The sequence below is a fragment of the Rhodanobacter sp. Root561 genome, from assembly GCF_001427365.1.
Classification (GTDB): Bacteria; Pseudomonadota; Gammaproteobacteria; order Xanthomonadales; family Rhodanobacteraceae; genus Rhodanobacter.
This window is the reverse complement of the sequence record NZ_LMGH01000013.1, coordinates 358,397-403,509: the sequence shown is the minus strand read 5'-3', so window position 1 is coordinate 403,509 and position 45,113 is coordinate 358,397. Positions and strand designations below refer to the sequence as shown.

Annotated in this window: 41 protein-coding genes and 1 tRNA gene (1 of these 42 cut by a window edge); 14 read left to right on the top strand and 28 right to left on the bottom strand. The window is 67.0% G+C overall.

Features of this window, described 5'->3' with window-relative positions; all coding sequences use genetic code 11:
- Positions 1 to 225: 225 nt before the first annotated feature.
- The 3 genes from ASD55_RS18525 to ASD55_RS14020 all read right to left on the bottom strand — a co-directional run bounded on the left by ASD55_RS18525 (position 226) and on the right by ASD55_RS14020 (position 2,528).
- Entirely contained in the window at positions 226 to 960 is a 735-nt protein-coding gene (locus tag ASD55_RS18525; RefSeq protein WP_157599014.1) for a hypothetical protein, read from the bottom strand.
- A 34-nt stretch (positions 961 to 994) separates the two neighbouring features.
- A complete protein-coding gene (locus tag ASD55_RS14025) occupies positions 995 to 1,339 on the bottom strand; it encodes a hypothetical protein (RefSeq protein WP_056717243.1) in 345 nt (114 codons plus the stop codon).
- Positions 1,340 to 1,769: 430 nt separating this feature from the next.
- Positions 1,770 to 2,528: a hypothetical protein gene (locus ASD55_RS14020; protein WP_056717244.1), complete on the bottom strand. Its 759-nt coding sequence runs from the start codon at positions 2,526 to 2,528 to the stop codon at positions 1,770 to 1,772.
- A 121-nt stretch (positions 2,529 to 2,649) separates the two neighbouring features.
- Here ASD55_RS14020 and ASD55_RS14015 point away from each other — a divergent pair, with 121 nt between their 5' ends.
- From ASD55_RS14015 to ASD55_RS14005, 3 genes are all read left to right on the top strand, one after another.
- A complete protein-coding gene (locus tag ASD55_RS14015; RefSeq protein ID WP_235577826.1) occupies positions 2,650 to 3,234 on the top strand; it encodes an RNA polymerase sigma factor in 585 nt (194 codons plus the stop codon).
- The gene (locus tag ASD55_RS14010) at positions 3,234 to 4,244 is read left to right on the top strand and encodes a FecR domain-containing protein (protein WP_056766965.1); all 1,011 of its coding nucleotides are present in this window, start codon (positions 3,234 to 3,236) and stop codon (positions 4,242 to 4,244) included. Before ASD55_RS14015 ends, ASD55_RS14010 begins: the two co-directional genes overlap by 1 nt.
- Positions 4,245 to 4,390: 146 nt before the next feature.
- Positions 4,391 to 6,802 carry a TonB-dependent receptor gene (locus ASD55_RS14005; protein WP_235577825.1) on the top strand — a complete coding sequence of 804 codons (2,412 nt, stop codon included), beginning with the start codon at positions 4,391 to 4,393 and terminating at the stop codon, positions 6,800 to 6,802.
- Positions 6,803 to 6,819: 17 nt separating this feature from the next.
- On the opposite strand, the gene ASD55_RS14000 is transcribed toward ASD55_RS14005, so the two are convergent.
- Positions 6,820 to 7,869: a DUF535 family protein gene (locus ASD55_RS14000; protein WP_056766963.1), complete on the bottom strand. Its 1,050-nt coding sequence runs from the start codon at positions 7,867 to 7,869 to the stop codon at positions 6,820 to 6,822.
- A 103-nt stretch (positions 7,870 to 7,972) separates the two neighbouring features.
- Positions 7,973 to 9,013 (bottom strand): hypothetical protein, encoded by a 1,041-nt coding sequence (locus ASD55_RS13995; protein ID WP_056766961.1) that lies wholly within the window; start codon positions 9,011 to 9,013, stop codon positions 7,973 to 7,975.
- A gap of 218 nt (positions 9,014 to 9,231) precedes the next feature.
- Between ASD55_RS13995 and ASD55_RS13990 the strand changes: the two genes are divergently transcribed.
- On the top strand, positions 9,232 to 9,714 hold the full coding sequence (locus tag ASD55_RS13990; RefSeq protein ID WP_056717248.1) for a hypothetical protein: 483 nt from the start codon (positions 9,232 to 9,234) through the stop codon (positions 9,712 to 9,714).
- Positions 9,715 to 9,765: 51 nt separating this feature from the next.
- Here ASD55_RS13990 and ASD55_RS13985 read toward each other — a convergent pair whose 3' ends face one another.
- A complete protein-coding gene (locus ASD55_RS13985) occupies positions 9,766 to 12,447 on the bottom strand; it encodes a M1 family metallopeptidase (protein WP_056766959.1) in 2,682 nt (893 codons plus the stop codon).
- A 297-nt stretch (positions 12,448 to 12,744) separates the two neighbouring features.
- Here ASD55_RS13985 and oxyR point away from each other — a divergent pair, with 297 nt between their 5' ends.
- Entirely contained in the window at positions 12,745 to 13,692 is a 948-nt protein-coding gene (gene oxyR / locus ASD55_RS13980; RefSeq protein WP_056766957.1) for a DNA-binding transcriptional regulator OxyR, read from the top strand.
- Positions 13,693 to 13,764: 72 nt separating this feature from the next.
- Positions 13,765 to 14,361, top strand: coding sequence for a hypothetical protein (locus tag ASD55_RS13975; protein ID WP_056766956.1), 597 nt, complete (start codon positions 13,765 to 13,767; stop codon positions 14,359 to 14,361).
- Here ASD55_RS13975 and ASD55_RS13970 read toward each other — a convergent pair.
- The gene (locus tag ASD55_RS13970) at positions 14,355 to 14,873 is read right to left on the bottom strand and encodes an adenine phosphoribosyltransferase (protein ID WP_056766954.1); all 519 of its coding nucleotides are present in this window, start codon (positions 14,871 to 14,873) and stop codon (positions 14,355 to 14,357) included. The two genes, ASD55_RS13975 and ASD55_RS13970, sit on opposite strands and share 7 nt — an antisense overlap.
- A gap of 36 nt (positions 14,874 to 14,909) precedes the next feature.
- Positions 14,910 to 15,185 (bottom strand): DUF2007 domain-containing protein, encoded by a 276-nt coding sequence (locus ASD55_RS13965; RefSeq protein ID WP_056717253.1) that lies wholly within the window; start codon positions 15,183 to 15,185, stop codon positions 14,910 to 14,912.
- A gap of 111 nt (positions 15,186 to 15,296) precedes the next feature.
- Here ASD55_RS13965 and ASD55_RS13960 point away from each other — a divergent pair, with 111 nt between their 5' ends.
- The 4 genes from ASD55_RS13960 (at position 15,297) to ASD55_RS13945 (ending at position 20,371) form a co-directional block, all read left to right on the top strand.
- Positions 15,297 to 17,057, top strand: a complete 1,761-nt coding sequence (locus ASD55_RS13960; protein WP_056766952.1) for a glutamine--tRNA ligase/YqeY domain fusion protein — start codon at positions 15,297 to 15,299, stop codon at positions 17,055 to 17,057.
- A 12-nt stretch (positions 17,058 to 17,069) separates the two neighbouring features.
- Positions 17,070 to 17,630: a nucleoside deaminase gene (locus ASD55_RS13955; protein WP_056717255.1), complete on the top strand. Its 561-nt coding sequence runs from the start codon at positions 17,070 to 17,072 to the stop codon at positions 17,628 to 17,630.
- Positions 17,627 to 18,343: a VTT domain-containing protein gene (locus tag ASD55_RS13950; protein ID WP_056766950.1), complete on the top strand. Its 717-nt coding sequence runs from the start codon at positions 17,627 to 17,629 to the stop codon at positions 18,341 to 18,343. The genes ASD55_RS13955 and ASD55_RS13950 overlap by 4 nt, the downstream gene beginning before the upstream one ends.
- Before the next feature lie 129 nt (positions 18,344 to 18,472).
- Positions 18,473 to 20,371 (top strand): hybrid sensor histidine kinase/response regulator, encoded by a 1,899-nt coding sequence (locus tag ASD55_RS13945; protein WP_235577824.1) that lies wholly within the window; start codon positions 18,473 to 18,475, stop codon positions 20,369 to 20,371.
- A gap of 51 nt (positions 20,372 to 20,422) precedes the next feature.
- Here the strand turns inward: ASD55_RS13945 and ASD55_RS13940 are convergent.
- The 19 genes from ASD55_RS13940 to ASD55_RS13850 all read right to left on the bottom strand — a co-directional run bounded on the left by ASD55_RS13940 (position 20,423) and on the right by ASD55_RS13850 (position 36,320).
- Positions 20,423 to 20,498 (bottom strand) — tRNA-Lys (locus tag ASD55_RS13940).
- 72 nt (positions 20,499 to 20,570) lie between these two features.
- Positions 20,571 to 21,257, bottom strand: a complete 687-nt coding sequence (gene queC, locus ASD55_RS13935; RefSeq protein WP_056767014.1) for a 7-cyano-7-deazaguanine synthase QueC — start codon at positions 21,255 to 21,257, stop codon at positions 20,571 to 20,573.
- Positions 21,258 to 21,394: 137 nt separating this feature from the next.
- Positions 21,395 to 22,087, bottom strand: a complete 693-nt coding sequence (queE, locus tag ASD55_RS13930; RefSeq protein ID WP_056766946.1) for a 7-carboxy-7-deazaguanine synthase QueE — start codon at positions 22,085 to 22,087, stop codon at positions 21,395 to 21,397.
- A gap of 11 nt (positions 22,088 to 22,098) precedes the next feature.
- On the bottom strand, positions 22,099 to 22,968 hold the full coding sequence (gene ybgF, locus ASD55_RS13925; RefSeq protein WP_056766943.1) for a tol-pal system protein YbgF: 870 nt from the start codon (positions 22,966 to 22,968) through the stop codon (positions 22,099 to 22,101).
- Positions 22,968 to 23,474, bottom strand: coding sequence for a peptidoglycan-associated lipoprotein Pal (gene pal, locus ASD55_RS13920; RefSeq protein ID WP_056717260.1), 507 nt, complete (start codon positions 23,472 to 23,474; stop codon positions 22,968 to 22,970). The genes ybgF and pal overlap by 1 nt, the downstream gene beginning before the upstream one ends.
- Positions 23,475 to 23,724: 250 nt before the next feature.
- The gene (gene tolB / locus ASD55_RS13915; RefSeq protein WP_200946195.1) at positions 23,725 to 25,056 is read right to left on the bottom strand and encodes a Tol-Pal system beta propeller repeat protein TolB; all 1,332 of its coding nucleotides are present in this window, start codon (positions 25,054 to 25,056) and stop codon (positions 23,725 to 23,727) included.
- Positions 25,053 to 25,997 (bottom strand): cell envelope integrity protein TolA, encoded by a 945-nt coding sequence (gene tolA / locus ASD55_RS13910; protein WP_056717261.1) that lies wholly within the window; start codon positions 25,995 to 25,997, stop codon positions 25,053 to 25,055. Before tolA ends, tolB begins: the two co-directional genes overlap by 4 nt.
- On the bottom strand, positions 25,984 to 26,436 hold the full coding sequence (tolR, locus tag ASD55_RS13905) for a protein TolR (RefSeq protein ID WP_007808412.1): 453 nt from the start codon (positions 26,434 to 26,436) through the stop codon (positions 25,984 to 25,986). Before tolR ends, tolA begins: the two co-directional genes overlap by 14 nt.
- A gap of 14 nt (positions 26,437 to 26,450) precedes the next feature.
- Positions 26,451 to 27,137 carry a protein TolQ gene (tolQ, locus tag ASD55_RS13900; protein ID WP_007808409.1) on the bottom strand — a complete coding sequence of 229 codons (687 nt, stop codon included), beginning with the start codon at positions 27,135 to 27,137 and terminating at the stop codon, positions 26,451 to 26,453.
- A gap of 38 nt (positions 27,138 to 27,175) precedes the next feature.
- On the bottom strand, positions 27,176 to 27,583 hold the full coding sequence (gene ybgC, locus ASD55_RS13895; protein ID WP_056717262.1) for a tol-pal system-associated acyl-CoA thioesterase: 408 nt from the start codon (positions 27,581 to 27,583) through the stop codon (positions 27,176 to 27,178).
- Positions 27,576 to 28,625, bottom strand: coding sequence for a Holliday junction branch migration DNA helicase RuvB (gene ruvB, locus ASD55_RS13890; RefSeq protein ID WP_056766941.1), 1,050 nt, complete (start codon positions 28,623 to 28,625; stop codon positions 27,576 to 27,578). Before ruvB ends, ybgC begins: the two co-directional genes overlap by 8 nt.
- 93 nt (positions 28,626 to 28,718) lie before the next feature.
- Complete coding sequence (locus ASD55_RS13885; RefSeq protein WP_056717264.1) at positions 28,719 to 30,650, bottom strand: potassium transporter Kup; 1,932 nt, start codon at positions 30,648 to 30,650, stop codon at positions 28,719 to 28,721.
- A 15-nt stretch (positions 30,651 to 30,665) separates the two neighbouring features.
- Positions 30,666 to 31,262: a Holliday junction branch migration protein RuvA gene (ruvA, locus tag ASD55_RS13880; RefSeq protein WP_056717265.1), complete on the bottom strand. Its 597-nt coding sequence runs from the start codon at positions 31,260 to 31,262 to the stop codon at positions 30,666 to 30,668.
- Positions 31,259 to 31,801 carry a crossover junction endodeoxyribonuclease RuvC gene (gene ruvC, locus ASD55_RS13875; RefSeq protein ID WP_235577823.1) on the bottom strand — a complete coding sequence of 181 codons (543 nt, stop codon included), beginning with the start codon at positions 31,799 to 31,801 and terminating at the stop codon, positions 31,259 to 31,261. Before ruvC ends, ruvA begins: the two co-directional genes overlap by 4 nt.
- Before the next feature lie 112 nt (positions 31,802 to 31,913).
- Entirely contained in the window at positions 31,914 to 32,636 is a 723-nt protein-coding gene (locus ASD55_RS13870; protein ID WP_007808398.1) for a YebC/PmpR family DNA-binding transcriptional regulator, read from the bottom strand.
- An 84-nt stretch (positions 32,637 to 32,720) separates the two neighbouring features.
- Positions 32,721 to 33,368: an alpha/beta hydrolase gene (locus ASD55_RS13865; protein WP_056766939.1), complete on the bottom strand. Its 648-nt coding sequence runs from the start codon at positions 33,366 to 33,368 to the stop codon at positions 32,721 to 32,723.
- Positions 33,369 to 33,449: 81 nt separating this feature from the next.
- Entirely contained in the window at positions 33,450 to 35,204 is a 1,755-nt protein-coding gene (gene aspS / locus ASD55_RS13860; RefSeq protein WP_056766937.1) for an aspartate--tRNA ligase, read from the bottom strand.
- A 120-nt stretch (positions 35,205 to 35,324) separates the two neighbouring features.
- Positions 35,325 to 35,888 carry a DUF3011 domain-containing protein gene (locus ASD55_RS13855; protein ID WP_056766935.1) on the bottom strand — a complete coding sequence of 188 codons (564 nt, stop codon included), beginning with the start codon at positions 35,886 to 35,888 and terminating at the stop codon, positions 35,325 to 35,327.
- 105 nt (positions 35,889 to 35,993) lie between these two features.
- Positions 35,994 to 36,320 carry a zinc ribbon domain-containing protein gene (locus ASD55_RS13850; RefSeq protein ID WP_056766933.1) on the bottom strand — a complete coding sequence of 109 codons (327 nt, stop codon included), beginning with the start codon at positions 36,318 to 36,320 and terminating at the stop codon, positions 35,994 to 35,996.
- 278 nt (positions 36,321 to 36,598) lie between these two features.
- On the opposite strand from ASD55_RS13850, the gene ASD55_RS13845 reads away from it, so the two are divergent.
- Positions 36,599 to 39,082, top strand: coding sequence for a TonB-dependent receptor (locus tag ASD55_RS13845; RefSeq protein WP_056767013.1), 2,484 nt, complete (start codon positions 36,599 to 36,601; stop codon positions 39,080 to 39,082).
- A gap of 479 nt (positions 39,083 to 39,561) precedes the next feature.
- Positions 39,562 to 40,293: a CsgG/HfaB family protein gene (locus tag ASD55_RS13840; protein WP_056717271.1), complete on the top strand. Its 732-nt coding sequence runs from the start codon at positions 39,562 to 39,564 to the stop codon at positions 40,291 to 40,293.
- A 108-nt stretch (positions 40,294 to 40,401) separates the two neighbouring features.
- Here ASD55_RS13840 and clpB read toward each other — a convergent pair whose 3' ends face one another.
- Complete coding sequence (gene clpB, locus ASD55_RS13835) at positions 40,402 to 42,993, bottom strand: ATP-dependent chaperone ClpB (RefSeq protein ID WP_056766931.1); 2,592 nt, start codon at positions 42,991 to 42,993, stop codon at positions 40,402 to 40,404.
- A 148-nt stretch (positions 42,994 to 43,141) separates the two neighbouring features.
- On the opposite strand from clpB, the gene otsB reads away from it, so the two are divergent.
- Complete coding sequence (gene otsB / locus ASD55_RS13830) at positions 43,142 to 43,981, top strand: trehalose-phosphatase (protein ID WP_056766929.1); 840 nt, start codon at positions 43,142 to 43,144, stop codon at positions 43,979 to 43,981.
- Positions 43,941 to 45,113, top strand: the 5' portion of a protein-coding gene (locus ASD55_RS13825; protein ID WP_056766927.1) for a glycoside hydrolase family 15 protein. It continues 633 nt past the right edge of the window; only the first 1,173 of its 1,806 coding nucleotides appear in the window; it begins with the start codon at positions 43,941 to 43,943; its stop codon lies off the right edge, out of view. Before otsB ends, ASD55_RS13825 begins: the two co-directional genes overlap by 41 nt.

Below are 45,113 nucleotides of genomic sequence, written 5' to 3'. Positions count from 1 at the left end.
GAAAGCGTTGGGCGGCTTGACACCTGCCGCCTACGCGAAACAGTTAAAGTGACCCCGGACTCTAAACCTTCCTGCTACTCAATGCGGGGGGACGTCGTGATGACACAATTTTTCGAAGTCTTTCTTATATCGATCTATGTTGGACGACATAGGAAGCCCCCTGTGCTGCCTAACGCTTGAGTTAAGCAGCGGCGAAGCCGTCCGCCTTGAACGAACTGTTAGCCATCACTTGCGCTTGGTACCCGCAGCCCACATTGCGAAGCGATCATTTCCAGGCACCAATGAGTTTGAGATGTTGAACGCGATCTTTGTGGACTTTCCTTGAAGTAGATGAAGACTAAGGAACGTCTGCAAATACTGTGAAGCCACAGCGCCATGAATTGACTTCTCCGGCGCTATGAGAGCCCTGCAAAATGGCAGCTTTGAGAAGTCTCTAGCAAACGGCGCTTTACCGGTCTCGCAGCAGAGCGAAACAAACAGCTTTGGGCTTGTGTTGTGCTTGGAAAGGCGCCGATCGAATGAAATTGGAAGACGTGCGCCGCCTACGCCGAAGTAGATGGCCGTCTTATCTCCGTGACCAATCAAGATGATGTGGGTATAGGCGGCATGATGTATTGCCCACCACTCGCCGAACTCACCAATCGCTCGAATTTTGACGCTTGAGATGTGATCGTCTGGCAGCAAAAGTCGGCAGAACTGCAAGAGGCTCTTACTGAGGGGGTTTATGAGCCCATCTTCACTCTGAAAGTCGCCTATCGACACGAGGGCGATGCCAAGTGAGTGATGGGCTTTCGATGAGCCAATGGTTTGTGAGGAGGTTCCGTCAGGTAGCCGTACTTGGATTGATCTATCGCTTGCTGCAACAACCTCGCAGCGCCGCATGGCAAAGATGTCTCTGTCGCCTTCGGGCAGAACGCTCGCTGGCACGTAGACGCGATCGCCGACTTGAAATTTTGGCATTAGGTAGGTCTTGCTGTGGTGGCTAACGCTGAAGTTAAGCGGCGAGCGCTTTTTGCGCGTCCGCCTTGAACGAACTGTTAGACCGCCGCACGATGCCCAAAAAGAGCAGCACTAGACAGAGGCCGCCGAATATTGCACTTGCTGCAAGCATGGTGAGGTAGCTGAAGACTTGCCAGTGTGACGTGAGAGTTGTGGCGCCGATGATGAACCAAGAGATCAACCCAAAGAACGCGCTGCCCACGGCCCCGCCAACAACGAACGCGGAAGCCATTACAAGAGCGATGAGCGGCAGATGAAAAACACGCGCGACGCCGAAAGCAACGCCAAAGACCAACAGGCCGACGAGAACCACAATAGCAAGTGAGAAGAGTGGGCCCATAGGTCTAACGCTTAGTAGACCCCATATCGGGGCATATGCAACGGATGTTCAGCTTTCGAAGGGAACCCGTCAAGCGAGCAGATTGTCCGGTTTGGCAAGGGCTTGAGGGATGACGTGAGCGGCTCGGACGACTGGGGGTGACTTTGCATATCTCACAAATCGAGGTGCTATGTCTTATCTCCCACAATTGATGGTGATAACAGCTGCACGTTCGCAGTGTGCGCAAGCCGCCTTATGAGCGAGGTTCGGCGATCTTTCACGCTCGAACGACACCACTCAGGTGACTAGGCCGTGCGCCACGTGGAAACGTCGGTTCATTTTGGTCCCAGGGAAAGGTGGCTCGGCTGCCGCAGGCAGACGAATGCTCTTGCTTCAAAACTCGAAAATACGAGTCCGATGAAGTCCGCCTTCACAACGCGAGCCCTCATCCTCAATGACTCGCGCCAGCCGCTCTCTTGCCTGAAAACATGACGCAGACCCCCACGAAGACCAGCAGCACCACCGACGCGGAATAACGACTCAAGGCGAGCCCGCCGGACGCCAGCGGCTTGTCCAGGAAGTCGCCAAGCACAGCCCCCAACGGCCGCGTCAGCACGAAGGCTGTCCAGAACAGCAGCGTGGAGGAGACCCGGGTCCAGAAGTGCGCGCCGGCGACTACCACCAGCAAGCCGCCGAAGATGAGCGCTGCGCCCAGGTAACCCAGGCCGGCGGTGTCCGCCGTCCAGTCGCCGAGCGCGGTGCCCAGCGTCTGCGAGAACATGATCGTGGTCCAGTAGAACATCTCGGATCGGGGCGTGCTCACCGACTCGACCGACACCGTGCCCGTCGTGCGGTGCCACACTGCCAGCGAGGCGAGCAGCAGCACCAGCAGCAGCGTGCTGCCGCCCGCGTAGCCGATGCCCAGGGAGCGGGTCACGAAATCCGCCAGGGTGGTGCCCACCGTGGTGGTGGCGATGATCGCCGCCCAGTACACCCAGGGACGAAAGCGCGTGGCGGCGATCTGCACGCCCACCGCCACGAGGAACACCGCGGCGAAGATGGCGGTCGCCACGAGGTAGCCCAGGTTCATCGACATCGACACCGCGTCGCCACCGGTTTCGCCCAGCGTGGTGACGGCGATCTTGATGACCCAGAACAGCAGGGTGACTTCCGGTACCTTGCCGGGTGTCTGGCCGTGGACAGCGTTCATCGGGGCGCCTGCCATGGAAAGTGGTGAAGCCTATACCCATTTGTTTCTGGCGCCATTTCAATTTTGCCCGGCTGGCGCGTCTAGGCCTGCAATCGACAGCCGCGGCAAGCGCAAGCGCGCCATGAGTACCCTGATGGACGGTCCGCACAGTTTTATGGAACACCTCTCGCGCCACGACGACCTGCAGTTCGACCCCGCGCCCACTCATGGCGAGGTGGTGGCGGCGCTGTATCGCGAGCATCACGCTGCGCTGGTGGCCCTGCTGCAGTGCCGGCTGAATTCGCGCAGCGACGCGCAGGAGATCGCGCAGGAGGTCTACGTGAAGTTGCTGACCATGAAGGACCTGGGCCACCTGGAAACGCCGCGGGCGTTCCTGTTCCGCATGGCGATCAACCAGTCGGTGGACTACCTGCGCAAGCGCGTGGTGCGCGCCAACCTGTCGCCCCCGCCCGCCAGCGAGGATCTGCACGCCGCGCCGCTGCCCGAGCAGCACCTGTGGGCCGGCCAGCAATGGAAGAAGGTGCAGGCCGCCCTGCGCGAGTTGCCGGCCAAGTGCAGCCAGGCGTTCGTGCTGCACGTGCTGGAAGGCCGCGAGTTTTCCGCGATCGCCACCGAGATGAAGCTCAGCGAACGGATGGTCCGCTACCACGTCAGCCGGGCCATGGCGCACTGCCGTGAACGCTGTTTTGCAATGGAGACGCCGTAATGGCCACCAATACCGGATTCGACGAGGAAACCACGCGCACGGCGGCGCTGTGGTGGACCCAGTTGCGCGATCCCGAACCGTCCCCGGACCTGCTTGAGCGCTGGGGTGCATGGATGGCGGCTGATCCCAGCAACGCCCAGACCTTCGCCCAGCTCAACGCGCTGGGCGAGCTGGCTGCCGACGCCTCGCCCAGCCAGCGCCAGCAGCTGATCGACGAGTTCGCGCCACGCGCCACGAAGCGGTCGTATCGTCCGCTGGCGGCCGCCGCGGCCGCGGCCGTGGTCGGCGTGGCGCTGCTGGGCGGCTGGTGGATGCTGCGCGGCGGGCCGGATCACTCCCCGCTGCCGCAGCAATACGCCAGCGCGGTGGCCGAGGATCGGGCCATCCAGTTGCCCGATGGCACCGCCATCGAACTCGGTGCGGCCTCCAGCCTGACCACCCGCTATGCGCAGCACCGGCGTGACATCGACCTGCGCGCCGGCGAGGCGTTCTTCACCGTCACGCATGACCGCGAGCGTCCGTTCGTGGTGACGGCCGGCCCCCTGCACATCGAGGATCTCGGCACCGCATTCAACGTGCGGCGTACCGGCCAGCGGGTCAGCGTGACGGTGACCGAAGGACGGGTGCGGCTGTCCCCGGCGAACGGCGCCGCGGACGGTGCGGACCTGCCCTCCGGCCGGCTGGACCTGGTGGCAGGCCAGCGCGCCGAGTACGACCCGGTCAGTGGCGCGCTCAGCGTCAGCACGATCGCGCCGGAACACGCGGCGACGTGGCGCCAGCATCGGCTGGAGTTCGTCGACGAACCGCTGTCGACCGTGCTGGTCGACGTCAATCGCTACAGCCGCCAGCCGGTGCAGCTGGCCGATCCGCGCCTGGGCGAGCTGAGGTTCACCGGCACCGTCAACACGACTAACATTGGCCGTTGGGTCGATGCCTTGCCGCACGTTTTTCCCGTGCAGGTGAGCGCGTTTGCCGATCACGTGGTGCTTTCGGGCACCGGAAAGCCCTGAGAGCCGGGAGCGTGGGTGGTGGAAATGTTCGAGGCGAAGGCCCGGCCCGATTTCCACCGGCCACGCTCCTGACCATGGTTCGCACGCACGGTGGGCAGGATGGCGGAACGTAAATGGCGTCGCGGCGACGGACGCAGGTGTTGCAGATGACGTCCGCGAAGCGGATGCAGCGTGCATTCGGCGTTGGCCTGGCATGGATCACGGCGACCGGTTTCGCCGGCGTTGCCGTTGCCTCGGGCGCACCGACTCTGAAAGCCGAGCGCACCAGCTTCTCGATACCCTCGCAGCCGCTGGCCGATGCGCTGATGGCGCTGGGACGCCAGGCCGACGTGCAGATACTCGCCTCCAGCAAAGCGATCGCTGGGCGGCGCAGCACCGGCACCTCCGGCAGGTTGAAGGTGGAAGCGGCGCTGGACCACCTGCTGCAGGGCACCGGCCTGGACTACGAGGTGATCGGCAGCCGCACGGTGGTGGTGCACCAGCGCGAGTTCAGCCCGGCGACTTCCTACGAAAGTCCGCTGCGCGGCACCAAGCCGAATGTGCCGATCGTCTCGGTGCTGGATACCGTGCGGGTCTCCGGCCTGGTGCTGGGCGATTGGGGATTCCTGGCCGACAGCACGCGGGGCGCCACCCGCACCGACGCGGAGCTGGCCGACCTGCCGCAGTCGGTGAGCATCGTGACGCGCGACCTGATGGATTCCCGCCAGGCGTTCGAGGTGGCCGACGTGGTGCGCCACGTGGCGGGCGTGGACTATGTGGATGGCTTCGGCGGCCCGCCGCTGTTCCGCATCCGCGGGTTCACCACCGGCAACGGCCTCACCGACGGCATGCCCAACGGCGTGGCGCGCATCGAGGATCTGCCGCCGCTGATCGGCATCGAGCGGGTCGAGGTGTTGAAGGGCCCGGAGACGATCCTCGGCGAGTCGTCGGTGGACAACAATTTCGGCGGCTCGGTGAACATCGTGATGAAGCGGCCGCAGGCCGAACCGGTGCGCCAGCTGACGTTCTCCACCGGCCAGGGCGACGGCAGCCGCCTGGGCGTGGACCTGGCCGGTCCGCTCGACGAACAGGGCCGGCTCACCTATCGCTGGGTCGCCGCCGGCAATCGCGCCGAGCGCACGGCGCAGGGCTATCGCGGCCAGCGCAGCGGCTACTTCGCGCCCTCCATCGGCTGGCAGGACGACACCACGCGGTGGCTGTTCGGCCTGGAATACGTCGACAACCGCGTGCCGGTTGCGGACCACACGGTGCTGCTCGGGCAGTCGCTGGCCAGCGCGTCGCCATTCGACCGCTTGCTGGGCAACCCCGACGACCATGCGCGATTCCGCACGCGGCGTGCGTTCTACATGGTCGAGCAGGCACTGGGCGACGACTGGAGCCTGCGCAGCCGCGGACAGTACGTGAGCCAGCGCAGCAGCGGCCAGGCCTGGGCGTTCTCCGACACCCAGCATTTCGGCCTGAGCGAGGCGCAGGCCAGCAGCTATCGCTATTCCGACGCGTTCTACACCTTGCAGAACGAACTGGCGGCAAGTTTCGAGCAGGGCCTGCTGGTGCACGACGTGCTGCTGGGCGTGGACTATGCCCGCACCCGCACCGGCAACGGCAACCAGCCCAGCGCGCTGGTCACCGGCGCAGCGGTCAACGCCGACCTGCAGGCTGACGACTTCCAGCCGTTCGCGTCGGCGAAGAACACCGTCGTCGTCCAGACCCGTCCGCTGGGCGGATCGTGGTCGAGCCAGCTCGGGCTGTTCGCGCAGGACCAGGTATCGATCGGCGAGTCATGGCATGTGCTGGCCACGGTGCGCCACGCCACCTACGAGCTGACGGGTGCGGCGATGCCCGCGCTGCGCCAGTCGAGATGGATACCGAGATTGGGCGTGGTCTATCAGCCGAGCCCCGGCGTGTCGCTTTACGCGTCCAGCAACACCGGTTTCCAGGCCGATGCCCTGCTGGGCGAGGACGGTCGCCCGCTGCCGCCGTCGGTGTCGCACCAGCTCGAACTGGGCAGCAAGGTCGGCCTGTTCGACCAGCGCGCCAGGCTGACGCTGGCCTGGTACCGCATCCGGCTGGACCACAGCATCAGCCAGGTAGCGCCGGAGGCGCCGCATTTTGCCGTGCCGGGTCCGGGCCAGACCAACACCGGCGTGGAGATCGAATTCGACGGCCAGGTCCTGCCGGGGCTGGATGTCTCGGCCAGCTATACCGGCGCGCGCATCCGCAACCACGACGGCAGTGCTCCGTACGGCGCGCCGCGGCACCAGTGGAACACCTGGGCCAGCTACCGCTTCCAGCGCCCTGCCCTGCAATCCTGGGGCGTGGCCGGCGGCGTGTTCGGGCGCAGCAGCACCAGTGGACGCACCGAGGACGACGGCTATTTCCGCATGCCGAGCCAGCTCAGCGCGGAGGCGAACCTGAGCTGGTATGCCGATCCCTGGACGCTGACGCTGGGCGTGAAGAATCTTTTCGGAGGCACCTTGTACGCGATCAACGCCGAGTCGTCGTTCGTGCCGGTGCGCCAGGGCCGGCTGGTCCTGTTCAACGGAACCTTCCACTTCTAGCTTCCGCCGCGCGCGCGTCATGGACCGGCAACCAGCAGGCCGGCGGAAGCGGCCGGGTGTTTCTCGCCGCCGCGAAATCGCTGGGCCGGCGTCGCCGCGCCTTCGCGCGACTCCGCGGTTTCCGCGGCGGCAGGCAGCGCTCCGGTCGATCGCCGAAACGCGGCCGCGAAGGCGTCACCGGCTTCCCGCCGGAAGGCTTCGCTGCGCTGCTGCTTTTCGCGGCGGCTGCGCGGACCTTCGGCGCACGGCGCGGGAATCAGCGACAACGGCAACGCATGACAGCCTGCGCCGGCGCTCACGCCGCCCTGTGCTTCCCAGAACGCATCGCCGCTGGCGGCAGCTTCCACGTCCGCACCGTCGGCATCCGCACCCGACTGGCCGACGCAGGCTGCCGCCGTGACGGCGCGAATCCGCTTCAGCCCATGCAGCGCCGCCAGCTCGCGCACCAGCGACATCAGCAGGTCCTTCGGATGCAGGCCGTGGCTGCCCCGGATGAATTCCCGCGTCGCCTCGAACGGCGCATGCGGGCCCGCGCCCCGCAACGCCCCGATGGTGACGCTGTCGCGCCGATCGAAGGTCAGGATGCACGAGGCCAGCACGTCCTTGTCGTCGCTGAGCAGCAACAGGCTCAGCTCGCCCGCGTCGGCGCGCGAAGGCTTGCGCAGGTGCAGGTGCACGTCGGCCGCATCCTCCAGCCGCAGCGTAGTCAGGCGCGCGCCACCACCCAGCACGAGGCGTTCGGCCAGCCATGCGGGAAAGCGTCGCATCACGAAATCGTAGTGCGCATTGACGATGCGACGGCGCGCGGCGGGGTTGAAGTGCGTCGAGATGTAGGGCCGGTGCCAGCGCTCGTACAGCCGCGGATCGGCCTGCGCCGCCCGCCACATCGCCTCGCGCGCATGCAGCGAGCGCAACCACTGCGTCTGGCGGATGCACAGCCGCAGCCAGCTGGTCATGTGCAGGGCCAGCTGCCAGCGTCCGTCACCGGAGGCCTGGCGCAGCGACCAGCGACTGCGCACGGCCTCCGTCCACAAGCGGGTCGTCCTGCTGATTTGTTCGATGCGCATCGGTCCGCCTCGTCATGCCGAGTTGACCTGTGAGACGCGCGAGCCACCGGTTTTTGAAATGCCGGCGATCAGCAGTCCGCTGCGCGGCGACCGGCGGACCCGATCAGTCCGAAATCGCCAGCACGCATTCGTCCGCGCCGTAGCTGCGGCAACACACCGGAAAGATCGACAGGCTCCCCGGCGCAATGACCGGTCCCAGCAAGCCTTCGAGGAATCCGCTGAAGAAGCTGCAGCCGGAGTGGCCCTGCTCCGTGCACAGCGGGCTGTCGAGGATGTGCAGCTGCGACCCCTGCTGATCCACTTCCACCAGCGCCCGCAAGGCCGGCGTGCCGATGCGCTCGAGTGCATCGGTCAGGCCCAGGCCACCATCCATCGCGTATTCCCGCGCGAACACCCACGCACCGGCGCGCTGGCCGGCCAGCGCCAGCGAGGATTCGCGCGCGCCGTCCGGCACCGAGGCGCTCAATGCCAGCAGCCTGGGCATCAGTTTCGGATAGTCGTATTCGAGTGACTGCAGCGCCTTGTCGACCGCGCTCTCGTCCGCGTCCAGGGCCACCACGTCGACGAAGGGATTCGCCTCCACCGATGCGACAGGCGGTGGCGCCGGCGCACGCGTGGTGGGCAGGATGAACTCGAAGTCCGGCTCCGCTGGCGCAGGCGGCGCCGCCGGAACGGTCTGCACGGCTTCGGCCTGCACGGCTTCGGTCTTCGCGGGCCGGGCCAGGATCGGCGCCACCGCGAAGGGCTCGTCCGTCAGCACTTCTCTCGATGGCGATGCGGCAGGCGAAGCGACGGGCGCCGGTGCAGGCGCCGCCACCTTCGCGACAGGCGTGACCGGCTCGGGCGCCGGCGGCGGCAGATAGGTCGCCCGCTTCACCGTGGCGCCGAAATGCGGCTGCTCCTCGCCCTCCACGAACGGCGTGATCCGGAAGCTGACGAAGCGGTCATAACCTTCCAGCGCCGCTTCCAGTTCGCGCTTCTTGCGCGGCGAGCCGCGCACCACCATCGTCAACAGTGTCCCATGGGGGTCCTGCACCAGACGCTGGCGCTGCAAGGTGAAACCGCTGGCAAGAATGAAACGGCCAACTTCGATGAGCAGGCCTTCGCGACTTTGCGAAAGCCCCTGGATTTCCAGCTCGATCATCAAGCCCCCTGTAGGCGATGCCGATGGAGATGTGGGTTGAAGGACGGCGCCGGTCCCGAACAGGGCCCGGGCGCACATCGGTGCAACGGAGCAATTTTATCGCGGTCCCGCCGCCCGGGGTGTGAACGGATACGGCGGATGGAACATGTCTTGCGGGCACGCGTGGCGGATGGCGGTGCAAGCACGTATCGTCGCCGCTTCCCCAGCGAAGGTTTGCCATGGCCACGCCGAAACCGTTCCACCATGCTGCCTTTCTGCGCGACCTGGAGCAATTCGTCGCCGGTGGAAGCTGCCCTGCCTCCTGTTCGCCCGAACTGGCCGCGATCCTGCGGACCCCGGGCGTCGATGCCCGGCCCTCACCGGCGGCCAGCCAGCTGGTTCGCCTGCTGCATGCACGCAAGGCCGTGCTGAAGGCAGCGTTCGACACCGGGCAGGTCGCCGACGAATTGCGTCGCCACCAGAAGTTCGCCAGGCCCGGGCAGCCGTCGCCGCATATCGTGCAATTGCGCCAGCAACAAGCCGCCGCACGACAGGCTTCCAGCCAGTCGCGACAACTGCTGATCCAGTCCGCCGCCGCCTTCGTGCGCGAGGCCGGCATCGTGCCGCCCGCGCGACTGGCCCTCGAGGTGTTCATCGACGGCTGGATGGAAGCCGGCTTGCCGAAAGAGCCGAGCACGCCAGAGGCGGGCACGCCCGGATAAAAAAGCGCCGCCGGCACGATGCCGTGCCGGCGGCGGATACCTCGTTGCCGCTTAGCGCAGGATGCTGGCCGGGTCCTGCTTCGCCGTCAGCGCACTGCACAGCTGGATCGATTCGCCGGTCTGGGCCAGGCCACGACCGATGCCGGCAGCGTCCTTTTCGCGGGTCTTGAAGAACGCCTGCAGGCGATCGTACTCGGCGGTGGAGCAGCCACCACCGGCGGCCAGCGACGGCAGGCGACCACCGGAGAAGCTGCCGGTGCGATCGAGGATCTGCTGGTAGTGAGCGGTGAACCAGTTCCACATCGCGTCACGCTGGGCCTGCGTATCGCGACCACCGCGCAGCAGCATGCCCATCTCGCCGACCTTGACCGGCTTGGTCAGCGCGAAGTTGCGCACCTGTTCGGCCAGTGCCGGATCTTCCACGCTGGCCAGGCCGCCGAGGATGCCGTTGCGCAAGGCCGGATCGCTGGTCTTGGGCAACTCGGCGATCAGCGCATCGACCGCGCTCTTGCCGTGTTCCTGCACCGCCACGCCCAGCGCATCGCCAAGCAGGTCGGGATCGGCCGCGGCCAGGTTCAGGTGGCCATCCGCCGTCGGCTTCAACGCCGCATCACCCTGCTTGAGCAGGGCCGCACGCACTTCGGGCAACTTGAAGTCGAACGCCAGCGAACTGGCCAGGCTGCTGCGCATCAGCGAATCGTCTTCCGGCTCGCCCGCCTTGCGCTGATAGCCGAGCTGCTCCAGTCGCGGCAGGTAGGCGGCCTTTGCCCATGCGGCCAGACGGGCGCGCTGGGCATCGGTGGTGGCAATGCGATGGTAGAGACCGCTGGCCGTGCCCAGTGGCACGGTGGCCACTTCGCGGATCTTCGAGCCGGTCAGCGGCTGCATGGCCGCCAGCACCTGGCCGGCATCCAGATCGCCACGGCGGAAGCTGGCGTTGATCGCATCGGCGTAGGCCAGCTGCTCGGCGTCGCTGAGCGTGCCGACCTGCTTGATCAGGCGGTCGAGCCCGTCCTTGTCGAGGCTGAAGCGGTAGTAGCCGCTGGCGTTCGCGTTCGGCATCACCCAGGTCGACTTGCTGGCGCCGGGCAGCTCCATCGAACCGGTGGCCTGGTCGAGCATGTCGCAGGCGACCTTGCTGCCATCGACGGTGCCGTAGCGCACGCACACCGGCACGCCCCAGATGCGCTTGGCGTCGCCGCTGCTGCCCAGCGGAAGGTAGCGGCTCTGGTTCAGCTGCAGCACGGTCTTGCCATCCTTCTGCTCCAGCTTCGTGGCCACGTAGGGCACGCCGGACTGGTCGAGGAAGCTCTTGAACGCATGCTTGAACGCGTCGCCCTTGTCGGCCGCGGTGGCGATCGCCGAGACCAGGTCGTCGGCGGTGGCGTTGCCGAATTTCTGGCTCTGGATGTACGCCCGCATGCCCTTCTGGTAGGTCTTCTCGCCCACGTAGTTCTCGAACATGGCGATGACGCTGGCACCCTTCTGGTAGGTGATGCCGTCGAACGCGGTCATGATGTCGCCGTTGCCGGAGATCGGCTGACGGATGCTGCGCGCGCTGACCAGGCTGTCGTTGCTCATCGCGCCCTGCGCGCCGCGCACGCGGTCGAGGTCGGCGCGGTATTCCGGATGCACCTGCATGGTGACTTTCTGCTGCATCCAGGTCGCGAACGCCTCGTTGAGCCAGATGTCGTTCCACCACGCGGTGGTCACCGTGTCGCCGGTCCACTGGTGCGCCAGCTCATGCGCGTTGACGTTGAACGAGCCCTGCACGTTGCGTGCCGGGGAATCCTTGTCCAGCAGTAGCAGCCAGTCGCGGAACGTCACCAGGCCCGGGTTCTCCATCGCGCCGGCCTCGAAATCCGGCGCCGCCAGCAGGTCGAGCTTGCCGAACGGATAGCCGAAGCCGTAGTAGTTCTCCAGCGCATGGATGATGCTCGGCGTTTCGCCCAGCACGTGTTCCATGCGATGGCCTTCGCCCTTGGCGGCGATGCCACGCAGCTTCAGCGGTTCGCTGCGGTAGGCGTCGGGCGAGATGTCCGGGCCGTCCACGATGTCCCACGGGCCGACCGCGAACGCGACCAGGTAGGTCGGCAGCGGCTGGGTCTGGGCGAAGGTCACGGTCTTCCAGCCCTTGCCGGCCGGCTGCTCCTTCACCTGCTTGGTATTGGCCACCACGTTCTCGTGGTCGGGCACGGTGATGCTGATGTCGAACGGGGTCTTGAAGCCGGGTTCGTCGAAACCGGGGAAGGCGAAGCGCGCGCTGATCGGCTCCATCTGCGTCATCGCATACGGCTGGCCCTTGGCGGTGACCTTGTACAGGCCCTGCAGCTGCTGGTTGAGCGGCGCGCTGTACTCGAACTTCACGGTGAGGTCCTGCGGCTTCAGCGTGCTGCCGAAATCCACCCGCACCACGCCCGCCTTCGGGTCGACGTTGACGTACTTGCCCGCGTGCGTCTTGCCGGCGGCATCGGTGATCGTCACCTTCGACACCTTCAGTTCGGCGCCATCCAGCCACAGGTGGTCGGAGGCCTGGTTCAGCTTGACCTTGATCGTGGTGGTGCCGGAAAAGTCCTGCTGCGCCGGATCGACCTTGAACGCCAGCTGGTACGACTGCGGCACCGCCCAGCCCGGCAGGCGACCCTGCGGCGCCTGGTCGGCGGTGGCGGCAAACGCGGCGCCACAACAAGTGGCGAGCGCGGTAAGCAGGAGCGGGCGGACGAGACGGCGCATGGTGGTTTCCCTGGGTTGTGGAGAATCCCCAAGCTAGAGCCGCCATGACCTTCGACCCAGTGCCAGAAGGCATGGCCGGGCATCAGCCTGGCACGGGCCCAAAAAAAACCGGCGATGAAGCGGACTTCATGGCCGGCCGGGGAAGCCCGCGCGCCTGCGGGGGAGAGGGAGGGGACTCCGACGCGCGGGGTGTCACGAGATCAATGGCGCACAGCGTACCGAGCCTTCTTGCATTGCTCCAATTGATTGTTACCATCTCGCCCATAGATTCTGGCTATTGTCGTACCGGGATGAGCGATGAATCTGCGCGACCTTCAATACCTGGTGGCCCTGGCCGAGCACCGTCATTTCGGGCGCGCCGCGAATGCCTGTTTCGTCAGCCAGCCCACCCTGTCCACCCAGATCAGGAAACTGGAGGACGAGCTGGGCGTGCCGCTGGTCGAGCGCACGCCGCGCAAGGTGTTGCTGACCGAGGTCGGCCGCGACATCGCGATGCGCGCGCGCAACGTGCTCAACGAGATCGAGCAGATCCGCGGCGTGGCCCGGCGCACGCTGGACCCGGAATCCGGCACGGTGCGGCTGGGCATCTTCCCCACGCTGGGGCCGTACCTGCTGCCGCATGTGCTGCCGCTGGTGCGCAAGGCCTTCCCACGACTGGAACTGCTGCTGGTCGAGGAGAAGACCGAGACCGTGCTGCGCCTGCTGCACGAGGGCAAGCTCGACGCCGGCATCCTCGCCCTGCCGCTGCACGAGGACAGCCTGCACCAGGAATTCCTGTTCGAGGAACCGTTCCTGCTGGCGGTGTCCGAAGCGCATCCGCTGGCGCACAAGCAGGGCCAGCTGAAGCTGGCCGACCTCACCCACCAGAACCTGCTGCTGCTGGAGGACGGCCACTGCCTGCGTGACCAGGCGCTGGAGGTCTGCCACATGGCCGGCGCGGGCGAACACTCCGGCTTCCGCGCCACCAGCCTGGAAACCCTGCGCCAGATGGTGGCGGCCAACGTGGGCATCACCCTGCTGCCGGTGACCGCGGTGAAGCCGCCGGTGGCGCCGCTGGATAACCTGCACCTGATCGAGTTCCGGGGAACGCCACCGAGCCGGCGCATCGCGATGGTCTGGCGCAAGAGTTCGGCGATGGACGCCTTCCTGAAACGCCTCGCCGACGTGCTGCGCGAGCTGCCCGCCGACCTGCTGGACGCGCACACCGCGGCGACGCCGCCGGCGGCCAGGGTCTCCGCCGGCTGACGCCGAACGGCCGGACGCAAGCCGGCATCCATCATCCACGCAAGCAGCCAGCCGACCACGGACCCCCTGACGATGCGCAAACTGCTGATCGCCGCCGCGGTGCTGCTGGCCCTGCTGTTCGTGCTGGCGCACCGGCAGCATGCCGCGGTGGAAACCGGGCCGGGCGTGCTGGCCTCCGAGGCGCCGCAGCAGGTCGATCTGGACCAAGGCGCACTACTACAACGCGACGGCGTCAGCCTGCAGACACGCGCCCACTTCGACATCACCGCGCGGGTGCTGTCGCGCAAGGGCTATTCGGGCTCCCGCGATGGCGACCTGGTGCCGCTGGACCTGGCGCTGGGCTGGGGCCGCATGTCCGACAGCACCGTGCTGGCCGGCATCGACATCAGCCAGTCCGGGCGCTTCTACTACTGGCACGTGAAGGACTTCCCGATACCGCGCCGCGAGATCGAAACCTCCAGCGCCAACATGCACATGATCCCGGCCGACGAGGACGTGAAGCACCAGCTGGAGCTGATCCGGCCGGGCCAGGTGGTGCACATCGAGGGCTTCCTGGTCGATGCCAGCCGGGCGGACGGCTGGCATTGGAACACCTCGATGACCCGCGACGACACCGGTGGCGGCGCCTGCGAATTGATCTACGTCGAAAGCGTCACCGTCACTCAGTAGTGCAGCAGGCCGTGCAGCGGCTCGCCGCCGGGCCAGCGCTCGCGCCCGCGCAGCGCGTCCAGTTCGATCACCACGCTGGCGCCGACCAGCTCGGCGCCCAGTTGCCCGACCAGCTCCCGCGCTGCGGCCAGCGTGCCGCCGGTGGCCAGCACGTCGTCGACCAGCAGCACGCGCTCGCCCGGGCGGATCGCGTTGCGCTGCACTTCCAGCCGATCCGTGCCGTACTCCAGCTGGTAGTCCACCGCGATCACCGGCGGCGGCAGCTTGCCGGGCTTGCGCAAGGGCACGAAGCCCGCGCCCAGTTTTTGCGCCAGCGCCGCGCCGAAGATGAAGCCGCGCGCCTCGATCCCGCACACCGCCTGCACGCCGCGGCCCAGCCACGGTTCGGCCAGCGCATCGATGCAGCGGACGAAGCCTGCGGCATCGGCCAGCAGCGGCGTCACGTCGCGGAACACCACGCCGGCGCGCGGAAAGTCGGGCACGGCGCGGATCAGCGCGGCGAGTTCATGCATGTCGTTTCCTCGGGAATTCACGCCGTGAAGCAGAGCTCAGCACGGCAGGGGCAGCGGCTCGCCGGGTAGTTCGTCGTCGCGCATCGCTTCGCGCGCTTCGCTCAGCTGCATCTCGACCCCGGCCACGATGGCCTGGCCGTCGGCCAGCGCGGCCTCGGGCACCATCACCGCGATGTAATCCATCGCCGGCAACTGGCCCACCGCGCCGGTCAGGTACTCGCCGGCGATGAACGCGGGGATGCCGCCGGCTTCCAGCGCATCCTTGACCAGATGGGCATCGAACAGGTTCTCGGCGCGATAGACGATGTGCATGGGCTGCACGCTAACCCGCACGGCAGCGCGGGGCAAGCCGGCCGCCCTGCCCCGATCACGGTGACAGGGTAAACTTGCACGTTTCCACCACCGTCCGTGAGCCACAGCCCGATGTCGACCGATCAGCCCGCCGCCGCACCCGCCCCGCCGCCGGCCGCGGCACCCCAGGATTTCATCCGGCAGATCGTGCGCGACGACCTCGCTTCGGGCAAGCACACGGCGATCCACACCCGCTTCCCGCCGGAGCCGAACGGCTACCTGCACATCGGCCACGCCAAGGCGATCTGCCTGAGCTTCGGCATCGCGAAGGAATTCGGCGGCTGGTGCAACCTGCGCCTGGACGACACCAACCCGGGCAAGGAAGACCCCGAATTCGTCGAGGGCATCAAGGACGACGTGCGCTGGCTCGGCTTCGAATGGCACGAGCTGCGCCACGCCTCGGACTACTTCGAGGTGTTCTACCGGGCGGCGTGCAAGCTGATCACCGACGGCGTGGCCTATGTCGACGACCTCGACGCCGAGCAGATGCGCGCGTACCGCGGCACGCTGACCGAGCCGGGCCGCCATTCGCCGTATCGCGAGCGCTCGGTGGCAGAGAACCTCGACCTGTTCGCGCGCATGCGCGCGGGTGAATTCGCCGACGGCAGCAAGACCCTGCGCGCGAAGATCGACATGGCCTCGGGCAACATCAACATGCGCGACCCGGCGATCTACCGGGTGCGCAAGATCGCCCACCAGAACACCGGCGACGCGTGGCCGATCTACCCGATGTACGACTACGCGCACTGCCTGTCCGACGCGCTGGAAGGCATCACCCATTCGCTGTGCACGCTGGAGTTCGAGGACCACCGCCCGCTGTACGACTGGTTCGTCGACAAGGTCGACCTGCCGAACCATCCGCAGCTGTGGCAGCCGCTGCTCGCCGCGGGCCTGCCCACGCAGCCGGCCAAGCCGCGCCAGATCGAATTCTCCCGGCTCAACCTCAGCTACTGCATCACCAGCAAGCGCAAGCTGGCCCAGCTGGTCAGCGACGGCTTCGTCGACGGCTGGGACGACCCGCGGATGAACACCTTGCGCGGCCTGCGCCGCCGCGGCTTCACCCCGGCCGGACTGCGCCTGCTGATCGAGCGGCTGGGCGTGAGCAAGCAGAACAGCGTGATCGACTACGCCGTGCTCGAAGGCTGCATCCGCGAGGACCTGGACGCCACCGCGGCGCGGCGCATGGCGGTGCTCGACCCGCTGAAGCTGGTGCTGACCAACCTGCCCGAAGGCCACGAGGAAACACTGAGCTTCGCCAACCATCCCAAGGACGAGAGCTTCGGCACGCGCGAGGTGCCGTTCGCCCGCGAGGTGTGGATCGAGCGTGACGATTTCGCCGAAGTGCCGCCGAAAGGCTTCCATCGCCTGAAGCCCGACGGCGAAGTGCGCCTGCGCGGCGTGGGCATCGTCAAGTGCACCGACATCATCAAGGACGCCGACGGCAACGTCATCGCGCTGCACGGCACGCTGGACCCGGAAACCCGCCATGGCCTGCCCGGCGCCGACCGCAAGGTGAAGGGCACCATCCATTGGGTCAGCGCGAAGCACGCGGTGGCCACCGAGGTGCGCCTGTACGACCGCCAGTTCAGCGTGCCCGCGCCCGACAACGAGGAAGACGGCAAGACCTGGCTGGACCACATCAACCCCGACGCCAAGCGCGTGGTGCAGGCGTGGCTGGAGCCGGCCGCGGCCCGTGTCGAGCCCGAACAGCGCTTCCAGTTCGAACGCCTGGGCTACTTCGTGGCCGACCGCGTCGACCATCGCGCCGAGGCTCCGGTGTTCAACCGCACGGTGACCTTGCGCGACGTCTGGGCCCGGGCCGCTGGCCAGTAAACGGAGAACCGCATGTTGCCCCTGCAAATCCATCTGACCCTGCCGCCGTGGATCGGCGACGTGGTGGATACCAACAGGCGTTACCAGAGTGACGAGGAACGCGTCGGCCTGGCGATCGAGTTGTCGAGACAGAACGTCGAGCGCGGCGGCGGCGGTCCGTTCGGCGCGGCCGTGTTCAACAACCACAGCGGCCGGCTGGTCGCCGTGGGCGTGAACCGCGTGGTGCCGCAGAGCTGCTCGGTGGCGCACGCGGAAATGATGGTGATCATGATCGCCCAGCAGCGACTGAGCCGGCATCGGCTGAACGAGGACGGCGGCCACTACGTGCTGGCCACCAGCTCGCAGCCGTGCTGCCAGTGCTATGGCGCCAGCGTGTGGGCCGGCATCGACGAACTGCTGATCGGCGCGCGCGCCGAAGACGTGGAGGAGCTGACCGATTTCGACGAAGGCCCGCTGCCGGCCGACTGGATCGGCGAACTCGAGCGCCGCAACATCTCGGTCCGCCGCGACATCCTGCGCGACCAGGCCCGTGCGGTACTGGCCACATACGGCGCCAGCGGCACACCGTATTGAGCCGCTGGCGCGCCACGCTGCCGCTGGTGCTGCTGGTGCTGGCCGGCGTCGTGCTGTTCGCCTCCGGCTCGCTGGACCAGTTGACGCCGCACCGGCTGCTGGCCAACCATGCCAGCCTGCATGCACAGATCGATGACCACCCCTGGTTGAGCCGGCTGGCCTTCACCGGTTTGCTGACGCTGACCGTGGCCACCGGCATCCCCGGCACCATCGTGGTGATCCTGGCCGGCGGCTTCGCCTTCGGGGTGGTCGACGCCACGCTGTATTCATCGCTGGGACTGACCCTGGGATCGCTGATCCTGTTCCTGGCCAGCCGCTACGCCTTCGGTCCGGGCAGCCGCCAGCCGCCGGCCATCGTGGCGCGGCTGCACCATGGCTTCGAGCGGCACCCGGTCAGCTACACCCTGTTCCTGCGCTTCATTCCGGTCGTGCCATTCGGCGCGGTCACGGTGGCGCTGGCCTGGCTGCGCTGCCCGCTGTGGCTGTTCCTGGGCGCCAGCTGGCTGGGCGGCACGGTCTCGCTGATCTTCGAAACCTCGATCGGCGCCGGGCTTGGCGACGCGATGAGCCAGAGCGACAGCCTCGGCCTTGGCCTGTTCCTGCACCGCGAGGTGCTGTTGCCACTGGGTGCGATCGCCCTGCTCGCCCTGCTGCCCCTGCTGATCGAGCGCATGACCCGGCGCCGGCGCCAGCGTCGATTCCCGCTGGACTGAAACGGATCGCGGCAGCTGCCAAGCCGCCCCATTTCGCGCTAGTGTGACACCGGACAACCGGCAGCACCTCGGGCCCGGCATCAATGCCCATCGGTCCGCGACGCGCGATGGGAGACGGGACGGATGGACATGGCGGCTGACTCCTGGCCCAAACGACTGTGGCAACGCCGGTCGTTGATGCAGCGCATGGCCTTCGTGGCCCTGATGCCCGCCCTGATCACCGCCGCCCTGCTGGCGGCCTTCCTGGCCCAACGCCAACTGGTCAACCTGCGCGAGATGGCCCGGAGCAATGCCGACGCCATCGCCACCCAGGCCGCCTCGATCAGCCTGCAGCCGCTGCGCAACATGCAGCTGCGCGAGCTGAGCCGCATCGCCGACTCGGTGGGCGACCTGCCGCATGTCATCCGGGTGCAGATACGAAGCGGCGCCGGCCAGATCCTCGCCGACCACAACGAGCTCGACGGCAACCGCAAGCCGGCGGAAGTCCTCACCGTGGTGCGCGAGATGATCGACCGCGACCAGCCCGGCGGCGTGGCCGAAGGTTCGGTGCGGGTGGACGTCAGCCTGCACCAGGCCATTGCCATGCAGCGTGCCAGCCTGCGTCACGCGCTGATCGCCCTGTTGGTCAGCCTGCTGCTCGCCGGCGTGCTCGCGTGGCAGGCGGCGCGCTGGATCAGTGCGCCATTGCGCCACCTTGCCGGCGCCGTGCATCAGTTGGGGCTCGGCGACCGGCCGGTCGAGGTGCCGGTGACCGACCGCACGGAAATCGGCGAACTGCAACAGGGCTTCAATCATGCCGCCGCCGCGCTGCATGACATCCAGAGCGGCATGCGCCAGCAGATCGAACAGGCGACGCGGGAACTGGCGCACAAGAACGCCGCACTCGAAGCCGCCAGCCTGGCACGGTCGCGTTTCCTGGCCGCGGCCTCGCATGACCTGCGCCAGCCACTCTATGCGCTGACACTGTTCTCCTCCGCGCTCAGCGTCGACGAGGAGCGGCCGGAACAACTGGACCGCATCGCCCATATCCAGGAATGCGTGCAGTCGCTCGACCACCTGTTCAACGAATTGCTCGACCTGTCGCGACTGGAGACCGGCGCGGTGCAGGTCGAGATCAGCGAGTTCCCGCTGGCCCAGGTGTTTGCCGAAGTCGCCCGGAATTTCGACATGGTCGCCGAGCAGCGCGGGCTGCAGTTGCTCATCCATCCGACCCGGCTGTGGGTCCGCAGCGACCGCACCATGCTGAGCCGCATCCTCAACAACCTGGTCAGCAATGCGCTGCGCTTCACCCATCATGGCGGCGCGCTGATCGGTGCCCGCCGATGCGGTGACGGGCTGGTCCGCATCGAGGTCTGGGACACCGGCAGCGGTATCGCGCCGGAACACCTGCCCAACGTGTTCGACGAGTTCTACCGCATCGACGATCGCGCCGACGCCGGACTGGACGACGGCTCGCAATCGGGCCTCGGACTGGGACTGGCCACGGTGCAGCGGCTGGCGGTGCGGCTCGACACCGAAGTGCGGGTGCAGTCCCGGCTCGGTCGCGGCAGCGTGTTCCATTTCCGCCTGCCGACCGCCCACGCCAGCCCCGGGGAATCGATGGCGCCCCACGAGATGCCGGTCGATCTCAGCGGCAAGCGGGTGCTGGTGGTGGACGACGACCCGGCCATTCTCTCCGGCGTGCGTTTCCTGCTGCGCAGCTGGGGCTGCGAGGTGGAGGTGGCCGAGGATCGCCTGCAGGCGATGGAGGCCGTCGAGAACTGGCCCGGCCCGCCGGACATCGTGATCAGCGACCTGCAGCTGCGCGGCGGCACCCGCGGCATGGACCTGTTCGCCGCGCTCGACCAGCACTACCAGCGCGACGGCGACACGCCGTTCGCACGACTGCTGGTCACCGGCGAGACCCGCGTCGACCACCTGCGCGACATCATCGCGGCCAACATTCCGCTGCTGTACAAGCCGGTCTCGCCACCCCAGTTGCGCAGCGCGATGATGTCGGCGTGGACCAGCACCCGCGCCGGCCGGTGATCACGATGTCGACGCGCAAAAAAAGAGCGCCCCGCAGGGCGCTCTGAAAACTGGTGGGTCGTCCGGGATTCGAACCCGGGACCAATGGATTAAAAGTCCAGTGCTCTACCAACTGAGCTAACGACCCATCGTTGAAAACTCAAGCGATCAATTTTACGGGCTGCGTGGCAAGCGCACAAGCAAGCGCCCCGCGGCCGGATCACGCATAGCGCGTGGGATCAGCCAGCCCGGCCTCGCGAAAGCCCTGGGCGCGCAGGCGGCAGGCGTCGCAATGTCCGCAGGCGCGGCCCTCGTCGTCGGCCTGGTAGCAGCTGACCGTGGCGGAAAAATCCACGCCCAGGCGCTGCCCTTCGCGGGCGATGTCAGCCTTGCTCATGCGCATCAGTGGCGCGTGGACATGGATACCGGCGCCCTCGACGCCAGCCTTGGTCGCCAGATTGGCCAGCTGCTCGAACGCCTCGATGAAGGCCGGGCGGCAATCGGGGTAACCCGAATAGTCGACCGCGTTGACGCCGCACCAGATGTCGCTGGAACCCAGCACCTCGGCCCAGCCCAGCGCGATCGACAGCATGATGGTGTTGCGCGCCGGCACGTAGGTGACCGGGATGGCGCTGGCGTCCGCGGCATCCAGCGGCACGTCGATGTCGGCGGTCAACGCCGAGCCACCGATGCTGCGCAGGTCGATGCCCACCGTCTTGTGCTCGACCGCACCCAGCATGCTGGACACTCGGTCGGACGCCGCCAGTTCCGAATGATGGCGCTGGCCATAGGAGACGCTCAGCGCGTGCACCTGATAGCCCTGTTCACGAGCCATGGCGATGACGACGGCCGAATCCATGCCGCCGGAAACGAGTACGACGGCCTTGCGGGGGAAATTTTCAGACATGGTTTGCATCCACGGGGTACGACCGGTCACCGGCCGGAAAGCGCCACCGGCAACACAGGCCGGCGCGCGATGTTCGTTGCAGGGTCCGGCCACCGATGGCCGTTCCCGCTTCCCGCGCCCCGGGCGGGCGCAGAAAACTATCTCCCGGCGGCGTCATTCCACAGCAGCTTGTGCAGCTGCAGCTGGAAGCGCACCGGCAGCCTGTCGGCGATGATCCACTCGGCCAGTTCGCGCGGCTCGACCTTGCCCCAGACCGGCGAGAACAGCACCATGCAGCGATCGGCCAGGCTGTGCTCGGCCAGCACGGCGCATGACCACTCGTAGTCTTCGCGACTGGCGATGACGATCTTGATCTGGTCGTGCGGCAGCAGGTGATCGAGGTTCGACCACAGGTTGCGCGCGCTTTCGCCCGAGCCGGGCGCCTTCAGGTCCATCACCTTGCGCACGCGGGGGTCGACGGCGGAGACGTCCAGCGCGCCCGAGGTCTCCAGCGACACCTCGTAGCCGGCATCGCACAGGCGCTGCAGCAGGATCAGGCAGCGTTTCTGCGCCAGCGGCTCGCCGCCGGTGACACAGACGTGCCGCGCGCCATGCGAGGCGACTTCGGCCAGGATCTCGTCGATCCCGTGCCAGTCGCCGCCATGGAACGAATATTCGGTATCGCACCAGACGCAACGCAGCGGGCAGCCGGTGAGGCGCACGAACACGGTTCGCCAGCCGATCGCGTCGGCTTCGCCCTGGATCGAATGGAAGATTTCGGTGATGCGCAGCCGCTCCGGGACGGCCACGGCAGGCGTCGCCGACGCCTGCTGCGCGTCATGACCGCTCATCGCCGCGGGACTCAGTTGCCCGACTGCAGTTGCAGACGCTGCAGACGTTCCTTCGCCAGGCTGGCCGCCTTGGAACCCGGGTACTCCGTGGTGACCTGGGTCAGCGTGGCCCTGGCCTCGTCGCTCTTCTTCAGCTCGAGCTGGCTGTAACCCACCTTGAGCAGGGCGTCGGGCGCCTTGTCACTCTGCGGGAACTGGCTCAGCAGCTGCTGAAACGACTCCAGCGCCACCGGGTAGTTGGTGGTGGCGTAGTACGACTCGCCCAGCCAGTACCAGGCGTTGGGAACCAGCGGATGATTCGGGAATTGTTGGATGAAGCTGCGGAACTCGCGCGATGCTTCCACGTAATTGCCGCCGCGGATCGCCTTGAACGCCACGTCGTAAGCCGCCTGCGCCGCCGCCGGATCGCCTGCGGCTACAGCCGCGCTGGCTGCGACCGCCGGAGCGTTGCCGGCGGCCGCTGCTGCCGGCACATTCGCGCTGGCGCCTGCGGCAGGGCTGCCCGCGGCCGCGGCCGCTGCCGCCGGGTTGCCGGCGCCGGGCGCCGCGCCCGCGCCACCCGACTCCAGACGCCCGAGCCGGGCATCGAGATCGGTGTACTGGGCCTTGTTCTTGTCGTCGAGCGTCTGCAGCTGGTGCTGCAGTTCCTCGACCTGACCCTGCAGTTGCTGCACCTGGGCCTGCAACTGCTGCATCTGGTTGACCATGCCCGTGCCGGACTGGTCCTTGTTCTGTGCCTGCTGTTCCAGCCGCGCGACACGATCGGCGAGGCTCAACCGGGAGTCCTGCGCGAAAGCCGGGAACGCGAACAGCACGGCGGACGCGATGGCGCCCGCCGTGCTGATCCTGGCTGCAAAGCTGTTAGCCAGTCGCTTCATCATTACTGCGCCGTGTAGACGATCTCGACGCGACGATTCTTGCTCCAGCAATCCTCGTTGTGCTCACGGCAAACCGGCTTTTCCTTGCCATAGCTGATCACTTCCAGCTGGCTGGCCTGGCCGCCATTGGCCTGCAGCGCGTCGGAAACGGCATTGCCACGACGCTCGCCGAGGCCGAGGTTGTACTCGCGGGTGCCGCGCTCGTCGGTGTTGCCTTCCAGACGGATGTGCGACATCGGGCGATCCTGCAGGTACTTGGCGTGGCACGCCATGATCTGCTGGAACTCCGGCTTGATCTCGGTCTTGTCGAAGTCGAAGTACACGACGCGCTGACGCAGGCAGGCATCGGTATCGAGATCGGCGGGGGTGTACTTGCCGTCAGAGACGGGTGCCTGCACGGGAGCAGCCTGCTCCGGAGCCGGCTGCGGTTTGACTTCCTGCTTCTTGGAGCAAGCGGCCGCGCCTACGCAGAGCAGGGCAACCAGGGCGACGCGAACGGTCTTATTCATGGTGACGTTCCTTACGGGTTGAGTTCCGACAAACAATGACGATGGGAATTACGGGACAGCTGACGCCGGTTGACCGGCTGTTATTTTGACACTTGAAAGATCGATGGTGCGTGAGCCTGCACCATCCACCTGACTGGCTCTCGACGCGACAAGCGCCGTCACCGGAAACCGAAACGCGCCTTGCCGGCGCTGTTCGGGCCCAATCCCTGGGCATCATGCTGCCGCACTTTCGCGCAGCAGCATGAAAATATCATCGTTGCCGGTATGGCCCCCAGGCCGGTTCGCGCACGTCGCCATCGGAAAGTACGAGGCGCTGGCGAACCTGACCGTCAGCCGATACGGCGTACAGCACGCCGCGACGTCCTTCGGTAGCGGCATAGAGCAGCATGCTGGCATTCGGAGCAAAACTCGGGGACTCGTCAATCGGGCCCGGCGAGAGGAATCGCACCTGGTCACCCAGGCTGCGATCCATGATGGCAATACGATACACGTTCCCATTGCCCTGCACCATCGCGATCTGCTTGCCGTCGTAGCTCACCGAGGCGTTCGCGTTGTTCTGGCCCTGGAAACTGATCCGCTGCGGCGATCCGCCGCTGGCCGGGACCTGGTAGATCTGCGGCCGGCCGGAACGGTCGGAGGTGAAATAGATGCTCTGGCCGTCCGCCGACCAGACTGGCTCGGTGTCGATCGACAGGCTGTTGGTCAGGCGGGTTTCATGGCGGCTGCCCAGGTCCAGCACGAACAGTTCGAGGTTGCCCACGTAGGACAGCGCCACCGCCAGCTTGCTGCCGTCCGGCGACCACGCCGGCGCACCATTGATGCCGCGGGGGTGCGACTCCACCAGCTGGCGCGAGCCGGTGGTGATGTCCTGCACGTAGATGTTCGAGTTGCCGCTCTCGAACGACACATAGGCCAGCTTCTTGCCGTCCGGCGACCAGGCCGGCGACAGCAGCGACTCGCGCGAACGGGCCACCACCTGCGGGTTGTAGCCGTCCGAGTCGGCCACCAGCAGCGAATACGTCGTGTTGTTGCCCAGGCCGACGGCGGTGATATAGGCGATGCGGGTCCAGAAGGCGCCACGCACGCCGGTGATCTTCTCGTAGATCACGTCGGCGATCTGGTGCGCCACGCTGCGCAGGTCACCGGCGGGCGCCGGCGGCATCTGCTGGTGCAGCAGGCTCTGCTGCTTGTTGACGTCCCACAGTTCGTATTCGACCTGGACCATGCCGTTGCCGGCGTCCCTGATGCTGCCGACCACGATGTAGTCCTGCTTGAGCAGGCGCCAGGTCGGGAACTTGATGTCGGCCCCCTTCGACGGGAATTCCACGATGTCGCTCTTGGCCAGCGAACGGAACTTGCCCGAGCGGTTGAAATCGTTGCGCATCACGTCGGCGACGTCGGTCGACAGCGGGGCGCCGCCGGCCTGGGCAAACGGCACCACCACGATCGGGGTGGCGGTCTTGACGCCACCGACGATGTCCACATTCAGCGACTGGGCCGCGGCAGGACCGGCGAACAAGGCCACGGCGGCCAGCAGGATGATGGCGAAGCTTGAGCTGAATTTGCGCATGGGCTTGATCATTGCGGCCTGAATGTGAAGGTAAGGTTGCGTTGGAACACGCTTTCAAAACCCTTGTACGGCAGGGTCTTGGTGCGCAACACCGCGTTTTCGACCGAACGGCGACCTGCGTCGTCGTACGGACAGCTGGAATCGACGGTGGCACTCATCACGTCGCCACCGGGCGATTGCACGATATGAACCTGACAGGGGAGCGCCGCTATGTTATCCGGCCTTAACCAATTGGGCGTGACCGCATTCTGAATGGCCGCGGCGTATTCGTCGGCCAGATTGCTGTTCTGGCTGTTGTTGCCGGTCTGGCGCTGGTCGGCGGCCGGCAGGTCGGGCTGACCGTCATCCTGGGCGTTCTTGAGGTCCTCCAGCTGCTGTTTCGCCTGCTTTGCCTTGTTGTCCAGCTGCCTGGTCTGGGCCGAGGCCGCGTCCATCTTGGCAAACAGCGCGTCGAGCTTCTTCTTCTCCTCGGCCTTCTTCTTCGCCGCCTCGGCATCCAGCTCGGACTGGCGCTGGCGTTCCTTTTCTTCCTGCAACTGCCTGGCGTCTTCGGCCTGCTTGGCGGCGTCCTCGACCACGCGTTCCTGGTCCTTGACGTCGACATGCTTGGGCGGCGGCGGCAGCTGGCTTACCGGCGGGGTCACCGGCGGTGGCGGGGTCGGCGGTGGGATGGTCGGCGGCGGCGGGGTGGAATCGGGCACGGGCTTGGCCTTGACCGCCTTCGGTGGCGGGCTGCCGGTGCGCCCGATCAGGGTTGCCTCGATGATCGGCCCCTGCAGCTCCAGCGGCTTGGCGCAGGCAATCGGGTTCATCCACGCCGGCAGATGCAGCGCGTTGAAGAAATTCTCGTAACTCGAACACGGCAGAACCGCGAGGAACAGAAACCCCACGATGCCGATATGCAGGATGGCGGAGACTACGACCGCCTTCGGCGTCGCCTTACTTTCGTCCATCGGACGTGCTCTTGCCCTGCACCGGCTGGGCCATCAGGCCGACCTTGGAGACGCCGGCCTGCTGCAGGTCGGCCAGCACCTGGACCACGCCGCCGTAGTGCCCCTGGTCGTCGCCGGCCACCAGCACGTTGACGTCCGGATTGGTGCGCACGAACGCGCCGACCTTGGTCTGCAGTGCCGCCGCGTCCAGCAGCTCCTTCTCGGCGCCGGGCAGGGTCAGGAACAACTGGCCGTCCTGCTTCACCGTGACGATGACCGGGTCCTTCTTCTGCTGCAGCGACTTGGCGTCGGCCTGCGGCAGGTTCACGTCCACGTTGGACTTCATCATCGGCGTGGTGACCATGAAGATGATCAGCAGCACCAGCATCACGTCGATGTAGGGCACCACGTTGATTTCGGATTTGAGCTTGTAGCGCCGCTGACGGCCGGAGGTTCGCATGAGTTGCTCTCCGCTCAGGCGACGTCGTCGGTCTGGATCTGCCGCTGCAGCACGGAGGAGAACTCCTCCTGGAACACGTCGTAGCGCGAGGCGATGCGCTCGACCTTGGTGGCGTAGCGGTTGTACGCCCACTGCGCCGGGATCGCGGCGAACAGGCCCATGGCGGTGGCGATCAGCGCCTCGGAGATATGCGGGGCGACCACCGCGATGGTGACGTCCTTCATCTCGCCCAGGCCCTGGAACGCACCCATGATGCCCCATACCGTGCCGAACAGGCCCACGTACGGGCTGATCGAGCCGACGTTGGCGAGGAATTCCAGGTTGCGCTCGAGCAGGCCGATCTCGCGCGTGCCGGCGACCTGCATGGCGCGCTCGGAACCCTCGATCACGCTGCGGGTGTCATGCGTCTTGCGCTGGCGCTGGCGGGCGAACTCGCGGAAGCCGGACTCGAAGATGTTCTCGATCCCGCCGGTGCCGCCCTGGCGGCTGCTGACCTCGCGGAACAGCTGGGCCAGGTCGCCGCCGGACCAGAAGCGCTCCTCGAATTCCTCGGCGTTCTCCATCGCCGCCTTGGTCTGCGAATACTTGCGCACGATGATGACCCAGGACAGGAACGAGAACACCAGCAATACCAGCAGCACCAGTTTCACCGGCAGGCTCGAATCCGCGATCAGCGTGAAAATGTTCAGTCCACCGTTCATTGCTTGCAGGTACTCCGCCGGTTCGGCTTGGTTGTTCTTTAAGGAATCAGGTCGGCCGGAATCGGTGCCGGCCGCATGCGCTGGAGATCGACGCAGGCCACCCGCACGCTGGCGCGGATCAGGCAACTGCCGTCCGCCTTCATGATCGTCTGGGTGAACAGGATACTGGCAGCGCGCCGTTCTTTGACGTCGACCGTTACCGTCAGTTCATCATCCAGCAGGGCTGGCTTGAGAAAGTCGATGTGCATGTCGCGCACCATGAAGGCCAGCCCGGTGGCCTGCTTGTACGCCAGCTGGTCCACGCCCAGCGCGCGCATCCACTCGCTGCGGGCGCGCTCCATGAAACGCAGGTAGCCGGCGTGATAGACCACGCCGCCGGCGTCGGTGTCTTCCCAGTAGACCCTGACCTTCCAGCTGAAAGGCAGTTGCGTGGCCGGCTCAGACATCGCCAGCCCCCGCATCGAACAGGTCGGCCGCCTGCGCCTGGCGCGGCGGCGGAGTCAGCCCCAGGTGGCGCCAGCCCTTCGCGCTGACCATGCGGCCGCGGGCGGTGCGCACCAGGTAACCCTGCTGGATCAGGTACGGCTCGACCACGTCTTCCAGCGTGCCGCGGTCCTCGCTCAGCGCGGCGGCCAGCGACTCCACGCCAACCGGCCCGCCGTCGAAATTCTCGATGATCAGGCCGAGCAGGCGCCGGTCCAGTTCGTCGAACCCCTGCGGGTCGATCTTCAGCATGTCCAGCGCGGCCTGCGCCGCGGCCAGGGTGATCTCGCCACCGGCGCGCACCTCGGCGTAATCGCGCACCCGGCGCAGCAGGCGGTTGGCGATGCGCGGCGTGCCGCGCGAGCGGCGGGCGATTTCCTGCGCCCCTTCCGGCGCGCAGCTGATGCCGAGGATTTTCGCCGCCCGGCGCACGATCGCGGTGAGCTCGTCGGTGGTGTAGAACTCCAGCCGCTGCACGATGCCGAAACGGTCGCGCAAGGGCGCGGTGAGCATGCCGGCGCGGGTGGTGGCCCCGATCAGGGTGAATGGCGGCAGGTCCAGCTTGATCGAGCGGGCGGCCGGGCCTTCACCGATCATGATGTCGATCTGGAAGTCTTCCATCGCCGGATAGAGCACTTCCTCGACCACCGGCGACAGGCGGTGGATCTCGTCGACGAACAGCACGTCGTTCGCCTCCAGGTTGGTCAGCAGCGCGGCGAGGTCGCCGGCGCGTTCCAGCACCGGGCCGGAGGTGGAGCGCACGTTGACGCCGAGCTCGTTGGCGATCACGTGGCTCAGTGTGGTCTTGCCCAGGCCAGGCGGGCCGAAGATCAGCACATGGTCCAGCGCCCCGCCCCGCTTCCTGGCCGCCTCGATGTAGATCGACAGCTGTTCGCGCACCGCCTGCTGGCCGAGGTATTCGGTCAGCCGCTTCGGCCGGATGGTGGCTTCCAGCGCCTCGTCGTCGAGCTGGGCGGATGCAGCGATGATGCGGGCTTCGGTCATGAGAGCATTATGGCCGCAGAAGTGAGTGAAGAGGAGTGAGGAGCGAGTGGGCAAGCCCGCTTTCTCTCACTTCTCGCTCCTCTTCATTCACTCCTAAATTTCGACCTGCGCCCCCAGCTCGATCAGCCGGTTGCCGGGGATCTGGAAGAACGCAGTGGCGGGCAGCGCGTTGCGCGACATGAAGGCGAACAGCTTGTCGCGCCACAGCGCCATGCCGGGACGACGCTCGTCCGCCACGATGCTCTCGCGGGACAGGAAGAAGGTGGTGTCCATCATGTCGAAGGCGAGGCCTTCGCGCGAACACTGCGACAGCGCCTGCGGAATGTTCGGGTCCTCGGCGAAGCCGAAGCGCAGTTCCAGCGCGTAGAAGTCGTCGCTTCCGGACGACAGCGCGGTGAGCTGGATGCGCTCGTCGGCCTCGGCCACCGGCGTCTCCAGGATGCCGACGGTGAGCAGCACGTTGCGCTCGTGCAGCACCTTGTTGTGCTTCAGGTTGTGCAGCAGGGCATGCGGCACCGCGCTGAGGTTGGCGGTGAGGAACACCGCCGTGCCGGGCACGCGCAGTGGCGGATGCGCAGCCATGTTCTCGATGAACGGCGCCAGCGCCAGGCCGCCCTGCTTGATCTCGCGCACCACCAGCTCGCGGCCGCGGCGCCAGGTGGTCATCACCGCGAACATCAGCAGGCCCAGCACCAGCGGGAACCAGCCGCCCTGCAGGATCTTCAGCGTATTGGCGCCGAAGTAGCTGAGGTCGATCGCCAGCAGGATCAGGCCCAGGCCGATCACCAGCAGCCGGCTCCACTGCCACATGCGGCGGGCCACGATCATCACCAGGACGGTGTCGATCGCCATCGTGCCGGTCACCGCGATGCCATAGGCGCCGGCCAGCGCATTGGACGAGCCGAAGCCGACCACGGTGGCGATCACCGCCACCATCAGGGCGCGGTTGATCCACGGCAGGAAGACCTGCCCGATCGCCTCGCGCGAGGTGTGCACCACCTGCATGCGGGGCAGGAAACCCAGCTGGATCGCCTGCCGGCACACGGTGAAGGCGCCGGAGATCACCGCCTGCGAAGCGATCACCGCCGCCACCGTGGCCAGCGCGATCATCGGATACAGCGCCCACTCCGGCACCGAGTGGTAGAACGGATTGGCGATGGTCTCCGGATGCACCAGCAGCAGGCCGCCCTGGCCGTAGTAGTTCAGCAGCAACGCCGGCATCACGAAGAAGAACCACGCGGCACGAATCGGCACCCGGCCGAAGTGGCCCATGTCGGTATACAGCGCCTCGGCGCCAGTCACGCACAGCACCACCGAACCCAGCGCCAGGATCGAGGTCTTGCCATGGGTCATGAAGAACTGCACCGCATGCCATGGATTCAGCGCACGCAGCACTTCCGGTGCCTGGATGATGTTCCACACGCCGATCACCCCCAGCGCCAGGAACCACACCACCATCACCGGCCCGAAGATCGCGCCGACCTTGGCCGTGCCATGCCGCTGCAGCCAGAACAGGCCCAGCAGCACCGCCACCGTCACCGGCACCACGTAGTGCGACAGCGACGGCGCGGCCACCTGCAGGCCCTCGATCGCGGACAACACGGTAATGGATGGCGTGATCACGCCATCGCCGAAGAACAGCGCCGCCCCCAGCAGGGCCATCAGCATCACCGCCCGACGCGTGGCCACGGACTTGCCGCTGGCACGCTGCGCCAGCGTCATCAGCGCCATGATGCCGCCCTCGCCCTTGTTGTCCGCACGCATGACCAGGCTGACGTACTTCACCGCCACCACCATGATCAGCGACCAGGTCACCAGCGACAGGATGCCCAGCACCGTGCTCGGCCGCGGATGCAGGCCGTGCTCGGGCAGGAAGGTCTCGTGCATGGTGTACAGCGGGCTGGTGCCGATGTCGCCGAACACCACGCCGATCGCGCCGAGGATCAGCGTCGACTTGGCGCCACGCACGTGGGCGGTGTCACCGTGGGCCGATGGCTGGGCCGGGTTGTCTGCTTGCGTATTCATTGAAGTCCTGGCGAACTAGCTGCCCAGAGCGGCGCGCAGCGCCTTGCGGATGATGGCTTCGGCCGTATCGCCTTCCGCGGCCACTTTCTGCACCAGGCGGCTGACCTCGGCAGGCTTGTAGCCCAGCTGCTGCAGCGCCACGGTCGCTTCGCCGGCCGCATCGAGCGGTGCGCTGGCGCGCTGCGGCGACACGCCGGGAACGCCGGCCACGCCATCGAGCCGGTCGCGCAGTTCCACCACGATGCGCTCGGCGGTCTTCTTGCCGATGCCGGGGATCTTGGTCAGGGCCACCACGTCACCGGCCTGCACCAGCCGCGCGAAATGGTCGGTGGACACGCCGGACAACACGGACAAGGCGATCTTCGCGCCAATGCCGCTGACCTTGAGCAGGTTGCGGAACAGCGCGCGCTCGGTCTCGTGCAGGAAGCCGTACAGGGTGATGCCGTCTTCCTTCACCGCATGATGGATCAGCAGCACCACTTCCTTGCCCAGGCCCGGCAGGTCGTAGATGGTCGACATCGGCGCCTCGACGTCGTAGCCGACCCCGCCCACGTCGACCAGCAACGACGGCGGCTGCTTGCCGATCAGGGTGCCGCGCAGACGCCCGATCACCGACGTCGCCTCCAGGCGGTGCGCGGGATGCCGACCCGGGCCAGACTGGCCCGGGTGTGTGCGTGCGTGACCGCGATCGCCAGCGCATCGGCGGCGTCGGCCTGCAACGGGCCTTTCAGGCCCAGCAGGACGCCGATCATGTGCTGCACCTGGGTCTTGTCGCCGCGGCCACTGCCGACCACGGATTGCTTCACCTCGGTTGCCGCGTATTCGTGCACCACGATCCCCTGACTGACCACTGCGCAAATGGCGGCGCCACGCGCCTGGCCCAGCTTCAATGCCGAGTCGGGGTTGCGCGCCATGAACACGCGCTCGATCCCGCACTCGGCCGGCCGATGCGTGGCGATGATGTCACACAGCTCGTCAAAGATGCGTTTGAGCCGCAACGGGAAAGTCGCCTCGCCCGCCACCGCAAGCGCGCCGTGGAACACATGGCTCAGCTTGCCCGTGTCGTCCACGTCGATGATGCCCACGCCGGTGCGCTGGCTGCCCGGATCGATACCGATGATCCGGGTGGATCGGGATTCGGTCAAAGCCACGGCTCGCACCTGGCCATCTCGCGGGCGCTGGAACGAGCCACGAAACTCGCCTTGCGCACCAGCGAAACCGGAATCCCGAATCCCGAATCCCGGATTCCAGCGCCTTGCTGCTTCACGTCGGCAGCAGGGCGTTGTGCGACACCTCGCTGACGTCGTCCAGCGAGTCCAGCTTCTCGAGCAGGTCCATCAGCTGTTCCAGCGCCTCTTCCGGCACCTCGACGCGGTTGTTGGGACGCATCACCACGCCGGCGTGCAGCGCGCTCAGCCCCGCGTCGACCAGCGCCTGCTGCACCGCCTCGAAGTTTTCCGGCGCACACAGCACGGTGCTTTCGCCGTGCTCGTTGACCACGTCATCGGCGCCGGCTTCCAGCGCTGCTTCCAGCACTTTCTCCTCGGCCGCCTCGTCGCCGCCGGTGGCAAACACCAGCTCGCCGCAACGGGTGAACTGGAACGCCACCGATCCGCTGGTGCCCAGGTTGCCGCCGTGCTTGGTCAGCGCGTAGCGCACGTCGGCCACGGTGCGGGTGGGGTTGTCGGTGAAGCTTTCGATGATCAGCGCGGTGCCGGCCGGGCCGTAGCCTTCGTAGCGCAGTTCCTGCATGTCGGCGCCGCCATCGGCACCGGAGCCGCGCTTGATCGCGCGCTCGATGGTGTCCTTGGTCATGTTGGCCGACAAGGCCTTGTCGATCGCCGCACGCAGGCGCGGGTTGCCGCCAGGGTCTGCCACTCCGGCGCGGGTGGCGACGGTGATTTCGCGGATCAGCTTGGTGAACACCTTGGCGCGCTTGGCGTCTTCGGCGTTCTTGCGACCTTCGATGGACGGACCTCTACCCATGACGATTCCTGCACGACGGCGGTTGGACAAGCCGGGAATTTTACCTGAATTGAACCTGTGTGCCGGATCGCGGGGTGCGGCGTCTCAACGCGGCGCCGGCGGCGAAAACCGCCCGTGGCGCAGGAAACCGGCAGCCAACTGCGCCACTTCGGGCGAAAACAGCAGGCCGGTGTGGTTGGTTTCGACCACGCAATGGTCGGCAAGCCCCGGCAGGCGGGTCTCGTCGACCGCCACGGTGCCATCGTGCTCGCCCTGGAAATGGCCGAGCATGGCGCCCAGTCCCAGCGGCGTGCAGCCGGCGATCATGCCCACCTCGCGCGGGCCATCCCAGCGTTCGAGCCCCTGCTCCAGCAGCTCGCGGTTGTGCCCCAGCAGGACCTCGCCACCGCGCCCCCAGCCGGCAAAGCTGCGCGCCGCCGCACTGCCGCGCAGCGGCGAACCGAGGCAGACGATGCGACCGGACGGCAATGCGGCGGCGTCATGGCAGGCACGCAACGCCAGCAGCCCGCCCAGGCTGTGTCCGACCAGGTGCACGGACTGGGCGTCGGCCTCGCCGAGCAAGGCGGTCATGCGCGCATGCAGCCGATCCAGGATGCGCTGCTCGGTGGCCGCCACGCTGAGGTAGTCGAAGCGATGTACGCGAAAGCCGGCCTCCATCAGCCGGCGATGCAGCATGGACAGCGCGAAACCGCGCATCCACAGGCCGTGCAGCAGGATCACATGTTCAGACATGGCGAGCGCCGGAAGCCAGGATGGGGGAACAGGAAGTCGAAACGGCGGAAGGGCAGCAAACCATGCGCCGCTTCCTGCGCCCTATTCCTTCACCATCACGTGCAGCTCCTTCAGCTGCGCATCGCCCACCGGCGACGGCGCGTCCGTCATCAAGTCCTGCGCGCTGGTGGTCTTGGGGAAGGCGATCACGTCGCGGATCGACTCGGTGCCGGCCATCAGCGCGGCGATGCGGTCGATGCCGAAGGCCAGGCCGCCGTGAGGCGGCGCGCCGAACTTCAGCGCCTTGAGCAGGAAGCCGAACTTCGCCTCGGCCTCGTCCGCGCCGATGCCGAGCAGCTCGAACACCGCACTCTGCATGTCCGGCCGGTGGATACGGATCGAACCGCCGCCGATCTCGTTGCCGTTGAGCACCATGTCGTAGCCCCGGCTCACCGCGGTCGCGGCGTGGCTCTTCAGGTCGGCGATGTCGTCGATCTTCGGCGCGGTGAACGGATGATGCAGGGCGACGTAGCGCTGCTCTTCCGCGTCGTATTCGAACATCGGAAAGTCGGTGACCCACAGCGGCTTCCAGCTGTCCTCGACCAGGCCGCGGTCCTTGCCCACCTTCAGGCGCACCGCGCCCATGAAGTCGGTGACGGTCTTCCACGCGCCCGCACCGAAGAACACGATGTCGCCGCTCTGCGCGCCAGTGGCTTTCAGCACACCGTCCAGCGCCGCGTCGTCGAGGAACTTCGCCACCGGCGAGTTGATCCCCTCGCGCCCCTTGGCCAGATCCTCGACCTTGAGCCAGGCCAGACCCTTCGCGCCGTAACGCGAGGCGTATTCGGTCAGGCCGTCGATGTCCTTGCGCGACAGCGCGCTGCCGCCGGGCACGCGCAAGGCCGCCACGCGACCGTCCGGAGCATTGGCCGGCTCGGCGAACACCTTGAACTCGATGTGCCTGAGCACGTCGGCCACGTCGACCAGCTCCAGCGCGATGCGCAGGTCCGGCTTGTCCGAACCGAAGCGACGCATCGCCTCCATCCAGGTCATGCGGGGGAACGCGGCGTCCAGTTCCACGCCCTGCACTTCGCGGAACACGTGGCGGATCAGCTCCTCCACGAAATCCTGCACGTCTTTCTCTTCGACGAAGGCGAACTCCAGGTCGAGCTGGGTGAATTCCGGCTGGCGGTCGGCGCGCAGGTCCTCGTCGCGGAAGCAGCGGGCGATCTGATAATAGCGATCGAAACCGGCCATCATCAGGATCTGCTTGAACAGCTGCGGCGACTGCGGCAGCGCGTAGAACTGGCCCGGGTGCACTCGGCTGGGCACCAGGTAGTCGCGTGCGCCTTCGGGGGTGGCCTTGGTCAGGATCGGCGTCTCGATGTCCTGGAAGCCGCGCTCGTCCAGGTAGCGGCGCAGCGTCTGCACCAGCCTGATCCGCTTGCGCATCATCGCCTGCATCTCGGGGCGGCGCAGGTCGAGGTAGCGGTAGGTCATCCGCATGTCCTCGTTGGGATTCTCGTGCAGCGCGAACGGCAGGTCCTTCGCGGCGTTGAGGATCTCCACCGTGTCGGCCAGCAGCTCGACCGTGCCCGTCTTCAGCTTGTCGTTGACCGAAACGCGCGGGCGGATGGTGCCGGTGACGCGCAGGCAATACTCATTGCCGATCTCGCCGGCCACGGCAAATGCGGCAGCGTTGTCGCGGTCGACCACCACCTGCGCCAGGCCCTCGTGGTCGCGCAGGTCGACGAAGGCGACGTGGGCCTGCAGACGAATCTTGTTGACCCAGCCGCACAGGGTGACGGACTGGCCGATCAGCGACTCATCGATGAGGCCGCAGTAATGCGTGCGCATGCGTTGGAACTCCGGCGTCGCCGCGGGGCGACTTCAGGCAGGGGAAAAGACCGCCAAGTTTACCACCGCCGCGCGCCGCGGCGGACCGGCGGCGGACGACCGCCACCGGCCCGGGCCGCATCACCAGCGGCGATCGACCAGGAACTGGCCGCGGCAACCATGCGCCACCCACACTCCGGCGCGGTTCCAGCCCCAGCTGTAGCCCTCGGTGCAGCGGGCATCGGAGAGCTGACGGCCCAGTCGCACGCTGCCGTTGCGGCCCACGTCGACCTGGCACATCTGGTACTTCTTCTTGTTGCTGTCGCACTGCAGGCTGATCCGGCGATTCCAGTCCGGGCCGGGCTGCCAGCCGCCGTGCGGATGGCCGTGTCCCCGACGATCACCTCGGTTGTCACCATAGCCACCGCGTCCCGCCGGACCGAACAGGCCGCGACAACCCCGGTCGACCCACAAGGTGCCGTGGTCCATGCCCCAGCTCTGACCCTCGATGCAGGCGCCCTTGGACTCCTGCTTGTAGAGTTCAACCCGGCGCCACGGCACGGCGCAGCGGGCATAGTGCCCGTCCTTGCTCACGCAGCGCACCGGCGTATCGGACTGCGCACGCACCGGTGGCGCGATCCCGAGCAGGCTGCCCAGCAGTCCTGCGATGACGATTCCACTGGCCCATCCGCTGATTGCACGCATCCGTCTGGCTCCTCGCTGGCAGTGGCGGCAGCAGGATCGCCGCCGTCCTCGGGCGTCAGCATATCTTGCGACGCCACGCAGGAAACTGCGCGGCCGTTCCGTGGTTCAGCTTCCGCTGCTGCCCGATCCGCCCGCTGCCGGCGCGGGGCTGGCAGCCGGAGCGGGAGCAGCGGCCGCAGTTGCCGGTGCACCGGCAGCAGGCTTGGCTTCGCCCGGTGACGCATCGACCAGGTTGCGCTTCTTGTCGCCGTCCTTCTTGAAGTCAGTCTCGTACCAGCCGCTGCCAGCCAGCCGGAAGGACGGCGCGCTGACCCGCCGGTGCAGGTTCGGGGTGTCGCACGCGGGGCAGACCACCGGGTCGGTGTCGGACAACTTCTGCAGGCGGTCGAAACGGTGGCCGCACTGGCTGCATTCGAATTCGTAGATGGGCATGAAGGCTCCGGAAAATCCCGCCGGCATGCGAGCCGGCAACTGGCCATTATCGGCGCTGACCGGCGGATTTCAACGTGCCGGACCGCTCATGGCGACGTGCGCGGCCGGGTAGTAGCCTCGGGACCGCAACCAGGCGCGACCGCCCCGCCATACGCCCGCACGCCGCGATAGATGCAACGGCGATGGACGTATAGACGTCTATACGTCTATTGACGGCCGATCCGTGCACCACTAGTCTGTGGTTGCTGCATCGCAACAACACCTATCCGGAGAACCTCATGAGCAAGCGTCCCCGTACGACCGCGTCGGCATGGCTTCCTGCCGCGGTGTTGCTGGCACTGGCCGGCAATGCCGCGGCGCAGGAAGCACAGGCACCGGCACCCGCCAAGGCCCGCGACCTCAGTGCCGTGATCGTCACCGGCACCCGCGCCGACAACCGCACGGAAAGCAGCTCGCTGACCCCGATCGACGTGGTGTCGGCCAAGGTCCTGCAGCAGACCGGCACCAGCGAGTTGTCCACGGCGCTGGCGCGCATCATTCCCTCGCTGAATTTCCCGCGCCCGGCCGCCGCCGACTCGGCCGATACGCAGCGTCCCGCCCAGTTGCGCGGCCTGTCGCCCGACGAAGTGCTGGTGCTGGTGAACGGCAAGCGCTGGCATCCGGGCGCCATCCTGCTCAACAACGGCGTGATCGGCCGCGGCTCGCAGCCGGTGGATCTGAACACCATCCCGATGTCTGCCATCGACCACATCGAGGTCCTGCGCGACGGTGCGTCCGCCCAATACGGCTCGGACGCCATCGCCGGCGTCATCAACATCATCCTGAAACAGGGCGCCAAGGGCGGCGACGTGCAGGTCAGCGGCGGTCAGTATTCCGCGGGCGACGGCAGGCAATGGCAGGGCTCGGCCAACTTCGGCATCCCGCTGGGCGGCGACAAGGGCTGGTTGCGCTTCGCGCTGCAGAGCGGCAAGCAGGACCACACCAATCGTGCCGGGCCGGACAATCGCCCCGGCTTCCCGCAACTGGGCGTGAACTTCCGCCAGGGCGACCCGGATGTGCATGACAACAACCTGCTGCTGAATGCGCAGTACGACATCACCCCGGACGTGCAGTTGTACAGCTTCGGGCACTACGGCCGGCGCCAGAGCACGTCGCCCGCGTTCTTCCGCTACGGCACCAATTCGCCCAAGCCGAACAATGCACTGATCGGCCAGGTGTATCCGGACGGCTTCCTGCCGCTCGAACACGCCGACTCCACCGACACCTCGCTGGTGGCGGGCCTGCGTGGCAAGATCAGCGGCTGGCGCTGGGACCTGAGCGGCAACTACGGTCGCAACCGGGTTTCCTACGAAACGCGCAACAGCACCAACTATGCCTACCTCAACGACTTCGGCAGCGCGCCCAGCGTATTCAGTGACGGCATCCTCAGCGCCTCGCAGCAGAGCCTGGACCTCGACGTCGCCAAGGACATCCAGGCTGGCTGGCTGCCCAATTCGCTCACGGTGGCGTTCGGCGCCCAGTATCTGCGGCAGACCTACGCCATCGATGCCGGCTCGCTGCCGTCCTGGTACGTGGGCACCTCCGGCGTCTCGGGCGGCGCGCAGGGCTTCGCCGGCTGGCAGCCGGCGAACGCGGTCGACGCCTCGCGCCACGACGTGGCCGCCTACCTCGACCTCGAAACCAACCTCACCGACCGGCTTGGTGTCGCCGCCGCCGTGCGGCATGAGCACTACAACGACTTCGGCAACACCACGTCCGGCTCGCTGTCGGGGCGCTTCGACTTCACCGACAGTTTCGCCATCCGCGGCAGTGCCTCCACGGGCTTCCGGGCGCCCTCGCTGGGGCAGGAGTATTTCTCGCAGATCTCCTCGCTGTTCTACGGCGCCGGCAGCCTGCCGGGCCTGCCGGCGGGCATCTACAACCGCGGCCTGGTGCCGGTCGGCAGCCAGATCGCCCAGTTGCTGGGCGCCGAAGCGCTGAAGCCGGAGAAGTCCAGGAACTACACCCTGGGCACGGTATGGAGCCCCACCGATGCGCTGACCCTCAGCCTGGACGTGTACCAGATCGACATCCGGGACCGCGTGGCGCTGTCCGGCGCGATCTCGACCACCACGCCCGCGGTGGTCAGCTACCTGGCCGCCAACGGCATCAGCGACCTCGGCTACAGCAGCGTCAACTACTTCACCAACGCGGCGAACACGCGCACCCGCGGCGTCGACTTCGTGGGCAGCTACCTGGCCGACCTCGGCAACGCGGGCACCCTGGCCACCACGCTCAGCGCGAACTACAACCAGAACACGGTCACCAACGTGAAGCCCAACCCGGCGGTGCTGGACAACCTGGGCGTCAGCTTCGTCCGCCTGAACCGCCAGGACATCCAGGGGTACCTGGGCAATTCGAGCCCGCGCAGCAAGCTCATCCTCAATGAGCAGTACCACGTCGGCAACTGGGGCGTGACCGGCACGCTGACCCGCTATGGCCGCTACACCAGCTATGTCAGCAGCCTGGCCAGCTACAACCCGAGCGCCACGCCGCCGGTGATCGACCAGACCTTCACGCCCAAGTGGGTGCTCGACCTGGCGGTGAACTACAACCTCCATGACTGGACCTTCACGGTGGGCGCGGACAACGCACTCGACGCCCATCCGGACAGGAACATCGCCAACAACACCAACAACGGCACCCTGCCCTACTCGACCTTTTCGCCGTTCGGCTACAACGGCGCCTACGTCTACGGCAAGGTGCGCTACAGCTGGCAGTGACGGCGAACCATTCCTGGCAATACGCAGCCCCGGCGCGCCCGGGGCTGCGCCCGACTCACCGTTCGCCACCGACTCATTGACCGCCTGGGCCCCACCATCGGGGCACCGCCACCCCGGCAGCTTCCGCAACGCCGGCGCTGTCGTCCCCGCCGCCAGGCATTGACGGTTTTGCCTTACAGCACCTGCCGTCCGCGCTGACAGCCGACCCGACGGCGCCCCGGGATAATCGCCGCACAGGGTGCCGCCCGGCACAGGGGAATGCACCCCGGCAGGGATCGCTTGACAAGGCCAATCCCGCACGACCAGCATCCGGCGTGATCGCGCAACGGCAAACGCCTGCGCCGCCCGCGACACTCGGCAGCCGGAATCCAGGGGGATTGCGGGGGGACTGCACCCTGGCACGACACCACACCTGTACGTTCGCCGCGGCATCGCGCGTCGATCGGACAGGCATCACGCCAATGACTGGAGGGGACTTGATGAAACTCGCAAACCACACGGGCCTGCTGGGCGCAGCGCTGGCCCTGGCATTGACCGCAGGCGGGGCCGCCATGGCCCGCGAAGCGCCGACGATGACCGTCGCCGTGATCGACTTCACCAACCAGACCAGCTCCGCCAGCTGGTGGAACGGCGACGTCGGCAACCAGCTGGCCGACGTGCTCAGCAACGAACTGAGCGCCACCGGCGACTTCAAGGTGATCGAACGACAGAAGATCGACGCCGTGCTCGCCGAGCAGGACCTGGCCGCCTCCTCGCGCATGCGCCCGGGCAGCACGCCGCACACCGGCAACATCACCGGCGCCCAGTACCTGGTCACCGGCAGCGTCGCCGCTTACACCGAAGACACTTCGAAGACGGGCGGCGGCCTCAACATCGCGGGCTTCCGCGTGGGTGGCGGCAAATCCCAGGCCTACGTGGCGATCGATCTGCGGGTGATCGACGCGGAAACTTCCGAAGTGGTGTATTCGCGCACGGTCGAGGGCAACAGCTCCGGCGGCGGGGTCAATCTCAGCGGCTTCACCCACGGCGTCGGCGGTGACTTCGGCCACTCGAAGAAGACGCCGGCCAGCAAGGCCGTGCGCGCGGCGTTGATCGAGGCCACCGATTATCTGGACTGCGTGATGGTCAAGCGCGACGGCTGCGAGGCCCGCTACCAGCAGAAGGAACAGCGCCGCCGCGACAACGACAAGAAGGTGCTAGACCTCGAGTGAGTCCGGGCGACCGCCCCACCGGGGCGGAGGCCGCATCGAGCAAACCACGGGGCCATCCGGCGAGGATGGCCCTGTTTCGTTCAGGCGAACCGGACTGCCGGCGCCGCATCAGGACTTGCGAAACACCAGCTGTCCGCCCTCGGCGGCCACGCCGACCGTATCGCCCGGCTGGAACTGTCCTTCCAGAATCTGCCTGGCCAGCGGATTCTCCAGTTGCTGCTGGATTGCCCGCTTCAGCGGCCGCGCACCGTAGACCGGATCGAAGCCCACGTTGCCGAGCAGGGCCAGTGCGTCGTCCGCGATGTCGAGCTTCAGCTGACGCTCGGCCAGCCGCCGCTCCAGATACTGCAGCTGGATCTTCGCGATGGCGCGGATCTGCGTCTTGTCCAGCGGACGGAACACCACGATCTCGTCCAGCCGGTTGATGAACTCTGGACGGAAATGCGCCTGCACCACACCCATCACCGACGCCTTCATCTGGGTGTACTGCTCCTCCTCGTCGCCGCCATTTTCCGCCGCGTCCTGGATCATCTGCGAACCCAGGTTCGAGGTCATCACGATGACCGTGTTGCGGAAGTCCACGGTGCGGCCCTGGCCATCGGTGAGGCGGCCGTCGTCGAGCACCTGCAGCAGGATGTTGAACACATCCGGGTGCGCCTTCTCCACCTCGTCCAGCAGGATCACGCTGTACGGCCGGCGACGCACCGCCTCGGTGAGGTAACCACCCTCCTCATAGCCGACGTAGCCGGGAGGCGCACCGACCAGGCGCGAGACGGAGTGCTTCTCCATGAATTCGCTCATGTCGATGCGCACCATCGCGTCGGTGGTGTCGAACATGAACTCGGCCAGCGCCTTGCACAGCTCGGTCTTGCCCACGCCGGTCGGGCCGAGGAACAGGAACGAACCGTTCGGGCGGTTCGGATCGGACAGCCCCGCGCGCGAGCGGCGGATCGCATCGGACACAGCGTGCACCGCCTCGTCCTGGCCGACCACGCGCTTGTGCAACTCGTCCTCCATCTTCAACAGCTTGTCGCGCTCGCCCTCGAGCATCTTGCTGACCGGAATGCCGGTCCAGCGCGCCACCACCTCGGCGATTTCCTCGGCGGTGACTTTCGTCTGCACCAGCTTGAAATCCTGTGTTTCGGCGGCCTGCGCCGCGGCGAGCTGCTTTTCCAGTTCCGGCAGCTTGCCGTACTGGATCTCGCTCATCTTCGCGTAATCCTGCCGGCGCTGGGCGGACTCCAGCTCCTGGTGCGCCTGCTCGATCTGCTCCTTCACCTTGGTCGTGCCCTGCAGCGCGGCCTTCTCCGATTTCCAGATCTCGTTGAGGTCGGAGAACTCGCGTTCGAGCTTGCCGATATCGGTTTCCAGATCAGCGAGGCGTTGCTTCGACTCGCTGTCCTTTTCCTTCTTCAGCATCTCGCGCTGGATCTTCAGCTGGATCAGCCGGCGCTCCAGACGGTCCAGTTCCTCCGGCTTGGAGTCGATCTCCATGCGGATGCGCGAGGCCGCCTCGTCCATCAAGTCGATCGCCTTGTCCGGCAACTGGCGGTCGGCGATGTAGCGATGCGACAGCGTGGCCGCGGCGACGATGGCCGGGTCGGTGATCTCCACGCCGTGGTGCACCGCGTAGCGTTCCTTCAGCCCGCGCAGGATCGCGATGGTGTCCTCCACCGTGGGCTCGCCCACGAACACTTTCTGGAAGCGCCGCTCCAGCGCCGCGTCCTTCTCGATGTACTTGCGGTATTCGTCCAGCGTGGTCGCGCCGATGCAGTGCAGCTCGCCGCGCGCCAGCGCGGGCTTGAGCATGTTGCCGGCATCCATCGAGCCTTCGCCCTTGCCGGCGCCGACCATGGTGTGCAATTCATCGATGAACAGGATCACCCGGCCTTCCTGTTTCGACAGGTCGCTGAGCACGGCCTTGAGCCGCTCCTCGAACTCGCCGCGGAACTTGGCGCCGGCGATCAGCGCGCCCATGTCCAGCGCCAGCACGCGGCGGTCGCGCAGGCCCTCGGGCACCTCGCCCTTGATGATGCGCTGGGCCAGGCCCTCGACGATCGCAGTCTTGCCCACGCCGGGTTCGCCGATCAGCACCGGATTGTTCTTGGTGCGCCGCTGCAGCACCTGGATGGTGCGGCGGATTTCCTCGTCGCGGCCGATCACCGGATCGAGCTTGTTGCGCTCGGCGCGCTCGGTCAGGTCGATGCAGTATTTCTCCAGTGCCTGGCGCTGTTCCTCGGCGTTTTCGCTCTGCACCTTTTCGCCGCCGCGCAGCTTGTCGATCGCCGCTTCGAGGTTCGCCTTGTTCGCGCCCGCCGCCTTCAGCGCCGCGCCCAGTTCGCCCTTGTCCTCCAGCGCGGCCAGCACGAACAGCTCGCTGGCGATGAACTGGTCGCCGCGCTGCTGGGCCAGCTTGTCGGTGAGGTTGAGCAGGCGGTTGAGGTCGTTGCCCAGGTTGATGTTGCCTTCCTGCCCGCTGACCCGAGGCAGGCGCTCGAGCATTTCGTTCACCCGCTGCGTGAGCATCGGCACGTTGACCTGGGCCTGGGTCAGCAGCGGCGCCGTGGAGCCGCCCTGCTGGCCCAGCAGCGCCGCCATCACGTGCACCGGTTCAAGCATGTTGTTGTCGCGGCCCACGGCCAGTGATTGCGCGTCGGCCAGCGCCTGCTGGAACCGCGAGGTGAGTTTGTCCATCCGCATGTCGAAGATCCCCGAAGCTGGTTTGGCGGTGCATCCGCCACTGACGCAAAAATGCGGACGGCGAAGCACGATTCAAGCTGGCCCGTCCACGGCGACGGCGTGAGCGGCATGTCCGGCCTTTCACATTCGGCTTGTTACGGTGGATGCGATGTCAACTCCACGCCCCTCCACCGCATCGCCACGCCCCGGCCTGCCGGCTCCCCCGCTGCCCGCTGCCGACGCCCGCTGGGCGCTGCTGTTCGACGTCGACGGCACCTTGCTCGACTTTGCCGACGACCCACACTCGGTGCGCGTCAGCTCCGCCTTGCTGGCCCTGCTGCGCGAGCTGCATGCGGCAACCGACGGCGCGCTGGCGCTGGTCAGCGGACGCGAACTGGATGATCTCGACCGGCTCTTCGAGCGCCCGCGCTGGGCGGCGATCGGCCTGCACGGGCTGGAGCTGCGCCAGGCCAGCGGCAGCTTCCGCCGCCTCAGCGTGCCGCAGGCCAGCCAGGATCGCATGCACCGCGAGGCACGGGCGCTGGCCGCGCGGTTCGACGGCGTGCAGGTGGAGGACAAGCAGCTGGCGATCGCGCTGCACTGTCGCCGCGCGCCGGCGCAACTGGCCCGCCTGCACGGCGCCGCCGCCGAACTGATCGCGCGGCTGCCCGGCTACGAGTTGCAGCCCGGCCATCAGGTGCTGGAGTTCAAGCCGGCGGGCATGGACAAGGGCCGCGCCGTGCTGGAGCTGCTGCAGCGCGCGCCGTTTGCCGGCCGCACCCCGGTCTACCTCGGCGACGACCTCACCGACGAGCACGCCTTCGACGCGGTCAATCGTCGACACGGCATCAGCATCCGCATCGGCGAGCGCGACCCCAGCGCCGCCCACTTCACCCTGCCCGGCCCGGCTGCCACCGAAGCCTGGCTGACCCGCGTCCTGCACGCATTGACGCACGGAGTCCCTACCCATGCCCGAGTTCCCCACGGAGGCCCAGCACGCCAGCCTTGAGCTTGGCGTGATCGGCAACGGCAGCGTTGCCGCGCTGATCGACCCGCATGCGCGCATCGTGTGGTGCTGCCTGCCGCGCTTCGATGCCGACGCCAGTTTCTGCAGCCTGCTCTCGCCCACCAGTGGGGGCGGCGACTGGGCGATCGAACTGGAGGACTTCGATCACGTCGAGCAGTTCTACCTGGCCAACACCGCGGTGCTGGTGACGCGCCTGTTCGACCGTCACGGCGGCGCCATCGAGATCACCGACTTCGCGCCGCGGCATCGCCTGAACGGCCGCTTCTATCACCCGGAAATGCTGGTGCGCCGGGTCGCGCCCATCGCGGGTTCGCCGCGCATCCGCGTGCGCATGCGCCCGCTGTGCGAGTACGGCGCACGCGCGCCAGCCACCACCGCCGGCAGCAATCACATCCGCTACCTGCTCAGCGACGTGGTGCAGCGCCTCACCATCGACATCGCGCCGCCGCTGGTCGAACGCCAGCTGCCGTTCGGACTCGACCGACCGGCCCACTTCGTGTTCGGCCCCGACGAAACCGTCGACACGAACGTGGCCGACTTCGTCCATCTGGCGCTGGAACGGACGCTGGACTACTGGCGCGAATGGGCCCGCTACCTGTCGATTCCCTACGAATGGCAGGAGGCGGTGATCCGCGCCGCGATCACCCTGAAACTCTGCCAGTACGAAGCGACCGGCGCGATCGTGGCGGCGCTGACCACGTCGATACCCGAATCGGCCGGCAGCGCGCGCAACTGGGATTACCGCTATTGCTGGCTGCGCGACGCCGCCTTCACCGTGCGCGCACTGAACCGCCTCGGCGCGACCCGCACGATGGAGGAATACATCCGCTACACCTTCAACCTGGTCGCCCAGCTTGCTGAGGGCGAGCTCGGCCCGGTGTTCGGCATCACCTTCGAGAGCGAACTGCCCGAGCGCCAGGTGGAGACGCTCGCCGGCTACCGCGGCATGGGTCCGGTACGGGTGGGCAACGACGCGTGGCGTCAGCGCCAGAACGATGTCTACGGCTCGGTGGTGCTCGCCTCGACCCAGCTGTTCTTCGATCGCCGGCTGGAACATCGCGGTGACGAAGTGACCTTTCGCCGGCTCGAGCGCATGGGCGAGATGGCGCTGCGC

What these genes read in the sequence shown, in the direction of transcription:
- ASD55_RS18525 (WP_157599014.1), bottom strand. Translation starts at nt 960, where the DNA reads ATGCCAAAATTTCAAGTCGGCGATCGCGTCTACGTGCCAGCGAGCGTT.
- ASD55_RS14025 (WP_056717243.1), bottom strand. Translation starts at nt 1,339, where the DNA reads ATGGGCCCACTCTTCTCACTTGCTATTGTGGTTCTCGTCGGCCTGTTG.
- ASD55_RS14020 (WP_056717244.1), bottom strand. Translation starts at nt 2,528, where the DNA reads ATGAACGCTGTCCACGGCCAGACACCCGGCAAGGTACCGGAAGTCACC.
- ASD55_RS14015 (WP_235577826.1), top strand. Translation starts at nt 2,650, where the DNA reads ATGAGTACCCTGATGGACGGTCCGCACAGTTTTATGGAACACCTCTCG.
- ASD55_RS14010 (WP_056766965.1), top strand. Translation starts at nt 3,234, where the DNA reads ATGGCCACCAATACCGGATTCGACGAGGAAACCACGCGCACGGCGGCG.
- ASD55_RS14005 (WP_235577825.1), top strand. Translation starts at nt 4,391, where the DNA reads ATGACGTCCGCGAAGCGGATGCAGCGTGCATTCGGCGTTGGCCTGGCA.
- ASD55_RS14000 (WP_056766963.1), bottom strand. Translation starts at nt 7,869, where the DNA reads ATGCGCATCGAACAAATCAGCAGGACGACCCGCTTGTGGACGGAGGCC.
- ASD55_RS13995 (WP_056766961.1), bottom strand. Translation starts at nt 9,013, where the DNA reads ATGATCGAGCTGGAAATCCAGGGGCTTTCGCAAAGTCGCGAAGGCCTG.
- ASD55_RS13990 (WP_056717248.1), top strand. Translation starts at nt 9,232, where the DNA reads ATGGCCACGCCGAAACCGTTCCACCATGCTGCCTTTCTGCGCGACCTG.
- ASD55_RS13985 (WP_056766959.1), bottom strand. Translation starts at nt 12,447, where the DNA reads ATGCGCCGTCTCGTCCGCCCGCTCCTGCTTACCGCGCTCGCCACTTGT.
- oxyR (WP_056766957.1), top strand. Translation starts at nt 12,745, where the DNA reads ATGAATCTGCGCGACCTTCAATACCTGGTGGCCCTGGCCGAGCACCGT.
- ASD55_RS13975 (WP_056766956.1), top strand. Translation starts at nt 13,765, where the DNA reads ATGCGCAAACTGCTGATCGCCGCCGCGGTGCTGCTGGCCCTGCTGTTC.
- ASD55_RS13970 (WP_056766954.1), bottom strand. Translation starts at nt 14,873, where the DNA reads ATGCATGAACTCGCCGCGCTGATCCGCGCCGTGCCCGACTTTCCGCGC.
- ASD55_RS13965 (WP_056717253.1), bottom strand. Translation starts at nt 15,185, where the DNA reads ATGCACATCGTCTATCGCGCCGAGAACCTGTTCGATGCCCATCTGGTC.
- ASD55_RS13960 (WP_056766952.1), top strand. Translation starts at nt 15,297, where the DNA reads ATGTCGACCGATCAGCCCGCCGCCGCACCCGCCCCGCCGCCGGCCGCG.
- ASD55_RS13955 (WP_056717255.1), top strand. Translation starts at nt 17,070, where the DNA reads ATGTTGCCCCTGCAAATCCATCTGACCCTGCCGCCGTGGATCGGCGAC.
- ASD55_RS13945 (WP_235577824.1), top strand. Translation starts at nt 18,473, where the DNA reads ATGGCGGCTGACTCCTGGCCCAAACGACTGTGGCAACGCCGGTCGTTG.
- queC (WP_056767014.1), bottom strand. Translation starts at nt 21,257, where the DNA reads ATGTCTGAAAATTTCCCCCGCAAGGCCGTCGTACTCGTTTCCGGCGGC.
- queE (WP_056766946.1), bottom strand. Translation starts at nt 22,087, where the DNA reads ATGAGCGGTCATGACGCGCAGCAGGCGTCGGCGACGCCTGCCGTGGCC.
- ybgF (WP_056766943.1), bottom strand. Translation starts at nt 22,968, where the DNA reads ATGATGAAGCGACTGGCTAACAGCTTTGCAGCCAGGATCAGCACGGCG.
- pal (WP_056717260.1), bottom strand. Translation starts at nt 23,474, where the DNA reads ATGAATAAGACCGTTCGCGTCGCCCTGGTTGCCCTGCTCTGCGTAGGC.
- tolB (WP_200946195.1), bottom strand. Translation starts at nt 25,056, where the DNA reads ATGATCAAGCCCATGCGCAAATTCAGCTCAAGCTTCGCCATCATCCTG.
- tolA (WP_056717261.1), bottom strand. Translation starts at nt 25,997, where the DNA reads ATGGACGAAAGTAAGGCGACGCCGAAGGCGGTCGTAGTCTCCGCCATC.
- tolR (WP_007808412.1), bottom strand. Translation starts at nt 26,436, where the DNA reads ATGCGAACCTCCGGCCGTCAGCGGCGCTACAAGCTCAAATCCGAAATC.
- tolQ (WP_007808409.1), bottom strand. Translation starts at nt 27,137, where the DNA reads ATGAACGGTGGACTGAACATTTTCACGCTGATCGCGGATTCGAGCCTG.
- ybgC (WP_056717262.1), bottom strand. Translation starts at nt 27,583, where the DNA reads ATGTCTGAGCCGGCCACGCAACTGCCTTTCAGCTGGAAGGTCAGGGTC.
- ruvB (WP_056766941.1), bottom strand. Translation starts at nt 28,625, where the DNA reads ATGACCGAAGCCCGCATCATCGCTGCATCCGCCCAGCTCGACGACGAG.
- ASD55_RS13885 (WP_056717264.1), bottom strand. Translation starts at nt 30,650, where the DNA reads ATGAATACGCAAGCAGACAACCCGGCCCAGCCATCGGCCCACGGTGAC.
- ASD55_RS13870 (WP_007808398.1), bottom strand. Translation starts at nt 32,636, where the DNA reads ATGGGTAGAGGTCCGTCCATCGAAGGTCGCAAGAACGCCGAAGACGCC.
- ASD55_RS13865 (WP_056766939.1), bottom strand. Translation starts at nt 33,368, where the DNA reads ATGTCTGAACATGTGATCCTGCTGCACGGCCTGTGGATGCGCGGTTTC.
- aspS (WP_056766937.1), bottom strand. Translation starts at nt 35,204, where the DNA reads ATGCGCACGCATTACTGCGGCCTCATCGATGAGTCGCTGATCGGCCAG.
- ASD55_RS13855 (WP_056766935.1), bottom strand. Translation starts at nt 35,888, where the DNA reads ATGCGTGCAATCAGCGGATGGGCCAGTGGAATCGTCATCGCAGGACTG.
- ASD55_RS13850 (WP_056766933.1), bottom strand. Translation starts at nt 36,320, where the DNA reads ATGCCCATCTACGAATTCGAATGCAGCCAGTGCGGCCACCGTTTCGAC.
- ASD55_RS13845 (WP_056767013.1), top strand. Translation starts at nt 36,599, where the DNA reads ATGAGCAAGCGTCCCCGTACGACCGCGTCGGCATGGCTTCCTGCCGCG.
- ASD55_RS13840 (WP_056717271.1), top strand. Translation starts at nt 39,562, where the DNA reads ATGAAACTCGCAAACCACACGGGCCTGCTGGGCGCAGCGCTGGCCCTG.
- clpB (WP_056766931.1), bottom strand. Translation starts at nt 42,993, where the DNA reads ATGCGGATGGACAAACTCACCTCGCGGTTCCAGCAGGCGCTGGCCGAC.
- otsB (WP_056766929.1), top strand. Translation starts at nt 43,142, where the DNA reads ATGTCAACTCCACGCCCCTCCACCGCATCGCCACGCCCCGGCCTGCCG.